The 56,504-nt window shown below is 61.2% G+C and carries 51 protein-coding genes (1 of these 51 only partly in view); 22 read left to right on the forward strand and 29 right to left on the reverse strand.

What is annotated here, in order from left to right; genetic code table 11:
• From mtnC to AAID99_RS13460, 4 genes are all read left to right on the forward strand, one after another.
• Nucleotides 1–597, forward strand: partial view of an acireductone synthase gene (mtnC, locus tag AAID99_RS13445; RefSeq protein ID WP_188426690.1) — the 3' portion only. It extends 96 nt beyond the left edge of the window; the window shows 597 of its 693 coding nt (coding positions 97–693); its start codon lies off the left edge, out of view; the stop codon is at nucleotides 595–597.
• Nucleotides 594–1,523, forward strand: coding sequence for a bifunctional riboflavin kinase/FAD synthetase (locus AAID99_RS13450; protein ID WP_498494117.1), 930 nt, complete (start codon nucleotides 594–596; stop codon nucleotides 1,521–1,523). The genes mtnC and AAID99_RS13450 overlap by 4 nt, the downstream gene beginning before the upstream one ends.
• Nucleotides 1,524–1,530: 7 nt before the next feature.
• On the forward strand, nucleotides 1,531–1,956 hold the full coding sequence (locus tag AAID99_RS13455; protein WP_188426832.1) for a VOC family protein: 426 nt from the start codon (nucleotides 1,531–1,533) through the stop codon (nucleotides 1,954–1,956).
• A 93-nt stretch (nucleotides 1,957–2,049) separates the two neighbouring features.
• Nucleotides 2,050–2,262: a hypothetical protein gene (locus AAID99_RS13460; RefSeq protein ID WP_267310329.1), complete on the forward strand. Its 213-nt coding sequence runs from the start codon at nucleotides 2,050–2,052 to the stop codon at nucleotides 2,260–2,262.
• A 61-nt stretch (nucleotides 2,263–2,323) separates the two neighbouring features.
• Here the strand turns inward: AAID99_RS13460 and AAID99_RS13465 are convergent, their stop codons facing one another.
• On the reverse strand, nucleotides 2,324–2,749 hold the full coding sequence (locus AAID99_RS13465; protein WP_498494118.1) for a hypothetical protein: 426 nt from the start codon (nucleotides 2,747–2,749) through the stop codon (nucleotides 2,324–2,326).
• Nucleotides 2,750–2,976: 227 nt separating this feature from the next.
• Between AAID99_RS13465 and ileS the strand changes: the two genes are divergently transcribed.
• From ileS to mutL, 4 genes are read left to right on the forward strand one after another with little or no spacing between them, the layout of a single operon-like run.
• Complete coding sequence (gene ileS / locus AAID99_RS13470; RefSeq protein ID WP_498494119.1) at nucleotides 2,977–5,865, forward strand: isoleucine--tRNA ligase; 2,889 nt, start codon at nucleotides 2,977–2,979, stop codon at nucleotides 5,863–5,865.
• Entirely contained in the window at nucleotides 5,862–6,443 is a 582-nt protein-coding gene (gene lspA / locus AAID99_RS13475) for a signal peptidase II (protein ID WP_498494120.1), read from the forward strand. Before ileS ends, lspA begins: the two co-directional genes overlap by 4 nt.
• A gap of 43 nt (nucleotides 6,444–6,486) precedes the next feature.
• Nucleotides 6,487–7,023 (forward strand): DUF3035 domain-containing protein, encoded by a 537-nt coding sequence (locus AAID99_RS13480; RefSeq protein ID WP_498494121.1) that lies wholly within the window; start codon nucleotides 6,487–6,489, stop codon nucleotides 7,021–7,023.
• A gap of 9 nt (nucleotides 7,024–7,032) precedes the next feature.
• Nucleotides 7,033–8,877 (forward strand): DNA mismatch repair endonuclease MutL, encoded by a 1,845-nt coding sequence (mutL, locus tag AAID99_RS13485; RefSeq protein WP_498494122.1) that lies wholly within the window; start codon nucleotides 7,033–7,035, stop codon nucleotides 8,875–8,877.
• 118 nt (nucleotides 8,878–8,995) lie between these two features.
• Here the strand turns inward: mutL and AAID99_RS13490 are convergent, their stop codons facing one another.
• The 4 genes from AAID99_RS13490 to AAID99_RS13505 all read right to left on the reverse strand — a co-directional run bounded on the left by AAID99_RS13490 (nucleotide 8,996) and on the right by AAID99_RS13505 (nucleotide 13,327).
• Nucleotides 8,996–9,673, reverse strand: a complete 678-nt coding sequence (locus tag AAID99_RS13490; protein WP_498494123.1) for a YfdX family protein — start codon at nucleotides 9,671–9,673, stop codon at nucleotides 8,996–8,998.
• A gap of 108 nt (nucleotides 9,674–9,781) precedes the next feature.
• Nucleotides 9,782–10,687 carry an EamA family transporter gene (locus AAID99_RS13495; protein WP_498494125.1) on the reverse strand — a complete coding sequence of 302 codons (906 nt, stop codon included), beginning with the start codon at nucleotides 10,685–10,687 and terminating at the stop codon, nucleotides 9,782–9,784.
• Entirely contained in the window at nucleotides 10,687–12,705 is a 2,019-nt protein-coding gene (gene parE, locus AAID99_RS13500; RefSeq protein WP_498494126.1) for a DNA topoisomerase IV subunit B, read from the reverse strand. The genes AAID99_RS13495 and parE overlap by 1 nt, the downstream gene beginning before the upstream one ends.
• A gap of 64 nt (nucleotides 12,706–12,769) precedes the next feature.
• On the reverse strand, nucleotides 12,770–13,327 hold the full coding sequence (locus AAID99_RS13505) for a hypothetical protein (protein WP_229719819.1): 558 nt from the start codon (nucleotides 13,325–13,327) through the stop codon (nucleotides 12,770–12,772).
• A gap of 340 nt (nucleotides 13,328–13,667) precedes the next feature.
• On the opposite strand from AAID99_RS13505, the gene AAID99_RS13510 reads away from it, so the two are divergent.
• Entirely contained in the window at nucleotides 13,668–14,201 is a 534-nt protein-coding gene (locus AAID99_RS13510; protein WP_373316707.1) for a hypothetical protein, read from the forward strand.
• A gap of 58 nt (nucleotides 14,202–14,259) precedes the next feature.
• Here AAID99_RS13510 and AAID99_RS13515 read toward each other — a convergent pair whose 3' ends face one another.
• Nucleotides 14,260–14,709: an RrF2 family transcriptional regulator gene (locus AAID99_RS13515; RefSeq protein ID WP_188426701.1), complete on the reverse strand. Its 450-nt coding sequence runs from the start codon at nucleotides 14,707–14,709 to the stop codon at nucleotides 14,260–14,262.
• A gap of 111 nt (nucleotides 14,710–14,820) precedes the next feature.
• Here AAID99_RS13515 and cysK point away from each other — a divergent pair, with 111 nt between their 5' ends.
• On the forward strand, nucleotides 14,821–15,822 hold the full coding sequence (cysK, locus tag AAID99_RS13520; protein ID WP_188426702.1) for a cysteine synthase A: 1,002 nt from the start codon (nucleotides 14,821–14,823) through the stop codon (nucleotides 15,820–15,822).
• A 105-nt stretch (nucleotides 15,823–15,927) separates the two neighbouring features.
• On the opposite strand, the gene AAID99_RS13525 is transcribed toward cysK, so the two are convergent.
• The 9 genes from AAID99_RS13525 to gltX form a co-directional block, all read right to left on the reverse strand.
• Complete coding sequence (locus tag AAID99_RS13525) at nucleotides 15,928–17,139, reverse strand: OmpA family protein (protein ID WP_498494129.1); 1,212 nt, start codon at nucleotides 17,137–17,139, stop codon at nucleotides 15,928–15,930.
• A gap of 232 nt (nucleotides 17,140–17,371) precedes the next feature.
• On the reverse strand, nucleotides 17,372–17,704 hold the full coding sequence (locus AAID99_RS13530) for a DUF1491 family protein (RefSeq protein WP_188426703.1): 333 nt from the start codon (nucleotides 17,702–17,704) through the stop codon (nucleotides 17,372–17,374).
• Entirely contained in the window at nucleotides 17,701–19,164 is a 1,464-nt protein-coding gene (locus AAID99_RS13535; RefSeq protein ID WP_229719822.1) for a S41 family peptidase, read from the reverse strand. Before AAID99_RS13535 ends, AAID99_RS13530 begins: the two co-directional genes overlap by 4 nt.
• A 264-nt stretch (nucleotides 19,165–19,428) precedes the next feature.
• On the reverse strand, nucleotides 19,429–22,161 hold the full coding sequence (gene topA / locus AAID99_RS13540) for a type I DNA topoisomerase (RefSeq protein ID WP_188426704.1): 2,733 nt from the start codon (nucleotides 22,159–22,161) through the stop codon (nucleotides 19,429–19,431).
• Nucleotides 22,162–22,202: 41 nt separating this feature from the next.
• A complete protein-coding gene (gene dprA, locus AAID99_RS13545; RefSeq protein WP_498494131.1) occupies nucleotides 22,203–23,330 on the reverse strand; it encodes a DNA-processing protein DprA in 1,128 nt (375 codons plus the stop codon).
• A gap of 6 nt (nucleotides 23,331–23,336) precedes the next feature.
• A complete protein-coding gene (gene plsY, locus AAID99_RS13550; protein WP_188426706.1) occupies nucleotides 23,337–23,987 on the reverse strand; it encodes a glycerol-3-phosphate 1-O-acyltransferase PlsY in 651 nt (216 codons plus the stop codon).
• The gene (locus AAID99_RS13555; RefSeq protein ID WP_188426707.1) at nucleotides 23,984–25,276 is read right to left on the reverse strand and encodes a dihydroorotase; all 1,293 of its coding nucleotides are present in this window, start codon (nucleotides 25,274–25,276) and stop codon (nucleotides 23,984–23,986) included. The genes plsY and AAID99_RS13555 overlap by 4 nt, the downstream gene beginning before the upstream one ends.
• Nucleotides 25,273–26,214, reverse strand: a complete 942-nt coding sequence (locus AAID99_RS13560) for an aspartate carbamoyltransferase catalytic subunit (protein ID WP_188426708.1) — start codon at nucleotides 26,212–26,214, stop codon at nucleotides 25,273–25,275. The genes AAID99_RS13555 and AAID99_RS13560 overlap by 4 nt, the downstream gene beginning before the upstream one ends.
• On the reverse strand, nucleotides 26,207–27,613 hold the full coding sequence (gene gltX / locus AAID99_RS13565; protein WP_498494132.1) for a glutamate--tRNA ligase: 1,407 nt from the start codon (nucleotides 27,611–27,613) through the stop codon (nucleotides 26,207–26,209). Before gltX ends, AAID99_RS13560 begins: the two co-directional genes overlap by 8 nt.
• Before the next feature lie 268 nt (nucleotides 27,614–27,881).
• On the opposite strand from gltX, the gene AAID99_RS13570 reads away from it, so the two are divergent.
• A complete protein-coding gene (locus tag AAID99_RS13570; protein WP_371869857.1) occupies nucleotides 27,882–28,952 on the forward strand; it encodes a purine nucleoside permease in 1,071 nt (356 codons plus the stop codon).
• A 63-nt stretch (nucleotides 28,953–29,015) separates the two neighbouring features.
• On the forward strand, nucleotides 29,016–31,112 hold the full coding sequence (locus AAID99_RS13575; RefSeq protein WP_498494134.1) for a ComEC/Rec2 family competence protein: 2,097 nt from the start codon (nucleotides 29,016–29,018) through the stop codon (nucleotides 31,110–31,112).
• A 3-nt stretch (nucleotides 31,113–31,115) separates the two neighbouring features.
• On the opposite strand, the gene AAID99_RS13580 is transcribed toward AAID99_RS13575, so the two are convergent.
• The gene (locus AAID99_RS13580) at nucleotides 31,116–32,366 is read right to left on the reverse strand and encodes a cation:proton antiporter (RefSeq protein ID WP_498494135.1); all 1,251 of its coding nucleotides are present in this window, start codon (nucleotides 32,364–32,366) and stop codon (nucleotides 31,116–31,118) included.
• Between the two features lie 215 nt (nucleotides 32,367–32,581).
• Here AAID99_RS13580 and AAID99_RS13585 point away from each other — a divergent pair, with 215 nt between their 5' ends.
• Entirely contained in the window at nucleotides 32,582–33,274 is a 693-nt protein-coding gene (locus tag AAID99_RS13585) for a M23 family metallopeptidase (RefSeq protein WP_498494137.1), read from the forward strand.
• Between the two features lie 63 nt (nucleotides 33,275–33,337).
• Here the strand turns inward: AAID99_RS13585 and AAID99_RS13590 are convergent, their stop codons facing one another.
• Both AAID99_RS13590 and nth read right to left on the reverse strand, forming a co-directional pair.
• Nucleotides 33,338–33,625: a DUF1330 domain-containing protein gene (locus AAID99_RS13590; protein ID WP_188426713.1), complete on the reverse strand. Its 288-nt coding sequence runs from the start codon at nucleotides 33,623–33,625 to the stop codon at nucleotides 33,338–33,340.
• On the reverse strand, nucleotides 33,622–34,308 hold the full coding sequence (gene nth / locus AAID99_RS13595; protein ID WP_498494138.1) for an endonuclease III: 687 nt from the start codon (nucleotides 34,306–34,308) through the stop codon (nucleotides 33,622–33,624). The genes AAID99_RS13590 and nth overlap by 4 nt, the downstream gene beginning before the upstream one ends.
• Before the next feature lie 116 nt (nucleotides 34,309–34,424).
• Between nth and AAID99_RS13600 the strand changes: the two genes are divergently transcribed.
• Nucleotides 34,425–36,251 (forward strand): ABC transporter ATP-binding protein, encoded by a 1,827-nt coding sequence (locus AAID99_RS13600; protein WP_498494139.1) that lies wholly within the window; start codon nucleotides 34,425–34,427, stop codon nucleotides 36,249–36,251.
• Between the two features lie 24 nt (nucleotides 36,252–36,275).
• On the opposite strand, the gene AAID99_RS13605 is transcribed toward AAID99_RS13600, so the two are convergent.
• The 3 genes from AAID99_RS13605 to AAID99_RS13615 all read right to left on the reverse strand — a co-directional run bounded on the left by AAID99_RS13605 (nucleotide 36,276) and on the right by AAID99_RS13615 (nucleotide 40,141).
• Nucleotides 36,276–38,411 (reverse strand): peptidase domain-containing ABC transporter, encoded by a 2,136-nt coding sequence (locus AAID99_RS13605; protein ID WP_498494140.1) that lies wholly within the window; start codon nucleotides 38,409–38,411, stop codon nucleotides 36,276–36,278.
• Nucleotides 38,408–39,724, reverse strand: coding sequence for a beta-barrel domain-containing protein (locus AAID99_RS13610; protein ID WP_498494141.1), 1,317 nt, complete (start codon nucleotides 39,722–39,724; stop codon nucleotides 38,408–38,410). The genes AAID99_RS13605 and AAID99_RS13610 overlap by 4 nt, the downstream gene beginning before the upstream one ends.
• A 120-nt stretch (nucleotides 39,725–39,844) precedes the next feature.
• The gene (locus AAID99_RS13615; protein ID WP_188426717.1) at nucleotides 39,845–40,141 is read right to left on the reverse strand and encodes a hypothetical protein; all 297 of its coding nucleotides are present in this window, start codon (nucleotides 40,139–40,141) and stop codon (nucleotides 39,845–39,847) included.
• Nucleotides 40,142–40,509: 368 nt separating this feature from the next.
• Between AAID99_RS13615 and AAID99_RS13620 the strand changes: the two genes are divergently transcribed.
• Nucleotides 40,510–41,139: a LysE family translocator gene (locus tag AAID99_RS13620; RefSeq protein ID WP_332351141.1), complete on the forward strand. Its 630-nt coding sequence runs from the start codon at nucleotides 40,510–40,512 to the stop codon at nucleotides 41,137–41,139.
• Here AAID99_RS13620 and AAID99_RS13625 read toward each other — a convergent pair.
• The 4 genes from AAID99_RS13625 to AAID99_RS13640 form a co-directional block, all read right to left on the reverse strand.
• Nucleotides 41,122–41,835 (reverse strand): hypothetical protein, encoded by a 714-nt coding sequence (locus AAID99_RS13625; RefSeq protein WP_498494142.1) that lies wholly within the window; start codon nucleotides 41,833–41,835, stop codon nucleotides 41,122–41,124. The genes AAID99_RS13620 and AAID99_RS13625 overlap by 18 nt on opposite strands.
• Before the next feature lie 19 nt (nucleotides 41,836–41,854).
• Nucleotides 41,855–42,472 carry an RdgB/HAM1 family non-canonical purine NTP pyrophosphatase gene (gene rdgB, locus AAID99_RS13630; protein WP_188426720.1) on the reverse strand — a complete coding sequence of 206 codons (618 nt, stop codon included), beginning with the start codon at nucleotides 42,470–42,472 and terminating at the stop codon, nucleotides 41,855–41,857.
• Entirely contained in the window at nucleotides 42,469–43,200 is a 732-nt protein-coding gene (gene rph, locus AAID99_RS13635; RefSeq protein WP_188426721.1) for a ribonuclease PH, read from the reverse strand. Before rph ends, rdgB begins: the two co-directional genes overlap by 4 nt.
• 105 nt (nucleotides 43,201–43,305) lie before the next feature.
• Nucleotides 43,306–44,094, reverse strand: coding sequence for an MOSC domain-containing protein (locus AAID99_RS13640; protein WP_188426722.1), 789 nt, complete (start codon nucleotides 44,092–44,094; stop codon nucleotides 43,306–43,308).
• Nucleotides 44,095–44,174: 80 nt separating this feature from the next.
• On the opposite strand from AAID99_RS13640, the gene hrcA reads away from it, so the two are divergent.
• Both hrcA and AAID99_RS13650 read left to right on the forward strand, forming a co-directional pair.
• Nucleotides 44,175–45,221 carry a heat-inducible transcriptional repressor HrcA gene (gene hrcA, locus AAID99_RS13645; protein WP_229719823.1) on the forward strand — a complete coding sequence of 349 codons (1,047 nt, stop codon included), beginning with the start codon at nucleotides 44,175–44,177 and terminating at the stop codon, nucleotides 45,219–45,221.
• Nucleotides 45,222–45,309: 88 nt separating this feature from the next.
• Nucleotides 45,310–45,540 (forward strand): (2Fe-2S)-binding protein, encoded by a 231-nt coding sequence (locus AAID99_RS13650; RefSeq protein ID WP_188426723.1) that lies wholly within the window; start codon nucleotides 45,310–45,312, stop codon nucleotides 45,538–45,540.
• 119 nt (nucleotides 45,541–45,659) lie between these two features.
• Here the strand turns inward: AAID99_RS13650 and bfr are convergent, their stop codons facing one another.
• Both bfr and AAID99_RS13660 read right to left on the reverse strand, forming a co-directional pair.
• Nucleotides 45,660–46,151 carry a bacterioferritin gene (bfr, locus tag AAID99_RS13655; protein WP_025885276.1) on the reverse strand — a complete coding sequence of 164 codons (492 nt, stop codon included), beginning with the start codon at nucleotides 46,149–46,151 and terminating at the stop codon, nucleotides 45,660–45,662.
• A gap of 327 nt (nucleotides 46,152–46,478) precedes the next feature.
• Entirely contained in the window at nucleotides 46,479–48,326 is a 1,848-nt protein-coding gene (locus tag AAID99_RS13660) for a DEAD/DEAH box helicase (protein ID WP_188426724.1), read from the reverse strand.
• A 255-nt stretch (nucleotides 48,327–48,581) separates the two neighbouring features.
• Here AAID99_RS13660 and AAID99_RS13665 point away from each other — a divergent pair, with 255 nt between their 5' ends.
• Together AAID99_RS13665 and AAID99_RS13670 are read left to right on the forward strand one after the other, a co-directional pair.
• Nucleotides 48,582–50,744 (forward strand): FUSC family protein, encoded by a 2,163-nt coding sequence (locus AAID99_RS13665; protein WP_188426725.1) that lies wholly within the window; start codon nucleotides 48,582–48,584, stop codon nucleotides 50,742–50,744.
• 142 nt (nucleotides 50,745–50,886) lie between these two features.
• The gene (locus AAID99_RS13670) at nucleotides 50,887–51,846 is read left to right on the forward strand and encodes a sugar phosphate isomerase/epimerase family protein (RefSeq protein WP_188426726.1); all 960 of its coding nucleotides are present in this window, start codon (nucleotides 50,887–50,889) and stop codon (nucleotides 51,844–51,846) included.
• A gap of 99 nt (nucleotides 51,847–51,945) precedes the next feature.
• Here the strand turns inward: AAID99_RS13670 and AAID99_RS13675 are convergent, their stop codons facing one another.
• Both AAID99_RS13675 and AAID99_RS13680 read right to left on the reverse strand, forming a co-directional pair.
• Entirely contained in the window at nucleotides 51,946–52,593 is a 648-nt protein-coding gene (locus AAID99_RS13675; RefSeq protein ID WP_498494144.1) for a class I SAM-dependent methyltransferase, read from the reverse strand.
• Between the two features lie 78 nt (nucleotides 52,594–52,671).
• Nucleotides 52,672–53,298, reverse strand: coding sequence for a hypothetical protein (locus AAID99_RS13680; RefSeq protein WP_498494145.1), 627 nt, complete (start codon nucleotides 53,296–53,298; stop codon nucleotides 52,672–52,674).
• A 110-nt stretch (nucleotides 53,299–53,408) separates the two neighbouring features.
• On the opposite strand from AAID99_RS13680, the gene dapF reads away from it, so the two are divergent.
• Genes dapF through ftsY form a run of 3 tightly spaced genes read left to right on the forward strand, consistent with a single transcriptional unit; the run spans nucleotide 53,409 to nucleotide 56,384 of the window.
• The gene (gene dapF / locus AAID99_RS13685; protein ID WP_188426729.1) at nucleotides 53,409–54,194 is read left to right on the forward strand and encodes a diaminopimelate epimerase; all 786 of its coding nucleotides are present in this window, start codon (nucleotides 53,409–53,411) and stop codon (nucleotides 54,192–54,194) included.
• Nucleotides 54,191–55,435, forward strand: a complete 1,245-nt coding sequence (gene mtaB, locus AAID99_RS13690) for a tRNA (N(6)-L-threonylcarbamoyladenosine(37)-C(2))-methylthiotransferase MtaB (RefSeq protein ID WP_188426730.1) — start codon at nucleotides 54,191–54,193, stop codon at nucleotides 55,433–55,435. The genes dapF and mtaB overlap by 4 nt, the downstream gene beginning before the upstream one ends.
• Nucleotide 55,436: 1 nt before the next feature.
• On the forward strand, nucleotides 55,437–56,384 hold the full coding sequence (gene ftsY, locus AAID99_RS13695) for a signal recognition particle-docking protein FtsY (RefSeq protein WP_188426731.1): 948 nt from the start codon (nucleotides 55,437–55,439) through the stop codon (nucleotides 56,382–56,384).
• Nucleotides 56,385–56,504 lie beyond the last annotated feature (120 nt).

Genomic DNA, 56,504 nt, shown 5'->3' on the forward strand with positions numbered 1-56,504 from the left:
ATGCCCGAGCTGCTGCGTGAACAGGCGGACAACCCTCTGGTCAAGGTGGCGCTGGCGGATATCGACGCGGCCAATCCCGGTTGCGATCCGCTTGCCCAGCTGCATGACTGGACGGTGCGTGACGAAAAGGTCGCGCCGCTCAAATCACTGCAGGGACTGGCCTGGAAAACGGGCTTCGAGACCGGCGCCCTCAGGGCACAGCTCTATCCCGATGTCGCCCCAGCCCTTGAAGCCTGGCACAAATCAGGGTTGCGTCTTGCCGTCTATTCCTCGGGTTCAGCCAGTGCGCAGCGCCTGCTTTATGGTTATTCCGATGCAGGTGATCTGACGTCGCTGTTCGAGGCGTTCTACGATCTCGATATTGGCGGCAAGAAAATTGCCGAGAGCTATCGCGAGATCGCTTCGCGTGCGGGTGTGGCGCCGGGCGAAATCCTGTTCCTGTCCGATATTGGCGCTGAGCTCGACGCAGCAGCAGAAGCGGGCCTCAGAACCTGCCAGCTTGTCCGGCCGGAAGACGGTACTGTCGCGCACCAAGGCGTGCGTCAGGCAGCGGATTTCCAGAGCGTCAGCCAGCAATTCGAGTTGCCCGTCTCATGACCTTGCACGAGGACTGGGCGGCAATCCCGCAAGGGGCGCACGGCGCCGCCGTAGCCCTCGGCAATTTCGATGGTGTGCATCTTGGGCATGTCCATCTTCTGAAGTCGCTGCATGCAGCACGTCCCGATCTGCCTCTGGGCGCGGTGACCTTCGAACCGCATCCTCGCGAGTTTTTCCGCCCGCAGGACCCGCCGATCCGGCTGATGCTTCCCGCTATCCGCGCACGTTTCCTGCATGAGCAGGGCGTCAAACAGATCTTCCAGCTGCCGTTCGATGCTGATTTCAGTCATCGCTCGCCCGAGCAGTTTGTCGAAGAGGTGCTGCATCGTGCGCTTGGCGTGCAGCATGTGGCGTGCGGCCCAGATTTTGCGTTTGGGCACAGACGGGCCGGCAGTATCGATTTTCTGGCACACAGGCTCGAGGCGCTTGGTATCGGCCTGACGGTTGTGCCGCCCCTTACAGATATCAGCGGGCCATTTTCCTCCTCACGCATCCGCCGTCTGCTCCAGGAAGGCTATCCCGAGCGCGCGGCAGAAGAGCTTGGTCGTCCCTGGTTCATCGCAGGTGCCGTTACGCATGGCGACAAGCGCGGACGTCTGCTGGGCTTTCCTACCGCCAATATTCCGCTGGGCCGTCATATCGAACCCGCCCGCGGCGTCTATGCCGTGACTGTCCACCATCCCGATGGGCGCATGATTCCGGGGGTGGCCAATATCGGTCGCCGTCCGACCATCAATGACGGGCAGGAAAGCCGCCTCGAAGCGCATCTGTTTGACACCAATGAAGATCTCTATGGCCAGACCCTCGAGGTCAGCCTGCACAGATTGCTGCGTGAAGAGCGTCGCTTTGACGGGCTCGATGCCCTGAAGGCCCAGATCGCCGAGGACGCGAGCCAGGCCCGCGCTGCGCTTGGCTCTGCCGTCTGAACCCTGCCTGTTGCAGGGGGTCAATCATGTCACGCTTTGCGTGACAGACCTGCCGCGGGCTCTTGCCTTCTATCAAAATCTGCTCGGCTGCCGTTTGAGCGCGCGCTGGAATCGCGGGGCATATCTTGAGGCAGGGTCGCTCTGGTTATGCCTCGAATGCGCGCCTGCTGGCATCTGTCTGCCACGGCAGGATGACACCCATCTTGCCTTCACCGTCAGCGCCGCTGCTTTTACAGTGCTGTCTGCGCGCCTTTCAAGGCAGGTGACCATATGGAAAGCGAATAAGAGCGAAGGAGACTCGCTCTATTTTCTCGATCCTGACGGCCATAAACTTGAAGTCCATGTCGGCTCCCTGGCAACGCGTCTGGCCCATTGGCGCCACAATCCCCCCGCTACCCTTCGTGATCTGACGATGCCGCCTGACAGGGCGTGACATGATCTTGCCTTGAATGTGAAGTTTTGTTGTTTGCCTTCACTTTTGTAATGTTATAAATTACTCAAGGTTAATAAATCGGTGGGGGCTATCATGTTTGGCGCGATGCAGATGTATCAGATGCAGGCGATGGAACAGCATATCGCCCAGAAAGAGGCGCGTCGTGAGAAGAGTGTCTCTCGGCTTGTTCGCCTGCGTGATTTCTTTCGACAGGATCTGACCCAGCTTGGAGAGCAGATCGACACGACGTTTGAGGCCGTCTGCACGGGCGGGCATTTTCCGCCTTCGCAAATCAGACGCTCCTGACAGCTGGCGACACAAGAGACACCCGACACCAGACACCGCTGTCTGGTGTCGGGTCGGGCGATCAGTTCACGATGGTGCAGGAGAAGGGTGTCTGAAGCACGCGGTAGAATTCTTTCTGATGCAGGGAGAAGATGAGCCGTAGCGACACATTGCCTTCCATCAGAAACTTCATGTCACCATCGCAATAGCGGTCTCTGGTAGCATCATAGAGCAGCTGTTTGAGCTTATTGACTGAAAAGTCATGGATCGCGTTATCCGCTTCTGATGTCAGCGTAATTTCTTCGACGAGTATGCGACCATCCCGGCTGGCATGTGTGATCGTCTCCATCGCATTTTCACGATTTGGTGCCTTTGCATTGAGCACGAAGATAGCCTTGTCGAGGCGATCAATCGATATCTCGGTTCCAAAATTGAAGTCGCCAGCCAGCACTGTTGAGGGAGTGTTCAGTAATGAAAAAAAGACAACTGAGAGAAGCCGATAATTCATGGTGGTAACCCATTTTTTTGGATAAATTACCATATCTGTGTTTAGAATTCCACTCAGTGTAGAAAATTCCTGCCTGACGCATGGAATGCTTCCTGCATCCCCAAAACCGGGCTGTCTCACGCCTGATGAGACGGTGTTGATGTCACCAGTCCGGTCTTGTGCTCTTGACCCAGAAGCCCGCATCTTCGCATAACTCGCGGTTCCCTGACTCCGTCGAATGATCGAAGATGCCTGATTCAAAAAGCCCCGATCCTCAGGACCGTTATCGCGACACGGTCTTTCTTCCTCGCACCAGCTTTCCCATGCGTGGCAATCTGCCGACGCGTGAGCCTGAAATTCTGGCGCGTTGGGAGTCGATGGGGCTCGATCAGAGCATTATCGAGGCAGGCAAGGGAAAGCCCGTCTTCACCCTGCATGATGGCCCGCCTTATGCGAATGGCCATCTCCACATCGGTCACGCCCTGAACAAGATCAACAAGGACGTGGTCAACCGCGCTCAGCGCATGAATGGCGCACGGGTGCGCTACGTACCGGGCTGGGATTGTCACGGCCTTCCGATCGAATGGCGCGTCGAAGAGGAATACCGCAAGGCGGGCAAGAACAAGGATGACGTGCCGGTCCTGCAGTTCCGCGCCGAATGTCGCGACTATGCGCGCCGCTGGCTCGAGATCCAGTCCGAGGAATTCAAGCGTCTGGGTGTGCAGGGCGAGTGGAAGAACCGCTATGCCACTATGGATTTCAGCTCTGAATCAGCCATCGTAGGCGAGATCGGCAAGTTCCTGCTCAATGGCAGCCTCTATCGCGGCCTGCGCCCCGTCATGTGGAGCCCGGTCGAAAAGACGGCCCTCGCCGAGGCCGAGATCGAATATCACGACATCACCTCGACCACGATCCATGTGGCGTTCCCGATCGAGGCCGATCCGACCCCGGGTCAGGCATTGCAGGGGGCTTCAGCGGTCATCTGGACGACCACGCCCTGGACCATCCCGGCCAATCGCGCCATCGCCTATGGCCCCGAGATCGCCTATGCCGTGATCCGCGCCGATCTGATGGAAGAGAACAGCCTTGTTGCACCGGGTTCGCGCTTCCTGATCGCTGAAGAGCGTCTGGCCGATTTCTGCAAGCAGGCAGGCATTCAGGAACATCACGTTCTCTACACCCTGCCGGGTGAGGCCCTTGAGGGAACGCTCTGCGCCCATCCCCTGCGTGGCTGTGGCTATGAGTTCGACGTGCCCATGCTGCCGGGCGATTTCGTGACCACAGATGCCGGTACGGGCCTTGTGCATATGGCGCCGGCGCATGGTCAGGACGACTTTCTCCTGACGCGACAGTACGGCATCGAAGTGCCCGAGCTGGTGCAGGATGATGGCACCTACGCCCCCTGGGTGCCGCATTTTGCCGGTATCCATGTCTTCAAGGCGGCTGACCCTGTCTGCAGTGCCCTGACCGAAGCCGCACAGCGATGGGCCGCCAATGGCGATGCCGCTGCAGGCCTCGTGGCACGGTCGAGCATCGTGCACTCCTATCCGCATTCATGGCGCTCGCGTAAGCCGATCATCTTCCGGGCGACCCCGCAATGGTTCATCCGCATGGATGGCGATCAGGCCCTGCGACGCAAGGCGCTCGATGCCCTGGCCGATGTCACCTTCGTGCCCGAAGCCGCACGCAACCGCCTAACCTCCATGATCGAACAGCGTCCCGACTGGTGCATCAGCCGTCAGCGCGCCTGGGGCGTGCCGATTGCCGTCTTTGTCGAAAAAGGCACAGGTGAAGTGCTGCGCGATCCGGCTGTCATGCAGCGTGTTGTCGATGCAATGGCCGAGCATGGCGCCGATATCTGGTACAGCGCCGATCCGGCTGTCTTCCTCGGCGAGGGGCGCGACCCGGCACAATACGAGCAGGTTTTCGACATCGTCGATGTGTGGTTCGAAAGCGGTTCGACCCATAGCTTCGTGCTGGGTCAGGATGGTCTGAACTTCCCGGCCGATCTCTATCTCGAAGGGTCGGACCAGCATCGCGGCTGGTTCCAGTCCTCGCTGCTCGAAAGCGTCGGCACGCGTGGTGTCGCGCCGATGAAGGCCATCGTCACCAACGGCTTTGTGCTCGACGAGCAGGGCCGCAAGATGTCGAAATCGCTGGGTAATGTCATTGCGCCCAAGGAAGTGACCGACAAGCTGGGCGCAGATATCCTGCGTTTGTGGGTCGTCAATTCCGACAGCAATGAAGATCTGCGTATCGGCAACGAGATCCTGAAGCAGCAGGGCGAGCTTTATCGTCGTCTGCGCAATACGCTGCGCTGGCTGCTGGGCGCGCTCGACGGCTACACGCCTGAAGAGGCCGTGCCTTACGAGCAGCTGCCGGAGCTGGAGCGTTATATCCTGCATCGCCTGACCGATCTTGGCGGGCTGCTGAAACAGGCTGTCCAGACCCATCAATGGGTTGGCGTCTATCCGATGCTGCACGGTTTCTGCACCACCGATCTGTCGGCGTTCTATTTCGACGTCCGCAAGGATGCGCTGTATTGCGATGCCCCGTCGTCCCTGCGTCGCCGTGCGGCCCGCACTGTGCTCGACATCCTGCACCGTGCGCTCGCCACCTGGCTGGCACCGGTTCTGGTCTTCTCGGCTGAGGAAGCCTGGACGGCCCGTTTCGGTGAAGAAAGTTCGGTACATCTGCAGAACTTCCTCGAGCCTGACCCGATGTGGCACGATTCCGCTCTGGGTGAGCGCTGGACGCAGATCCGTGCCCTGCGCCGCGTCATCACGACCGAACTGGAAGGCGCCCGTCGTGGCGGCGCCATCGGCTCGTCGCTCGAAGCCCGCCTTACCCTGCCGCTGACCGAGCAGGAGCAGGTTGCTTTCGGCGATGTGGACTGGGCCGAACTTGCCATCGTCTCACAGGCCGATGTGCAGCTTCTGACCAATGTGCCATCGCTCTATATCGATGACGGGTCTGACCCCGAGCGCGAGGGTGTGGTTGCGGCGCATCCCGGCCCGAGCGTGACGGAAGCCGAGGGGACGAAATGCCTGCGTTGCTGGCGCGTTCTGCCTGAAGTCGGCAGCCATGCCGAGCATTCGGGCCTGTGCCTGAGATGCAGTGACGTGGTGTCGATGTGACACGCGCGAAGCTCACCTTTTCCTTTGGGCGCCCGGCGATCCTGGTCGCCGGAATCATCGCTTTCGTGATCGTGCTCTGCGCCGATCAGGCGAGCAAATGGTGGATTCTGGATGTCTTCAATCTGCCTCTCAAGGGCAGTGTGGTCATCATGCCGGGGCTGGATTTCACCATGGTGTGGAACCACGCCGTGACCTTCGGCATGCTGGGCGGGGTCGGTGCTTATGGGCCATTGATCTTCTGCACGGTGGCTCTTCTGGCCGTGCTGGCCCTGCTCTGGCAGACCCTCACCACTTCGCGCATGGTGGTTGCCATTGCCTCGGCGGCCATCGCGGGGGGTGCCGTTGGTAATGTGATCGATCGCATGCGCTTTGGCGCCGTGGTCGATTTCATTCATGCCCATGCCTTCGGCTGGAGCTGGTATGTCTTCAACGTGGCTGATTCGGCGATTGTCTGCGGTGTGATCGCCTGGGTGATCGAGTCGATCTGGTCAGACAGACGCAATGCCGGGGCAGGTAATGACGCAGGCAAGAATTCGTTGCATTCTTCCGGCTCCGCAACCGCCCCGCGTGATCATTGATCTCTTGTCGATGCCGAAACGCTCCATTAGGATTGGGACCGATATGGCTCAGCTCTCCTTCCCGCCCGTCCTCCGCGTCCTGCCGGTTCTCGGCCTGACCGCGCTCCTTCCGGCCTGCTCCGGTTCCGATGTCTCGCGAGCTTTTGGCCTCGAGCGGTCGATGCCTGACGAATATACGGTCACTACGCGGGCACCGCTTTCGATGCCGCCATCGGAGCAGCTGAGCCTGCCGGGACAGGGTGAGCATACGGCGGATGAAAATCCCCGCACCCAGGCGCTCGAGACCCTGTCGCCGAATGCTGCTCTGCACTCGACCACGGGTAGCAACAGCGCGGGCCAGCAGGCTCTTGTCGGCCAGGTCGAGCAGGCCTCCAGAGCGCCGAACAATGCCGAACTGGGCGCTGCCGGCGCCGGTCTGACCGACGAGCTGATGTTCTGGCGCGGCGGCAATTCGGGCAGTGTGGTAGATAGCGAGGCTGAAAACCGCCGTATCCAGCGCGCCTCGGCGCTTGGCCAGAGCCCGTCAATCGGTGCCACCCCCACCAAGAAGTCGAAGAGCTCATTTCTCGGCGTCTTCTGATGCCGACCCATGAATTCTGCTGAGCGCATTCCATTACGGCCGACGCTGCGGCGTCTGTCCAATCATGTCATCGATCTGATCGCTGCTGGCGAGGTTGTCGAGAGACCCGCCGCAGCCCTCAAGGAACTGGCTGAGAACGCGCTCGATGCCGGAGCGACCCGGCTCGAGGTTTCCCTGATCAATGGTGGATGCGACCGTATCGAGGTGATCGATAATGGCTGCGGCATGTCGCCTGACGATCTGGTCATGGCTGTCGAGCGCCATTGCACCTCCAAGCTGAGCGATGAGAGCCTGACCCATATCGTCACGCTCGGCTTTCGTGGCGAGGCGCTGCCCTCCATCGGGGCGACCGCACGGCTTGGCATGATTTCGAGACAGCACGATTCCGACACAGCCTGGATGCTGCGTCTGGAAGGTGGGGTTCTAACCCCGCCAGCGCCCGCCCCCGGCGCGCCGGGCACACGTGTGGTCGTTGAGGATCTTTTCTTTGCCACGCCCGCGCGGCGCAAATTCCTGAAATCAGCGCGCGTCGAGGGCAGTCATGCCGAATCGGTCATGCGGCGTCTGGCGCTTTCGGCGCCGCATTGCGCCATGCGCTTTTCACTCGATGAGCGTCTGGTTTTCGACTTTCCTTCCCAAACTCAGCTCGAACGCGTTCAGGCCGTTCTGGGCGAAAGCGACTCCCTTATCCCGCTCGACGAGGAGCGCAATGGCCTGCATCTGACAGGCTATATCTGCGGACCCGCTGCTACGCGTGCCACAGCAGCGGCGCAGTTTCTTGTCGTCAATAACCGGCCTGTCGCTGACCCCCTGATGAAGACGGCCATACGTGTGGCATACCGCCCGGTCATCGAGCCGGGACGCCATCCGGTTCTAGCCTTGCATCTGACCCTGCCGCATGACCGGGTGGATGTGAACGTCCATCCCGCCAAGACCGAACTGCGCTTCGCCGATGAAGCCGATGTCAGAGGGCTGATGATAGGCGCCATGCAGCGGGCGCTTGGTCACGGTGCGGGTGAGGGCGGGGTACGTGTACGTTTTGCGGCCCCCTCGCGGCAGAACATCCAGTATCCGGCCCCCGAACCGGTGCGCCAAAGCGCCGGTTTTCTCTCTTCCCATGCGACTCTTGCGGGCATCGGAACAACTGCCCCGCAGACGATTCCGACTGCGGTCACAGGTTTCTCCGAAGGCTTTGGAGCCTTTGCGCCAGCGGCCCGGCCTGTCATCCAGCCTGATGTCCAGCAACAGGCGGCTTTCCCGCTCGGTGCCCCGGTGGCACAGGTTTTCGATACATATATTCTGGCCGTCGGTCAGGACGGTGACCTCATACTTGTCGATCAGCATGCGGCCCATGAGCGCCTGACCCATGAGAAGCTGCTCGCCCAGTATGCCTCCGGCACGCTCAAGGCGCAGCGTCTGCTTCTGCCTGAGGTGGTCGATCTGCCCCCCGGACAGGCGGGGCGTCTGCTGGAGTGGAAGACAGCTCTCGAGTCGCTCGGCCTCGAAATCGAGTCGTTCGGCGGAGGCAGCGTGCTGCTACGCACCATGCCCATTCTGCTGCAGGGCGGCGATGGCGTCGCGCTCCTGCGCGATCTCTCGGAAGAACTCGCTGCCGACCCTGATCTTGTGCCGGGAGATAGCGCCGCACTCGAAAGGCGCATTGACGCTGTCATTGCCCGCATGGCCTGTCATGGCAGTATCCGGGCTGGCAGACGCCTGCAGCAGGAGGAAATGGCCGCCCTGCTACGCCAGATGGAGCAGACACCCCGCGCGGGCACCTGCTCGCATGGCCGCCCGACCTGGCTGCGTCTGGGGCGTGACGAACTCGAAAAACTGTTCGGTCGCATCCGGTAGAGACTTTATTGCCTTTTCCGCGACGCAGCCCCTTTTGATTAGCATCACAGGGCTTTCGACTGATTTCTGAGCAAGCGTGATGACCCGCTCAGGGTTGAATTTCAGAAAGCTGAAAATTTTACGACTTTTTGTGCGAAGTCTTATGGGCCGGCGCAGTCGCTGGCTGGGCAGTAACAACCACGCTGTCGGAAACGAACAGCACGCTGTCGAGGGCGTTCTGTAGCGCCTCCGTGGCCATCTTCGCATCGCCACCATCCATGAAGACCGACGCGCGGTTGATGTCACCCGATACCATTTCAAGCGGTGCGAGTGCCACGACATACTGTACGTCGGTGCCCACAACCTGCAGATCTTGATTCACCAGTTTCGTGTCGCCAGTCTTCAGATGCGTATTGGCCTGGGCCAGCGCCGTCTGCTTTTCGGGGGCTAGGGCCTCGGTTACAGCATATTCGCCGCCAATCGGCAGCCAGTGGACCTCCACGCCGGTGATCACGGCGCGTTTGGGGGCGGCATGGCTCGGTGCCGGCTGCATGGCGTCCTGCGCCTTCAGGAAGGCATGGTTGTCCTTGGCGGCTTTCGTAAGTCGGATCTGGGCATCATTGATCAGCGACTGGGCTTGACCGTTCTGGTTGTTGCCCAAGGCCTGCTGTGCCTGAACGATATCGGCGAAGGCCTTCTGGCCGTCCTTGGACAGACGGGCAAAATCCTTGTCAGCCATGCGCTGCGGCGATGCGGCAAGGGCCGGAACCGCAGCGAAAGTGAAAAGGGCGGTACCGGCAATAAAGAGGCGACGCATCGACTTGCTCCCTTGATTCGTCTCCTGACGAGACTGTTGGGAGCAGAACGGTCACGACCTGCCGATGTTGCATGACAAGGGCGTTAACACGCCCTCATGAACCGCCGATCAGGTGGGGGGAACGGTCTCGCCATCCGGCGGCGGCTTGCGGCTGGTCAGCACGTTGCCCGCCGAGGCCCCTGCAATGCAGAGCACACCCAGCCAGCGTGCCACCGAAAGTGACTCGCCCAGCAGAAACAGCCCCGAAATCGAACCGAGAACCGGTTCCATACTGAGCAGAATGCCCAGATCACGCGGGCCAAGCTTGCGCATGGCCATCATGTCCAGAATATACGGGACGGCTGAAGAAAGAATGGCCACACCGACGGCCTGAAAACCCTGATGGGGATGGGTCACAGCTGGCATCAGTGTCGGAATCAGCCAGGGCAGCAGCAGTATACCTGCTGTTGTCATGCCCAGTGTGGTTGCCTGTGCAGCGGGCATGATACGGCCGATACGTGTGCCGGTCAGAATATAGATTACCCAGCCGACAGCGCTGATCAGGGCGGCGATGACCCCGATAGGGTCGAGATGGCCCGAGATGTGATCGGGACGGAGCAGAAGATACAGCCCTGAAAGCACCATACCGGCCCAGACCAGATCGAGGAGACGGCGCGAGCCTATGAGCGCCAGAGACAGCGGTCCCATAAACTCGAACGCGACCACCAGCCCCAGTGGCAGGCGAACCAGCGCGATATAGAAGGCGAAATTCATGACCGCCATCGAGGCCCCGTAGGGCAACAGCAGGCGCCAGATGCCGGGTCTCAGCACCGAGGGGCCGGGCCGGATGACGGTCAGAAGAATGACGGCGGCGAGGCAGACACGCAGTCCGACCATCCCCTCCGCACCGAAGAGCGGAAAGAGGCTCTTGGCCAGCGCAGCGCCAACCTGAAAGGAGGAAATTCCCCCGATCAGAAGAGCCAGACCGCCAAGTTTGTCGAGTCGTGTCGAAGTCGGATGGTCGAGAGCAGCCATCAGACGTCGAGAAGCTCGGCCGAGCGGGCATGATCCTGAATGAAGCGAAAGCGCAGCTCAGGCTTGCGCCCCATCAGGCTTTCGACGCGATCGCTGGTGAGCGCACGGTCTTCCGGGGGGGTGACGACACGCAGCAGCGTGCGTTTGGCGGGGTCCATGGTTGTCTGTTTCAGATCCTTGACCGGCATTTCTCCAAGGCCCTTGAATCGTGAAATCTCGACCTTTGCGCCCTGCTTGAAGTCACGCTTGAGGCGACGCACGCGGTCGTCGTCATCCATGGCGTAAACCGTCTTTGCCCCATGGGTCAGGCGGTAGAGCGGCGGCTGTGCCAGATAGAGATGCCCCTTGCGCACCAGTTCGGGCATTTCGCGATAGAAGAAGGTCATCAGCAGGGAGGCGATATGCGCGCCATCCACGTCAGCATCGGTCATGATGATGACGCGCCCATAACGCAGACGCGTCAGATCGAAGCTCGACCCCGAGCCGCAGCCCAGAGCCTCGACGAGATCGCGTAGTTCCTGATTGGCCTTGAGCTTGTCTGCCGTTGCCGACGCCACGTTGAGAATCTTGCCGCGCAGGGGAAGAACGGCCTGGGTTTCACGATCGCGCGCCTGACGCGCAGAGCCACCTGCCGAATCGCCTTCGACCAGGAAAAGCTCGGTATCGGCCGCATTTTCCCGCGTGCAGTCAGTCAGTTTACCCGGCAGGCGCAGGCGGCGCGTGGCGCTCTTGCGCGGCGTGTCCTTGCTTTCCTTGCGGCGCAAACGTTCTTCGGCACGCTCGATGATGAAAGCCAGAAGATTATCGGCCTGCGCCGGATTGCCGCCCAGCCAGTGGTCCAGCCGGTCACGCAGGGCGCCCTCGACAAGGCGGCTGGCTTCCTGCGTGGTGAGTTTTTCCTTGGTCTGGCCCTGAAAATGCGGGTCGCGGATAAAGACCGAGAGCTTGGCTGAGAGCGCGCCAAGAATATCATCCGCCGTGACCGCCGCCGCACGCTTGGTGTTGCGGCTTTCCCCCCAGGCACGGAAGCCCTTGACCAGAGCTGTGCGGAACCCGGCTTCATGCGTGCCGCCCTGGGGCGTTGGAATCGTATTGCAGTACGACGTCATGCTTGACGTGCCCTGCTCCAGAAAAGCCACAGCCCATTCGAGCTTGCCGCCCGTGCGACCGTCGGCAGCCTGAGGCAGCTCGGCCTCGCCCGCCCAGATCGGGGCCAGCAGGGCGGGCGCGGCACCGAGTTCGGCATTCAGACTGTCAGCGAGACCATTGGGGAAATGGATCGTTGCTTCGGTCGGGATCTCGTCTCCACTCCTGATCAGAGACGGGTCGACGCTCCAGCGGATAGTGACGCCTCGAAACAGCGCAGCTTTCGAGCAGCACAGGCGATAGAGGCGCTGGGGTGAGAAGCTCAGCGTTCCGAAAATTTCCGGGTCCGGCGAAAAGCGGATGGTCGTGCCACGACGGTTGGGGGCGTTGCCGATCTGTTGGAGTGGGGTCAGGGGCTTGCCGCGGGCATAGTCCTGACGCCAGAGCAGCTTTTCGCGTGCAACCTCGACTTCCAGCCTGTCCGACAATGCATTGACCACTGACGAGCCTACGCCGTGCAATCCGCCCGACGTGTCATAGGCCTTGCCCGAAAACTTGCCGCCTGCATGCAGTGTGGTGAAGATCACCTCAAGCGCCGAGCGGTCCTTGAATTTGGGATGGGCATCAACGGGAATACCGCGCCCGTTATCCCGCACCATCAGCAGACGGGGCCCCTCGAGCGCCAGATCGATGACGCTCGCATGACCTGCGACAGCCTCATCCATGGCGTTGTCGAGAATTTCGGAAGCCAGGTGGTGATAGGCGGTATCATCGGTGCCGCCGATATACATGCCCGGGCGGCGTCTGACCGGTTCGAGTCCTTCAAGGACTTCGATCTGATCGGCGCCGTAATTTTCCGGCACAGGAGCCTGCGTCGACTTGCGGGGGCGACGCGCGGGCTTTTCATCACTCTGGAAGAGGTCGTCGTTCATATTGCGTTCTTGACGGCCTCGCCGGGGCGCCGTCAAGCGCCCCGTGCAGGGTAAGGGTCAGTTTTTAGGCGCGTGTCTTGCGATGGGTCCGGCTCTTGCTCGTCGTGCGGCTGTGCGTCACGGCTTCGGGGGCCGAGCAGGTCTCGAAAGAGGCGGGCTGAACCACGTCCTTGGCATCGGCATAATGGGCCAGATCGGCGCCATCATCGAGGGCATCGACCTCGTCGAACATCGCAACGCGCTGCTGGCAGAAGATCGTGCCGGCCTTCAGGCCGCCTTCTGACTGAACATTGGCCAGCTGGGTGATGTAATCGTCATGAGCCTTCATGGCGTTACGTCCATAGGCAGACTTGAAATAGGTGTTCAGACGCTCTTCTTCAGCAGCCAGCTTCGGGCGGAATTTGGCAACGAACGAGTTGTAGCGGTCCTGGGCGCTGCAGGAGAGCGCCGTCACCATCAGTTCGCTCTTGAGCCCCTGCACATTGAAGGCTTCATGCGCCGGAGACTCGCTGCACCCGGCTGCATGAGCAACGCCGGAAACGAAAAAGGTGCTGGCGAGCAGCGTGCACGCGGTCAGGCGCGCGAAGGGGCGCAGGAGGCGTTGCCGGGCTGAAAGCGACATCAAGGAACTCCACAAGGGCAGGGAACGGGATATTTCGGGCGTCGCGCCGGCGAGGCGCAGGCAGGACTGGGGATTACGCCTTGATTATGTCGCAGCAATTGCGGCGAGAAAATGCCCCGAGGCAAGGAAGAACGCCAATTTCTGAAAAAAAAACCTGACTGTTCTTTTCTTTTGTTTCAGCCGCTGCTCCCCCCTTTCGGCGGGGCGCGGCTTGCGCTAGGGCCATTGACGAAATTGTCTCCACAGGCGTTGATCATGCCCGGAGACATCCGGCGTCGTGCCTGCTGCAGAGAAAAAGGCGGTATCGACTGGCGATGACAAGTGACAGGTGGAGTTGATGGTGCGACTGCGTGGTTCAGCAATTACTCTCGTTTCGGCCCTGACTCTGGCGGCCTGTGCGCAGACGCCTGTCGTGCAGCGCGTCGTGCCCCCCAATCCTTTTGGCTATCAAAAGGTCTCTGCCGTCTGCAAGACGACGCCGGTCAAGACCGCCGCCGATGGCAGCATGAGTGTGGAAATGACCGTGCGCAGCGATGACGGGCTCTGTGCCCTGTCGGTGCAGAAGCCGGGCAACACCAATTATCGCTCATTCGGTGTCTCGCCTGCTCCCGAGCACGGCAAGGCGTTCATGTATAATTTTGATGACCACACCTACATCACCTACACGCCCAGCACGGCCTATTCCGGCAAGGACAGCTTCACGGCCATCCTGATCCCCGGCGGCACCGAGGCCCGCAACAAGCTGACCGTCAATGCCGTTGTCGATGCAACGGGCGTGACGATCGCGGCTCCGCCTCCGGCAATCGTGGCGCCTGCCGCCAAGAAGCCTGTCGTCAAGCACACGGCGACCCGTCGCAAGACCACCAAGAAGTAAGCAGCAGAATACGTCTCTGCCCCTCAGGGGGCAGGGGTGTTTCTTTGAGATCGTTCCGTCAGATCGAAAACGAGATCGGTTCGTGCACAGGGCGACGCAGCCCGGCTGCCTCGGCGCGGCGTACCATTTCCTCGAGTGTCAGTGCCGCCATCTCACTGCGCACCGTCTCATCCAGCACCTGCCAGCAGGGCTCGATCACATTGCGATAAAGCGTGCCCTGCGCCGCTTCTTCCGCCCCTGCATCCTCAGACACGACAACGCGCACGATCTCATCGAGCCCGATATCGCGCTGCGGGCGCCCCAAACGGTAGCCGCCCCGAGGACCGCGCACGCTTTCCAGCAATCCCGAGCGCGACAGCGCCTGGAGCAGGGGCTCGATACCGCGACGGGCCAGTCCCGCACGCTCGGCGATATCGCCCCCGCTGACAAGGCTCGAGCGCCCGGCATGAAAGGCTACATCGACCATGATGATCACGGCGATCATCGCCCTGTCCCTGCGGAGATACATGCAGATTTTTCCTCAATGACAAATTATGCGCAATATAGCAGTTATTGCTGACAAATCACAGACCGGCATCGCGGGACTTGCCGCGTTGCTCATTGCACGAAGGAGAAAGCCATGACCACCCGACAGGAGAAGCTGGCGAAGAGTGGGCTGGCAACGCGATATGCGGCCCCACGCGGGCGGGTTTTCGATTCGATTCTCGAAACCATCGGAGGGACGCCTCTCGTCGCGGTGCCGCGGCTGGCCGAGGCTGACAAGCTCAAGGCGCGTCTGCTGCTCAAGCTCGAATTCTTCAATCCGCTCGGCTCGGTCAAGGACCGCATCGGCCTTGCGCTCATTCAGCAGGCCGAGGATCGTGGGGAAATTGCCCCGGGGCGTACCGTGCTGGTCGAGCCCACTTCGGGAAATACAGGTATCTCTTTGGCCTTCGCCTCAGCGGCGCTTGGCTATCGTCTGATCGTGACCATGCCCGAAAGCGCCTCGATCGAGCGCCGCAAGATGCTGCGCCTGATGGATGCCCAGCTTGAACTCACGCCAGCAGCGCGTGGTATGGCCGGCGCAATCATGCGGGCGGAAGAACTCGTCGCCTCGCTTCCCGATGCCTGGATGCCCAGCCAGTTCGACAACCCTGCCAATCCCGAGATCCACGCCCTGACAACCGCAGAAGAATTATGGGTGGATACTGATGGCGCGGTCGATCTGGTTGTGGCTGGTGTCGGGACAGGGGGGACGCTCACCGGAATCGCGCGTACGCTCAAGCCACGCAAGCCGTCGATGCAGTTCTGGGGCGTCGAGCCTGCGGAAAGTGCTGTGCTGAACGGCGACGACCCGGGGCCGCATGGCATTCAGGGTATCGGGCCGGGCTTCTGCCCCAATACCCTCGACTCGTCCCTGCTTGATGGCGTTCTGGCCGTGTCAGAACGTGATGCCATGGCGGCTTCGCGTCGCTGCGCGCGTATTGAGGGGATTCCTATCGGGATTTCGTCTGGTGCGTCGCTCCATGCAGCCCTCGCGCTTGCGCAGCGCGACGAGAATGCAGGCAAGACCATCGTCTCTATCGTACCGTCATTTGCCGAGCGCTATCTTTCGACGTCGCTTTTCAACGGACTTGTCTGAGAGCGTTTTTGCCTTCTGGCAGGCAAGGGGCGGTCTCTGTGACCGCCCGACAGGGCAGATAAACCCTGTTCAGGCGGGGAGGGCGTTGCCCTCCCCGTAATCATGTCAGTGCAGGATGATTTCGACGCGACGGTTCTGCGGTTCGCGCGTGTTGGGCCCCGTCTGAACCAGCGGGTTGCTTTCGCCGTAGCCCTTGGTCACGATCAGTCCGCCCGGCACACCATCGCGGATCAGCTCGGCGCGCACTGCATCGGCGCGGCGTGTCGACAGCTTCAGATTGTAGTCTGCACCGCGTGTGCCGGAATGGGCGGCACTGTTATCGGTATAGCCATTGACCTCGATACGCGTGAGCTGCGTGTGGGTCGAGTTCTGGGCCGCTGTGCCGACGATGGCGCGGGCGCGATCGGTCAGATCGGCACGGTCCCAGTCGAAGAACACCAGATAGCTGCGAGCCGGAGCCGGAGCCGGAGCCGTCATGACCGGAACGCTGCGCGGCGGCGGTGGGGCAGGGTTGAACTCGTAGCGCAGGCCGAGCAGCAGCGAATGGTTGAAATCGGTCCGTGTGACGCGATTGCCTTCCATGGCACCGGCAGGACGCGGCTGATCATAGCCACCGATGCTGCCATAGCCGGTTGCATAGTGACCGTTCGGCCCAAGCATCGTGTAGAAACGATATTCGGTCGTAAACGACAGGCCGACAGCAAAGGGTACGGGGAAGGACAGACCGAAAATGCCCTGATAGGCAAAGTTGCTGGCCGTACCGCCGATCTTCTGGTTCAGGTAGTTGCCCGGCGCACGCACCGAGGCATTCATGGCCTGCCAGCCATAGCCGACACCGGCACCGAAATACGGATAGACCCAGTTTGCGCCGACATCCATGTCGAACAGCGCATTGACCATCACGCCGTATTGCTGCTGACGCCCACCGGCTGCGGAAGGGAAATAGCTTGATTTGAACTGCTGCAGACGGTTGTTGCGGTAGTTGCCTTCCACTTCAACACGAAAGCCGTTGCCCAGACCCCAGCCGACAGAGCCAAGACCTGTCACACCGGCATCATAATGGTCGCGGCCACTCGGCAGCACCGGCGACAGACGCACGGTCTGGTCCTGATTGAAGCTCGCGCCACCAGATCCGGCTGCATAAAGCCCCTTGATGACCTGTGCCTGAGCGGGTGCCGCCACAAGACACAGAGTGCTCAGCGCAGTAAGGCCCGGAATGCTCTTGCGGAAAAGCCGGGAGAGCGAACCGACTGCCTGCCGGACATCAGAAAACGGGCGGCAAACGGTTTCACCGCGCGTTCGGTGTTCCAGCATCATATCGTCTTCTCCATTCTTTTCACGCGGCAGACTGAGAGGAGGCCATCTGAGCAGCCGTCCGCAGCGATCTGAATGCCGTCTTTTCGCTGAACTGTCATCCCCGTGCAACGCCTGTTTCCCGTCAGGGTGCAATCGCCTTGTTGCGCTATTCTTTCTTCCTGCTCCGAGTGTGGGATGGTTGCAACACTCGCAAAACCCGGGAAAGGGGTATCCAGGCCGGAATGACAGAGCCTTATTCACTGCGGCCGGGCAGAAAAGTCTCAACTGGCGTGGCGATATCGTCGAGGGTGAATTCCAGCAGCCATAAATCGGGATCGTAGCGTTTCTGCCGCTCCAGATAGGTGTCGAGGGCTTCTGGCGTCTCCATGGGGATGCGTTCCCAGCCTGCCCCCAGGGCGGAATCACGCAACACGGCGCTGCTGCCGGTTCGATCGGTCAGAACGATCAGGACTGCTCCGGCATCGTCATCGCCGCGCTTGAGCATCATGGCCGAGCCACCCTGTGTCTCGATCAGTCGCATGAGACCGCGCGCCCATAGGCCGGATTTGAGACGGGCCTCGGTCATGGTGTGGAATCGTCCATATCATCGGGCATGGCGGCAATAGCCGCATGATAACTATCGGGCCGATGCAAAAGCAGGGCTGCCGTATCGAGATCGGCATCCGTGCCCAGTGCGGCCGGGCAGTGACGTCTGATATCGAGAATGCGCGACACAGAGACAGGGAAGCGCAGCGCGCGGCTGGCGACAACATTATCGGCATCGAGCAGCTTGCCACGGGAGAGAGAACTAAGTTGCTGATCGAGCGCCTGCGCGCCGCGCGAGGTGCAGATCTGGGGTGTCACGCCCAGCCCCTGCAACGGCCAGCCGAGGGGAGCCAAGACCCGGCTCCAGGTGACGAATAATTCGCCGCCATCGGGCATCTGCCCGACAGCCTGCACCAGTCCCTTGCCGAGTGTCGCGCTGCCGATCACCACGGCACGACGATGATCCGACAGCGCAGCCGCCATGATTTCGGCAGCACTCGCCGTCCGGCCATCGACCAGTGCGGCGATGGGCAGGCCATGGGTCATGTCGCCGCCCTGAACCGCCCAGATATGGTTCGATTTCGGATCGCGGCCCTTTGTCACGACGGCAATGCCCTGATCCAGCACAAGGGCCGTTGCCGTCACGGCCTGTTGCAACACGCCGCCGCGATCGCCCCGCAGATCGAAAATCAGACCGACCAGTTTCTTGTCTTCCAAAGCCTGATCAATGTTCTGGCTGAGCTCCTCAGCCGTGTCGGAAGAAAACGAGGTGATACGCAGCACCACGATATGATCATGCATGCTGGCAAAAACGGTCTGGGGTGGCACCACCTGACGGTCGAGCCGCATGATCGCGCCGTGATGGCCCGGATCGGCCAGAAGCAGCTTCACCTTGCTGCCCGCTGCGCCATTGAGCCAGGTTTCGACGGTTGCAGGGTCCTGATTGCGGGTCGAGCGACCGTCCACGGCCAGAAGCTTCTGGCCGATATTGGCACCAGCGGCCCAGGCGGGGCCATTGGCGTTGATGGCGCCTATGACCAGTGAAGAGCCGTCGCGCACGAGCGAGAGACCGACCCCTGCCAGATCACCGGTCCGGTTCGCCCGGTCATTACCGGCAGGGGTGGGGGCGACATAGCGCGAATACGGATCGAGATGATTGAACAGCTCGTCGAAGAAGCTCTGAAGCAGGGCGTCGCGACCTGCAGCACGCAGCGAGGTCGATCCATGCCATGCCGCATCCATGCTCGAAACGATGAGTTTGACCCAGTTGAGCGTATCGTTCTCACCGGGCTCGCGAAACTCCGAGATGATCTTCGGACCGATAGAGAGCCGTAATGTCGCAGGCTGCGCCGGGTCATGGGGCGGTTCGACCATGGTGATGGACGGATCAATGGCTGTCAGGCCATCGAGGCCCCACAGACTATAGGTCTTGCTGGAGTGGACCTCGAGCGTACGTGGGCTCAGAAAGCGGAAAGCGCTCGACAGGACCGAGCTCAGCAATCCTGTGTCGAGTGCGGTGCTATCTTCAGCCTTTGCCGTTCCCAGGCACAGACACAGGGAAACAGCTGCAGCCGCACCCAGGCATCGTCGGGAGAACCCGCCAGACAGGAAGAAAGGAACGTGTTTCAGAGCCAGTGACCTTGACCATCAGGAAGATGGCTTCCCCCATCGAGTTCCGCTTTAGCGACCCACTAAGTGGCGCGAAAGGGAGCCTAACAGGGGGAGCGACGTTTTTGCCACGGTCTGTGACTTCAAAAACGCAAATTATCCGACGTCTTCACCATCTGTTGTTTTGGCCTTGCGCGTTTTCCTTGCCGGCTTGGCGTCGGTTTCTGTCTTAGCTGTTTTTTTCGTCGTGGCGGCAGTCTTTTTTGCGGCTGGTTTCTTGGCGGTAGCAGCCTTGGGCGCCGCTTTTTTCTTTGGCGCCGCCTTTTCAGTGCTGTCGCTTGCCGCAGCCTTTGTGGTGGTTTTGCGCGTCGTGGCCTTGCCTTTGGCCTTCAGGGGTTTGCCCTTTTCGGCCAGAAGTGCCAGCGCGTCGTCAAAGGTCACCTCATCCATCGACTGGCCCTTGGCCAGATTGGCGACCACCTGTCCGTGCTGGACATAGGGGCCAAAGCGCCCCTTGCGTACCAGAACGGCGGTGCCATCCTTGGGATGGGCGCCGAGGGTACGGATCGAGGCCATTTTCTTGGCCAGGGAGTCGATGGCGCGATTGAGCCCGACGGTCAGCACGTCGTCATCGGCGTCAAGCGTGCCGAAAATAGCCCCCATCTTTACATAAGGTCCAAAGCGACCCAGCCCTGCTTCAATCATCTCGCCCGTCTCAGGATGCGGCCCGAGCTTGCGCGGAAGGGAGAGCAGGCCGAGCGCCTGATCGAGCGTCAGCTTGTCGCCTTCCAGCCCCTTGGGGATGGTTGTGCGCTTGGGCTTGATCTTCTTGTTTTCCGGATCGGCTTCGCCACGCTGCAGATACAGGCCGTAGGGGCCGCGACGTACCGTCACTTCCTCACCTGTTTCCGGGTCCTGGCCGAGGCTCTTCATGCCTTCCTTCAGGGTTTCGCCCTCGCCGCCATCTTCAGCCACGAGGCGACGCGTGAACTGGCAGGTCGGATAATTCGAGCAGCCGATAAAGGCGCCGAACTTGCCCAGACGCAGCCCCAGACGCCCGGTGCCGCAAGCCGTGCACTGGCGCGGATCGCCTCCGTCTTCACGTGTCGGGAAGAAATGCGAGCCGAGATCCTCATCGAGTGCATCAATGACATCCGAGATCTTCAGATCCTTGGTCTGGGCGACCGCGGCCGAGAAATCGCGCCAGAAGGCGGCCATGATGTCGTGCCAGTCGGCGCGACCATCCGAGATATCGTCGAGCTGCTCTTCAAGCGTTGCCGTGAAATCGGTGTCGACATAGCGCTCGAAGAACGAGGTCAGGAATGCCGTGACCAGACGGCCCCGGTCTTCGGGGATGAAGCGACGGGCATCGAGTCGCACATAATTGCGGTCGCGCAGCACGGTCAGAATCGAGGCATAGGTCGACGGGCGTCCGATACCGATTTCTTCCATGCGCTTGACGAGGCTTGCTTCAGAGAAGCGCGGCGGCGGCTGGGTGAAATGCTGGTCGGCCTCGACACCACGAGTCGTCAGGCGCTCGCCCTCGCTCATGGCGGGCAGCACGCGGCCTTCGTCATCATCGGTCTTGGTGTCGTCCCGCCCTTCGGTATAGAGCTTGAGAAAGCCGTCAAAAGCGATGATCGAGCCATTGGCGCGCAGCGTGGTTCTGCCGGTCGAATCGGTAAGATCGGCCACGACCTGGTCGAGTTCGGCAGATTGCATCTGCGAAGCGACGGCGCGTTTCCACACAAGTTCGTAAAGACGCATCTGCTCGCCCGAAAGATGGCGCGCCATCGATTCGGGGGTGCGGCTCACATCGGTAGGCCGGATTGCCTCATGCGCTTCCTGCGCATTCTTGGCCTTGCTCGAATAGACGCGTGGCTTTTCGGGCAGATAGGGCGCGCCGTAGCTCTCGCCGATCATGGCGCGAATGGCGGTCACGGCCTCGGCGGCCATGGTGACACCATCGGTACGCATATAGGTGATGAGACCGACCGTCTCGCCGCCCAGATCGACACCTTCATAAAGCTGCTGAGCGGTACGCATGGTGGTTTGCGCGCTCATACCGATCTTGCGCGAGGCTTCCTGCTGAAGCGTCGAGGTGGTGAACGGCGCTGGCGGGTTACGCTTGGCTTTCTTGCGCTCGACCGAACGCACCGAAAACGCGCTGCTGGCGACCAGATCGCGCGCGGCATGGGCTTTTTCTGCGTTATCGAGATCGAACTGGTCGAGTTTGCGCCCGTCGAGATGGGTTAATCGTGCCGAGAAGGCGGCATTGCGTGGCGTGGCGAAGGCGCCGGTGATCGACCAGTATTCCCGGCTCTTGAAGACTTCGATCTCGGCTTCACGCTCGCAGATCAGTCGCAGTGCTACAGATTGCACGCGACCGGCACTGCGGCTGCCGGGCAGCTTGCGCCAAAGCACGGGTGAAAGCGTGAACCCGACCAGATAATCGAGCGCGCGTCGGGCCATATAGGCATCGATCAGAGGCTGATCGAGCGCGCGCGGGTTCGCCATGGCCGTCTGCACAGCCGATTTGGTGATTTCGTTGAAAGTCACGCGCTGCACGTTCTTGCCGCGCAGCAGGTTCTTCTCTTCGAGCGCCGCACGGACATGCCAGGAGATGGCTTCGCCTTCGCGATCCGGGTCAGTGGCGAGATAGAGCGTATCGGCGTTCTTGACGGCCTTGGCGATGGTCGCGATCTGCTTGGCGCCGCGCTCATCGGTCTGCCAGTCCATGGCGAAATTCTCGTCAGGTCGCACGCTGCCGTCCTTGGGCGGCAGGTCGCGGACATGGCCGAAGGATGCCAGAACGATAAAGTTATCGCCCAGATATTTGTTGATGGTCTTTGCCTTCGCCGGGCTTTCGACCACTACGACATCAGTCATCTCTACTCCAGAACCGCTCCGGCCTGCTCGGAACCGGCGAATCAGGCTGACAGCACAACCTGACCCCCGGGAAGGAAGGTCGCTATGCCGCCAAGTTCGAGTTCTGACAGGGCGGACAGCACCATGGATACCGAGAACTGGCAGCGCGCCACGATATCGTCAACTGCCACTGGTGTTGGAGAAAGGAGATCGCGCAGCGTTTCACGCACTTCCTCGGGCGTCGGCGCAGGGGCAAAGTCAGGCTGGTCAGGCTCTGAAAACCCCGGCAGCCCGGTCCATTCAGGAGTCTTGAGCGGCTCATTGCCAGTACCGATCTGGCTGAGTACGTCCTGCGCCGTTTCCGTCAGAATCGCGCCTTGTCGCAGCAGATCATTGCCACCGCGAGAGCGCGGGTCGAGCGGTGAGCCAGGCACGGCAAACACGTCGCGGCCATAATCGAGGGCAAGGCGTGCGGTAATCAATGTGCCCGAGCGCAGGGCAGCTTCCACCAGAATGACACCAAGCGAGAGCCCGGCGATCAGCCTGTTGCGCCGTGGAAAGTGACTGGCCTGGGGAATTGTGCCGAGCGGGGCCTCTGTCACGATGCAGCCGCGTTCGGCCACGGCGCGGTAGAGACCTTCGTTTTCCGGCGGATAGAAACAGTCGAGGCCCCCTGCGGCGGCCCCGATGGTCATGCCGGGATGCAGTGCCGCCCTATGCGCCACGGAATCGATGCCCCGGGCGAGGCCGGACACAATGACACAGCCCTCAAGCGCAAGCGCGCCGCTCAGACTTTCGGCAATGCGCAGCCCCCCGGCAGAGGCATTGCGGGCGCCAACGATCCCTATGGTGCGTCCGCAAAGAAGCTCGGCCCTGCCCCATATGTTCAGCACGGGCGGGGCATCGGGAATCCGTGCCAACAGGGGGGGATAATCGGCGTCGCCGATCACCATCATCCGACCGCCGAGCCGTTCGAGCGCGACCTGTTCTTCCTGAACCGATTCGCGTGAGGGAATGCTGACGCCACCCCGTCGCCCCGCCTTGCGTGCACGCTCCGGCAGGGCGTCGATGGCAACGTCAGCCGAGCCGTGCTCGTTCAGAAGGCGTCTGAAATTGACCGGACCAATCCCGTCAGTACGTGCGAGACGCACCATGTCGATGCGTTCGTTGCCTGAAGGAGAGGGCGCCATTAGCCGTCAGATTTCCCGCTTCTTCTGCGGAGGCGGGTCGATGTTGATCCGCGATTCGCGACCCAGGATCAGGCGCCGTATATTGCTGGTATGACGCAGCAGGATGATGAGCGTCAGAATCAGCGTAGCAATAGGCAGAGGGCTATGCAGAGGCTGCTCACTGAGCGGCGGCATCAGAAAAGGCGCCACCGCAAACGCTGCGAGCGCCCCGGCAGAAGAGATGCGTGAGAGCTTGGCCACGGCAAGCCAGACGATGCAGCAGGCAATGCCTACTGGCCAGCACAGGGCAAAAAACACGCCCAGTCCGGTCGCGACACCCTTGCCGCCACGAAACTTCAGCCAGACCGGAAAGCAGTGGCCGATAACGACGCTGACACCGGCAATCGCCATGCCGGTTTGCAGATCGGCATCAAGCAGGAGCCGCACCATCAGAACGGCAAGCGCGCCCTTGAGCGCGTCGAGCAGCAGCGTGGCCGCAGCCAGACCCTTGCGTCCGGTACGCAGAACGTTGGTGGCGCCGATATTGCCCGACCCGATTTTGCGGATGTCTCCCGCGCCGCCGAGATGGCTGATCAGCAGGCCGAACGGGATACTGCCAATCAGATAGGCCAGCCCGGCGCAGAGCAGAAAAGGCGGCGTCAGCAGCGTGTGGATCATGCTGCCTCCCCGCCATAGACATGCCGTCCGGCTTTCCATGTGCCGAGAACACGGCCCCTGAGGCTGCGTCCGTCGAACGGGGTATTCTGGGCGCGGCCCGGCTGGTTGCCAGCCTCGACCACCCATTCGGCCTCGGGGTCGAACAGGCACAGATCGGCGCTGGCGCCGTCACGCAGGGTGCCGGCATCGCTGCCGAGCAGCTGCGCCGGGTTGCGCGTCATCAGGGTGATCAGTTGGGGCAGGGTCAGTGTCCCCTCATGCACGAGAGAGAGCCCGACACCGAGAAGCGTGGTCAGGCCCGTGCCGCCTGCGCTGGCCTGAGCAAAAGGCAGGCGCTTGTCATCGGCGTCCCATGGTGCGTGATCCGACGCGATGGCATCGATCGTGCCATCGGCCAGCGCCGCACAGACGGCGAGGCGATCTTCTTCCGCACGCAGGGGCGGCGAGAGCTTGGCATAGGTACGAAACGCGCCGATCGCGTCTTCATTGAGCGCGAAATAGGGGGGTGCCGTATCGCAGGTGATTGACAGGCCGCGCGCCTTGGCCTGGCGGATCAGGGCCAGACCCTCACCCGTCGAGACATGACCGAAATGCAGACGGGCGCCGGTCATTTCGGCAAGGCGGATATCACGGGCGATCAGGATGGCCTCGGCCGCTGCCGGAATCTGGGCCAGCCCCATGCGTGTCGCGAGCGCGCCAGCCGTCGCCGTGCCCCCCTTGGCGAGTGACGGATCTTCGGGATGCTGCACCACAAGGGCATCAATGCCCTTGGCATAGGCCAGAAGCTGGCGCATGCGCTTGGTGTCGGCAATGGCATGAATGCCATCTGTGAAAGCCACGGCGCCCGCTTCACGCAGCATGCCGAGTTCCGCCATTTCCTCGCCATTGCAGCCCTTGGTCAGCGCGCCATAGGGCAGGATGCTGACCAGACCCGTCTCTTCGCCACGGCCACGCAGCAGGCGCACCAGCGCAGGCTCGTCGATGGCCGGTTTGGAGTTCGGCAGGGCAGCCAGCGTGGTCACGCCGCCCGAGACAGCGGCACGGGCGCATGAGGCGATGGTTTCGCGATATTCGAAGCCCGGCTCACCGATCGCCACACGCATATCGACGAGGCCCGGAGAAAGAACGGCGCCCTTGCCGTCAATGATCTCGGCGTTCTCAGGCTTGCCCTCGGCGCCCGCCTTGTCCTGACCGGCAATGCGGCCCTCTCTGACCAGAAGGCGGCCGGAGGTGTCCGTGCCGGTTTCGGGGTCGATCAGACGAACATTTTCAAAAACAAGATCGGTCATGACGCTGTCCGCATGCGTGAAAGTCGGTCAAGAACGGCCATGCGCACGGCAACGCCCATCTCTACCTGTTCCTGAATGACGCTCTGCACCGAATCGGCCACGTCCGATGCGATCTCTACGCCACGATTCATGGGGCCCGGATGCATTACCAGCGCGCCCGGCTTGGCCAGCGCAAGGCGACGGCTGTCAACGCCATAGAAGCGGAAGAACTCGCGCGCGCTCGGCACCAGACCGGCGCCCATGCGCTCGCGCTGCAGACGCAGGGTCATCACCACATCGGCGTCCCGCAGCCCGCTTTCCATATCATGATGGATCGACACGGCCCCGAGGGAGGCCATGGCGGCAGGCACCAGGGTTGGCGGCCCGACGAGACGCACCTTGCTGCCCATGGCGGTCAGAAGATGGATGTTGGAGCGCGCCACCCGGCTATGGCCGACATCGCCGCAGATGGCGACAGTGAGGCCGCTCAGCGTGCCGAGATGGCGCTTGATGGTCAGCGCATCGAGCAGCGCCTGTGTCGGATGTTCATGCATCCCGTCACCGGCATTGACGACGCTGGCCTCGACCTTCTGCGCCAGAAGGGCCGGAGCCCCCGACTGGGCATGCCGCACCACCAAAAGGTCGCAGCGCATGGCATTCAGCGTGGCGGCCGTGTCGAGAAGCGTTTCGCCCTTGTTCACCGAAGACGTGGCCACCGTCATGTTGATGACATCGGCCCCGAGACGCTTGCCCGCCAGCTCGAAGCTGGTGCGGGTGCGGGTGCTGTCCTCGAAGAACATGTTGATCACGGTGCGGCCGCGCAGCGCATCACGGGGCGCGGTACGCGAGCGGCTCAGCAGGGCATAATTCGCCGCGAGATCGAGGAAAGGCGTGATCTCTTCGGCGCTCATGCCTTCGAGGCCGAGCAGATGGTGCTTTCGGGCGAGCGGGTCAGCCATGCGCGATCGCGGCTCCTATACGGGCCAGAACCTCGTCCCGGCCAAGGGCTTGCAGGGTCAGGTCGATACCGGGCGAGACCGTGCTGCCGGTCATGGCGGCGCGCAGGGGCTGCGCGACCTGGCCGAGCTTGATGGCCTTGTTTTCGGCAAATTCGCGAAGCGCCCCGTCGATGGCAGCAGCCTCGAAAGGCTCGACCAGAGCGAGCGCCTGAGCGACGCCGCGCAGCACGTCCTTGCCCTCTTCCGAAAGCTGCTTCTGTGCCTTGGCGTCATAGGTGAAGGGCAGGGAGCGCCCCAGAAACGCTGCGCTGTCTGCCAGTTCGGTCAGCATCTTGGCGCGTTCCTTGAGGCCCGGCATCAGCGTCAGCACCCGGGCGTGCAGGGTGTCATCGACTGTGACATCCTCGCGCTCCTTCAGGCGCTCGATCACGTCATTCGTCAGGCGGGCATCATCGGCCTCGCGCATATAGACGCCATTGAGATGGGTCAGCTTGATGTAATCCATGCGCGAAGGCGAACGACCTACGCCATCCAGATCGAACAGGCGGATCTGTTCTTCGCGGTTCAGGATCTCGGCATCGCCATGACCCCAGCCCAGACGCAGCAGGTAATTGCACAGAGCTTCGGGCAGGAAACCCTCATCGCGGAATTCCACCACCGACTGGGCGCCGTGACGCTTGGAGAGCTTGGCGCCATCAGGGCCATGGATGAGCGGCAGATGGGCGAAATGCGGCAGATCCCAGCCCATGGCACGATAGATCATTGCCTGACGGAAGGTGTTCGTCAGATGGTCGTCACCGCGAATGACATGGGTGATGGCCATATCATGATCATCGCAGACCACGGCATGGAGATAGGTCGGTGTGCCATCCGAGCGCAGGATGATCAGGTCGTCCATTTCGGCATTGGCCACGCGGACCTCGCCCTGAACCAGATCGTTGATGACGGTCTCGCCGTCGCGTGGTGCCTTGAGGCGCACAGCAAAAGGCGCGCCCTCAGGGGCTTCGGAAGGGTCGCGATCGCGCCACATGCCGTTATAGCGGGGCGGCTGGCCATTCGCGATGGCGTCTTCGCGCATCTGCTTCAGCTCATCGGCGGTGCAATAGCAGCGATAGGCCAGCCCCGTTGCCAGCAATTCCTGAGCCACTTCCGTGTGGCGCCCCTGCCGCGTGGACTGGAACACGGGTTCCTCATCCGCCGTGATTCCCATCCAGGCCAGACCTTCGAAGATCACATCGACTGCGCGCTGCGTGGAGCGCTCGCGATCCGTATCCTCGATTCTGAGCAGGAATTGCCCGCCATGGTGGCGGGCGAAGAGGAAATTGAACAGGGCCGCACGGGCATTGCCGATATGCAGCAAGCCGGTGGGAGAGGGGGCAAAGCGTGTGCGAACGGTCATGGCAGCTGCATAGCATGATTGAGGCCAGCACACTACCGGAGCGCGCTTTGTTGAGAAGCCGCTCATGCCCTGCGGCCTGCCTCTTTGGGAACCTGCGAGACGGGGGAAAGGCGCGTGCCTCTCGTGGGGGAAGCGGCCCATGGCGACCGCAGGTTCTGCCCGGCTGGCTTGAGAGGCGCCGCCCCTTGTTCTGCCAGAAAGCCCCGGCCCATCGGGAACCCGTCTGTCGGGGTTTGCATGGCGCAGTATTCGATGTCACGATATCGATATGAAAAAACCTTTTTCCCGTATGCTGCTTGCTTCTGTTGCGCTCTGTCTAGGGGGCGTAATGCCTGCTCTGGCTGAGGAGAGTGTCTCACCCAGAGTGATTATTGTCGCAGGGTGGGAAAACGGTGCCGATACGGGCGATGCGCCGGGTGAATATCAGGACTGGGTCGAGCGCGAGCATCTGACCGAACCCGTGGCCGTGCGTGGCGTGAAGGAGCCGATTCTGCGACGCAATGCGCAGGGAGTTTACGGGCTCGTTCTGCGGTCCGGGGCATCGGAGCTGATGGCACTGGCACTCGACCCGGCATTCGATCTGAAAAAGACCTACTGGATCTTCACAGGTATCTCCGGCGTCAATCCTAATGTGGCGTCTGTCGGCAGCGTGGCCTGGGCGCGCTGGGTGGTGGATGGCGATGCCCTGCGTGAGCTCGATGACCGGTCGATTCCTGCCGACTGGCCTTACGGGCTATACGCAATCGGGGCAGAGCGCCCCAATACGCTGCCTAAGGATGCCAATCATTATGGCTCGGTAACCGATGTGGCGCAGCTGACCAAGGCCTATCCGCTCAATCAGGGGCTGGCCCGCTGGGCCTATGATCTGAGCAAGGGCGTCAAACTGGCCGACGATCCCGAGATCGCCCGGCGGCGCAAGGCGTGGCCGGCAGGTTCTCCTGCCAGCAAACCGCCCATGATTCTCATGGGTGAGACATTGGGGGCGCTGCGCTACTGGCATGGCGAAGCCCGCAATAAATGGGCGCAGGACTGGGTGAAGCTCTGGACGAAAAATCAGGGCGTGTTCGTCATGACCAATGAAGAAAGCCAGACCAACCAGAAGGAAATGCGCCTTCTGGCCCAATGGGGTTATGTGGCGCCAGACCGCATCATGGTGCTGCGCTCCGGTTCGAATCCCTCCCTGCCGTCACCGGGCGTGCCGCTCACCCAGTCCATGGGTGATGAGGGCCCGGGCCAGATCATGGCTTTCGACAATAACGAGCGTGCTGGAGCCCCTGTCGTAGCGGAGCTGGTCAAACACTGGGATCGCTACCAGGATCATGTTCCCTCCGCCCCCTGACGATCCCGGGTCGGGGGACTCCAGAGGGCGTACGTCTTCTGACGGGAGGCGGGGAGAAGCCCCATGATTCCCGCACGGCTCGCAGCCTTTGTGGAATCCTGCCTGCTTGGGCAGGGCCGTGCTCTGGTTGCCTGGCTTCCCGTTGCCTGGGCTATCGGCAGCCTGCTTTATTTTCTTCCCCTCCATGAGCCCGGTTACGGTCGGGCGAGCCTCTGCGGCTTTTTGGGGCTGATGCTTCTGATATTCGGCTGGCGGCGTCTCACCGCTCGCGGGATGGGCTTCGTCGTGCTGATGGTCAGTCTCGGGTTTCTGGCGGCGCGTGGTCAGGCCTGGCGCCAGCCTCCCATGCCTGCCTTGCCGTCGATCGCCGTGACAATGCACGGCGTGATTGCCGATGTCTCGAGCCATGGCGAGGAGGGGCATGTTGTTCAACGCCTGCGGCTCAGTCAGGCCGTTTTCGAAACCGGGGTCGATATCGGCATGGCCCCGCTCAGACGCGATCTGCTGCTCTTTACCCATGATGAACAGAATTACGCACCGGGCATGGTGGTGCGGCTGAACGCTGTGTTGCGGCCGCCTGACTGGCCCGATTTTCCCGGTGGTCGGGATCGCCAAAGGGAGGGCTGGTTCGATGGTCTGGCCGGAACAGGGCGCGTTCTTGGTGTGCCTGATATTGTGCAGGCCCCGCAGGGTCACGCGCTTGGGCGATGGCGTCTACATATTGCGGCGGTTATCGCTACGCATCTTTCAGGTCAGCGCGCCGCCATTGCGTCGACTTTGCTGGCCGGTCATGGCGAGGGAATCAGCCAGAAGACCCGTGACGCTTATGCTGCGTCGGGCCTTGCCCATATTCTTGCCGTTGCCGGGTTGCATCTGGGGCTGGTCATGGGAGCGGTGTTCTTCATGACGCGACAGGCGCTGGTGCTCTGGCCGTGGCTGGGTCTGCGTCTGCCCTGTCGTGAGATCGCGGCCCTCATGGCCCTAGCCTCCGGGCTGATCTATGTCGCGCTCACGGGCTTCCATCTCCCGGCCTTGCGCAGTCTTGGCATGGCAGGGCTGGCGACGCTGGCCCTTCTGACGGGGCGGCGTGTGCTGTCGATGCGGTCTCTGGCGCTCGTGGCGCTTGTGCTGCTCATGGCGTCTCCCGTGCTGGTACTGGATCTGTCTTTTCAGATGTCGTTTGCGGCCGTCATGGCCTTGATCGCCGGTTATGAGGCGCTGCGTCCGCATTTCGTCAGGCGCGCCGAACAGGGAAAGAAAAACGGGCTGGGACATCATCTCGCCTTGCTGTCTCTCACAAGTGCGCTGGCCGGGGGGGCGACGCTGCCTTTGGTCATGGCGGGATTTGGCAGTTTTCAGCCCTGGTTCATTCTGGCCAATCTCGTTGCCGTGCCGGTTGCGGCATTCTGCGTCATGCCTGCGGGGCTTCTTTCCTTGCTGCTGATGCCGTTCGGTCTGTCCGGGCTGGCGCTCTGGGTCATGGGGCAGGGGATCGGGCTGATCTCGTCGCTGGCCGAATGCGTGGCCTCTTTCCCGCTGGCCCATGTGCCTGTCCCGCATATGGGCTGGGAAGGTCTGGCGCTCTATATGGCCGGGCTGGCAGGGTTCTGTCTCTGGCGGGGGCGTGCGCGCTTCGGGTTTCTGCCCCTTCTGATGCTTGGCGTGGTGTCGCCTGTGCTTGGCGAAAGCCCTCTGGTACTGGTGTCTCCAGATGCGGGTGTAATCGCTTTTCAGCAAGACGGTTACTGGGTTGCGGGGCCGCATAATGGGCTCGCAAACCGCATTCTGGAGGCGTGGCAACGCGCCTGGCCTCTGCCTGTCATGATGTCTTCCGCAAGCCCTGCCTGCGTGGCGAGCGGCTGTACCCTGGCGCTCCCCATGTCGGTTTCACTGTGGTTTGCCTTGCCCTCGTCAGAAAGTCGGGCTGCGGCGTGTCAGCAGAGGGGCTTTATCGTCAGCGCTGTTCCCCTGCCTGAAGACTGTCGCGCTGGCGGGTTCATTGATCGTTTCACGGTCTGGCGCGACGGCGCTGTCCTGCTTCGGGTGCAGGGTAACAGCCTCAAGATCGTCTCCGATCGCTCGTGGCGGGGCGCGCGGCTCTGGGTGCCGCGCGTCGGATTTCGAGGCGTGCCGAACCTGCCCATGGCACAGACAGAGTAGAGGCTATTTGCTCTTGGGGTAGAAATGCAGCGCCACGCGCTCCATGGTCAGGCCCTGAACCAGAATGGTGAATACCACGATCCCGTAGCAGATAGGCGCTAGAATATCCTTCATCGGTCCCGGTGGCAGGGTCAGGGCGAGCGAAAGCGAAATGCCGCCGCGCAGCCCGCCCCAGGTCAGCACCGCGAGCATACGGCCTCGATCCTCACCATAGAGATGGATCGGCAGGATTGCGAGAAACACGCTCAGCGCACGGGCAGCAATCGAGAGCGGAATTCCCAGAAGCAGGGCCCACAAAGCATGCATGCCCGGAATGGTGGCCAGCACCTCGAAGCCGATCATCAGGAAAAGCAGCGCATTCAGAACCTCATCGACCAGCGTCCAGAAGCTGTTGAGTTCCTCGTGGGCGTGGTCGTCCATGCTGCTTTTGGCACGTTCGCTGCCGAGGCAGAGTCCCGCTACCACGACAGCGATCGGCCCGGACATACCCAGCGCATGGGCCAGGCTGAATGTGCCTGCTGCAAGGCTGAGTGAGACCAGAAGCTGAAGATGACTGTCGCGTGCGGAACGGAAGCAGAGAAGCCCGATCATGCCCGCTACAAAACCCAGGGCGCTGCCGCCGATGGCCTCGAGACCGAATGCTTCGAGCGCATCGAACAGGGTCAGGTGATGGGCTTCCCCGGTTACAAGCGTCATGGCGAGGCCGAAGATGACGATGCTGACACCGTCATTGAACAGGCTTTCCCCAGCGAAAATGGCCTGTATGGGCCCCGGCAAGCCGAGGCGGCGCAGCATGCCCACCACCGAGACCGGATCGGTTGGCGCGAGAATGGCGCCCAGCACGACGCACCACAGAAAGGGCATCGGCAGACCGACAGCAACCATCACCCAGTACATCGCGCCACCAAGCAGGAAGACGGCAAGAATGGTCCCTACGATGGCAAGGAAGAGAACCGAGAATTTTCGCGCCATCAGCTCGCGCGTATTGACCTGCAACGCACCGGCAAAAAGCAGAAACGACAACGCCCCGTCGAGCAGATTGCCGGGCAGATCTGCCGAGGCCAGAAGGTTCATCGGCAAGGTGTGCAGATCGACGCTTGGCAGGGCGAGGTCGAGCCCTTTCACCACAAGCGATCCGACCAGAGCGATCAGCAGGATACCGATCGTCATGGGCAGCCGCAGCAGCTTGTAATTGAGAATGCCGCAGATAGTGCAAAGCGTCAGCAGAATGGCGAACAGGCTGAGTGAGGACATGAAACCTTCGATACGTCTGGGGCCGGGCGTTCCGAGCGGGGAGATACCGTTTTACCCCAAGAGAACGTGAACGCACCCTGTTCGTCCAGACTCTCACATTATGTCATCCTGGCAGGCATGATGACCGGCCCGGAAGGTGGCTGGACTCGCCGGAAAGCCTCTTCATGGCGCGAGTGCCTTCTATCGATGCAGTCGTTGTAAAAAGGGTGTGCTTCATGAATTCAGCCCGCAAAATGGCGCTTCTTGTTCTTCTGTCCCTGATGGGGGGCGGTTTACAGGCGTCGGCAACGCCCAGCACCGCATTGCTGCGCGCCTATCATGAGAAGCTCAAGGCCATGAACCTGCCGCCCGGTCTGGAAGAGATGGTGCCTGAATCGACAGTCATTCATCAGGTCACACTGGCACCGCTTTTCGACCAACCCTTCGTCTGCGGGGAGCACCCACTGGGCCAGCTGACAACCGCCGGTGATGCGCTCGGTACGGATTGCATGATTGTCGGCGGCGCTTCGGACGCCGCCGGGTTCAACCGGCTCTACAGAGGCTCAGGAGAAAAAAACGAGGACTGGTATGGGTGGAAGGCGCCAGTCCACGCGCCTTCTGACGCGGTTGTGGTCTATGTCCATGTCAATCCGGCGGTCAATGTACCGGGGAGCATGGGCAAACCGCCTGCAAGCATGATCCTGTTCAGACGACAGGATGGGGTGGAGGTTGTCTACGCCCATGTGCAGGATATCCGGGTCAAGGCCGGTGACCACGTAAAAGCAGGCGATGTGGTGGCCGTCGACGGCAATAATGGCGTCGCCCGCAACCCGCATGTGCATGTCGGTGCCTTCAGGGGCACCGAACCGTTCCAGATCCGATGGGATCTCGTCGCCATGGGTGCTGTCGACGCCTTGCGCGCCAACTAGACCTGTCTCCGAACCGTCTTAGGGCACGGATCGGAGAAGCTAGGTCTCAGCGCGAAAGAACGATCAGACCCCTTCGACGAGGGTGGCGCGGTATTTGGCGCCAAGGAAGCGATGCTCGCGCACCTTGCGATAGGCGTCACCGTCATACCAGGCGAGGGCTGTTTCACGGCTGGGGAATTCCACAATCACGATGCCCTCGGGCTCATTGCCTTCGAGCGCCTTCTGAGCTCCGTAAGCGACGATCGGCTTGATCGGATGACCCTCGAAAGTCTCGGCGACCAGAGAGAAATAGGTGTCGAGTTCCTTCTGATCGAGGGTCTCTTCGCGGGTGAAGACGATATACGTGCTCATGCAGGTTCTCCTTTTCTTTCAAGAATCTGGGTCTTGAGCGGGAAAAGACAAGGCGTAAAAACGACACAGCGCCAGCATTCGGGGCTACGTGCCTTGCAGACATAACGCCCGTGCAGGATGAGCCAGTGATGCGAAGGTCGCAGCATGTCGGGCGGAATGCGCTTGATCAGCCCGTCTTCCACAGCCCTCGTGGTCTTGCCCGGTGCCAGTCCGGTACGATTGCCAAGCCGGAAGATATGGGTATCGACCGCCATGGCGCTCTCGCCAAACATCACGTTCAGCACCACACTGGCTGTCTTGCGTCCTACCCCGGCCAGAGCCTCAAGCGCAGCCCTGTCGGCGGGAACGATCCCGTCATGCAGGGCCAGAAGCTGCTCGGAGAGCTTGAGAACATTCTTCGCCTTGGCGCGCCAGAGCCCGATCGTGCGGATATGGGCGGCGATGCCTTCCTCACCCAGGGCCACCATCGCAGCCGGATCGGGCGCATCGGCAAACAGACCGGCCGTCACCTTGTTAACCGATTTATCCGTGGCCTGGGCGGAAAGCACGACGGCCACGAGCAGCGAAAAGGCGTCGCTGTAATCGAGTTCGCTCTCGGCATCGGGATTGGCCTCGGCGAGCGAGGTGATGAAATCGCGCGCCTGGGCGCGTGTCATGGCCCGTCTGGCCGAGGGAAGAGACATCAGAACCATTTCGTCATGTTGCATAAGAGCGTCTGAGACCCCACAATAAGCGCTTCCCGATCAAGACTTCCAGTATGCCCGCCCGGTCGCGTCATCCGGCGGAGGAGCTTCCTTTCGTGTCCGATTCCGACCAGAGCGCCCAGAAAAAGGGCGAGAAAAAGCGCGATATTGCCTTTGTGGAGATCGTGCGCTTCGTCATGCGCCGCTGGCTGGAACACCCGGCTTTTCTGACGCGCACCCTCATGGGTATTGCGCTTGCCACGATTGCGGATGTTGCGACCCCCGTCCTTTCCGGGCGTCTGGTGACCGATATTTCCAGCCATACAGGCGGGGCGCCGCATGATGCGTCGCAGCTTGCGCTGCGAAACGATGCACTGCTGATGGTGGGGGGACTTATTGCCCTGGGTCTTGTGGGGCTGCTGGGTCGTCGTTCGTCCTATCTGGGCATCACCCATCTGAGTCTGGCCATCATGCAGCGCGCGCTTTCCCAGGGCTTTGCCCGCGTGCAGCGTTTCTCGACCGACTGGCATGCCAATAATTTTGCAGGCTCGACGGTGCGCAAGCTGACGCGCGGCATGTGGGCAATCGACACGCTCGACGATACGCTGCTTCTCCTGATTGCTCCGGAGGTGCTGGTCCTGACCGGTACCACGCTGGTGCTGGCCTGGCATTCGCCATTCATGGGGGCGGTTCTGGCGCTCTCTGTCGTGCTGTTTACCTGGCTTTCGGTTATGCTGACCCTGCGTTACGTCGCGCCGTCCGCCCGTGCCGCCAATCGCTGGGATACGAAGGTTGGCGCAGCCATTGCCGATGCCGTGACCTGCAATGCCGTGGTCAAGGCTTTTGGCGCCGAGCATCGTGAGGAACGCCGTCTGGGCCGGGTGCTGCGCGCCTGGAGCAACCGCACCTCGCGTACCTGGATCAGAGGGACCAACAGCGCCAATCTTCAGGGCTTTGCCTCGCTGGTCATGCGTATGCTGCTGGTTGCGTTGATCGTCTGGCAGTGGTGGCAGGGCAAGGCCGGCCCGGGCGATGTGGCCTATGTGCTGACCATGGTGTTTCTGGTGCAGGGTTATCTGCGCGATCTGGGGCAGCAGGTGAGCCAGGTTCAGCGTTCGGTCAACGAGATGGAAGAACTGGTCGCGATTTTCGATGAGGCGCCGGGCGTTCAGGATCGCAAGGGGGCGAAGAAGGCGGCTTTCACCCAGGGGCGTGTGCGCTTTGAAAAAGTGACGTTTCAGTACCCTGGTCAGGATACGCCACTCTATCAGGATCTCGATGTAACCATTTCGCCCGGCTCGCGCGTGGCGCTGGTAGGGCCGAGCGGCTCGGGCAAGACCACCTTCACCAAGCTCATCCAGCGGCTTTATGACACCAGTGAGGGGCGGGTGCTCATAGATGATGTGAATGTGCGCGATGTCACGCAGGACTCGCTGCGCGCGCGCATTGCCATCGTCCCGCAGGAGCCGATGCTGTTTCATCGTTCGCTGGCCGAGAATATCGCCTATGCCCGCCCGGGCGCTACCCAGGCCGAAATCGAACGGGCGGCACGGCTTGCCAATGCGAGTGGCTTTATCGAGCGCCTGCCCGAGGGCTATGCCACGCTGGTGGGTGAACGCGGGGTCAAGCTCTCAGGGGGCGAGCGCCAGCGCGTGGCCATTGCCCGCGCCTTCCTGGCAGATGCGCCGCTGCTGATTTTCGATGAGGCGACATCAAGCCTCGATTCCGAATCAGAGGTGCTGGTTCAGGATGCAATGCATCGCCTCATGGCGGGTCGTACGGTGATTGTCGTGGCGCATCGTCTTTCCACGGTCATGGAGCTCGACCGTATTCTGGTCTTCAGCAAGGGCAAGCTGATGGAAGATGGCGCCCATGGCGAGCTGGTGCAGCGTGAGGGTGGCATCTATCGTCGCTTGTTCGAGCTGCAATCGCTCGAAGGCTGAGTGACAGGCAGCCCATAGACTGGATCACGCCGAGCGACCCTGCGGGATATACTCCTGCAGCGAGCCGCCGGGCTGAAATATGTAAATCCGGTCGGCATGGGCAATCGTGGCCGGGCGATGGGCCACAATGATCTGGGTGATCTTCATCTCCCGCAGCGCGGCGGCGACCTGGGCCTCTGTCATTTCATCAAGATGGCTTGTGGCTTCATCCAGGAACAGGATGTCTGGTTTGCGGTACAGCGCCCGTGCCAGAATGAGGCGCTGTTTCTGCCCACCTGAAAGGCCAGCACCCATATCGCCGATAAGAGTGTCAAATCCCATCGGCATACGGTCGATATCCTGCAGAATGGCCGCATGGGCGGCGCATTGCCTGACCCAGCTCTCATCGGGGTCTTCGGCAAAACCGCTGATGTTTTCGGCAATCGAGCCCGAGAAGAGCCCGTCATCCTGGAGCACACCGACAATCCGGTTACGATAGCCCTCCAGCGTCAGCGCCGCGATATTGTTGCCATCCAGCGCAATCTGTCCGTCTGAGACTTCCATCAATCCCATCAGCGCCTTGAGAAAGGTGGTCTTGCCGCAGCCTGACGGTCCGACGATGGCAATGATGCGGCCTGCCGGGACGTCGAGCGAGACATTCTGGAAGATCCAGGGATCATGTGCGCCATACCGCGCCGAAAGACCCGTGCAGGTCAGGGCGCCACGTATTGCATCCGGCGTCTCTGCGACCAGAACCGGCGCTGCCTCGCATGGTTCGATTTCAGTCATGACGATATCTGACAGACGCTCGGTCTGGACGCTGAGCATACGGATCTGGAAGGCACTGCTGATCAGACTGCCGATACGCCCGGCAAACTGATCCTTGTAGGACAGAAAAGCCACCAGCATGCCCACTGTCATGGCGCCTTTCATGACTGCCAGGGCACCAAGCACCATCATGATCAGGCGGTCAGCACCGAAAATCATCTCGGCAAGACGACCATAGATCAGGTCATAACGCTGGATACGAAGCCGCACATTGATGCTGTCGATAATGAGGTTGAGCCAGGAGGTGCGACGGCGTTCCCTCAGGCCCAGTAACTTGACGCTGGCCATGCCGCGCAGTGTCTCGATGAAATGGCTCTGCTGGCGCGCATCGAAAACGATCTGTTCCTCATTGGCTTCACGATAGAGGCGATAGGTGAACAGACGCAGGCAGACATCCAGAGCGACGGCGGCAAGGGCGACGGCGCCCAGCCATCCGCCATAGATGAAGAGCATGATTCCCATGCCGATCGCCATCAATCCGTCCATGATCGTCTGGACCATGTCGGTCGTCATGGTCTTCTGGATAGAGGCAATCGCGTTGAAGCGGGAAAGAATGTCGCCCACATGGCGCTTTGCGAAATAATCGAGCGGCAGACGTGACAGATGGTTGAACAGCCCCGTATTCCATTGCAGCCCGACCCGCGTGCCCAGGATCAGCACAGACCATTGCCGGACACAGGCAATCAGCAATTGCAGGAAGAGCAGCAGCGCAACCCCTGCCGCAATGGTGCTGAGCAGTTCGTGGTCGGAAGTCACAACGACTTCGTCGATGATCACCTGCGAGACCATCGGCATGACGATGGCGATGGTCTCGAGCCCTAGAGACAGGATTCCCAACATCAGAAGCGATGAGCGCAATCCGGAGACATGGCGGAAAAGATCCCGCAGGCGCAGGGTTTCCCGGTCGTCTTCCTTGCGGAAATTCTCGTTCGGAAAAGCCTCCAGGGCGATGCCGGTAAAGTCACGCGAGACGACATCGAGGCCAAGCACACGTCGACCGAAGGCGGGATCGTGGATGGTTGCCTTCGTGCCCGAGACCTTTGTCAGGACGACAAAGTGGTTGAGGTTCCAGTGCAGGATGCAGGGCAGACGCAGGCTGGACAATTCATCCAGATCGAGGCGCACGGCACGGGTTGCAAGCCCGACCCGTTCGGCTGTTGCCATCAGGTCTTTAAGGGTACTGCCCTTGATGGACAGGGAGAAACGCCGTCTGAGTGTCGGCAAATCGATGCGATTGCCATGATGCCCCATGATCATGGCAAGGCAGGCCATGCCGCATTCTGCCGCCTCGACCTGCAGGATTACCGGGGTTTTGGGCTGAAAGCCGAATTCGAGTGCATTCAGCGCCTTCATTGTCCGCGCACCATGCCGCCGCTGACCATGTAGATGTCGTCGCGCACGCTGATCAGAGGGTCGAACAACCACTGGTAGAGTCTGCGTGTATCGATTGCGATGTCAGCCTGAACCGCCATGCCTGCCTGGAGGGGCCGTTGCCGCGAATAGGCGGTGACATAGGATTTTTCAGGCATGATCCGGATACGATAAAGGCTTTGCCCGTTGTCGCCGCCCTGTCTGCCCGGCTGCGCGGGCGGAGAAATGCCCTGGGTGCTATTGGAATCTGTCACGGTAATCGGCGCGCGGGTGACCTCAAGCACTTTGCCGCGATAGAGGCCAAACCGTTGATAGGGATAGGCGTCATAACGGAGCAGAACCGGCTCCCCTTCATGGAGGAAGCCGATCGAGGCGCTGTTGACGAACAGCATGGCTTCGAGCGTATGGCCGGCAGGCAGGAGTGTGGCGAGCGTCTGCCCTGACTGGACATGCTGGCCGCGATTGCTGCGAATGGCGGTCAGAATGCCGTCTTCAGGGGCGGTTACGACATTGCTGCGCTGGGACTCGCTTTCGATGATCTGCTGATCGACCTGTGCAATCTCCTTGTCGAGGTCGTTGAGATCGCGCATCTGCTGACTGTCGTAGCGGATCAGCTTGGCCGTCAGCTCGGCAATCTGTCCCTCGATGCCGGAGAAATTCTGCAGAAACTGGGCGTGGCTGCTGAGAAGCTGCGCGTAGGTATAGAGCTGGTTCTGAAACTGCGTTTCGGTGACGATATGCTCGGTTTTCGCTGCCTGCATACGTTTCATCGCAGACTCAACCATCGGCAGCACGTTGTTGTCGTTGTCGAGCTGCCGCCGGATTTCTTCATGCTGCTGGGTCAGAAAACGGATCTGGGTTGCGATGGAGGTCTTTTCGATCGGACCATCCTTGATTCTGAGATCCTTCTGTTTCCTGAGGATGACACTCTGCTGGCGCAGCTGCGCCAGAACGCGTTCCTGCGTGGGGCCGGAGCTGGAGGTCGACTCGATATCGATCACATACAAGACGTCGCCCTTGTGAACATGCTGTCCTTCCATCGCATTCTGCACGGCAATCACGCCTGTGGCATTGACGGCGACGGTAATGAGACCGGAAGGCGGAGCCATGTAACCCGTGGCATGAACACGGCGCGTATAGACACCAAATGCCACATAGCAAACTGCCGCCAGGCACAAGGCGAGCGTCGCCAGAGCAACCAGGCGGAAGGAAAGGGGCTGGATAACCTGTACCCGGCCCAGCCAGGACTGGCGGCGGGAATCGAGTACCTCCTGCCTGAAAAGGTCAGAGGACATCAGAAACGGGCAGGTAAATCATAAAGGCCAGGAACACGAAGACAGATGTTTGATGAGGTGATCATGCAGGAGGATGGTTGGTCTGGCAGGCTTGAAGATCTGCCTGCCAGACCAGGACATTCAGGCCTGATTGGCCTTGGCTGCCGCGATGATCTGGGAAATGCCCAGACCCATGGTCTGGACGGCCTGCGGTACGCCGCTCAGGTTATGGGAGGCGAGAGTGTCGACCACTTCGCCGATCCCGGTTCCCAGGTTGGTGGCAGCCGTCAGGGCGCTGGCATTTGGCGAATGACCGTTGATGGCCGTGCTTGCCCAGTCAACGATATTGCCGATTGCGCCACCGAGTTGCGATCCGAAATTGCTGAAGAAGCCAGCGCCGCTGACTGAGTCAATCTCGGCAATATTCAATTCACGCATGGTCTTGACCTTCTTGCTTGTTGCACTGCGGGCCTTTGGTTGGACCCTGTGCAAGAGAATGCTTTTTATTTGAAAAACACTAAAGTAATGGTCTGGTAAAAATTTCGATACCGGCATGTTGTATGAGTGGTTATTAATGGAAATCCCAAATTTTTTGCAAATATCCGGTTAAAAATCAGAATAATTCGTTAATTGTCGCTCTCTCTTCGACCGATTGGCCGGATGCGTGTCTCGCTCGCTACGCGCTGAAAAAAACCGTGATAGACCTTGCCGGTTCTCGAATCGTGATGCAGGGGGATGTGACAGGGTGAAGGCCTTGTTTCGCGATCTGGGCCAATATCTTGGCGTCTCTGTCGGATGAAATGATCATGACCATGCAGACCTGGTGGCTTTTCGTGGTCACTGTTTTCTTCATCTCGGCAACGCCGGGTCCGAACATGATGCATGCCTTGAGTCGCAGCGTTCAGGTCGGGTTCAGACGCAGCACGGCTGCCATGGCCGGATGCATCTCGGCGCTGTTTCTCGCTCTTGTGCTGTCGATGGTCGGTATCGGGGCAGTGCTGGCCGCCATGCCGCGTCTGTTCGATGTCATTCGTTATGCAGGCGCAGCCTATCTCGTCTATCTCGGGATCAAGGCCTGGCGTTCAGGCGACGATGCAACTGATGCGACCAGCGGCGGTGGCAGCGAGAGCCGGGCAAGTGCCTGGAGCCTTTATCGCAACGGCTTTCTGGTGGGCATCAGCAATCCAAAACTGCTGCTGTTTGCGGCGGCGTTCTTTCCGCAATTCATCGATCATCACAAGCCCGTCCTGCCGCAATTCGGCATCCTGCTTGTGACCTATCTGTTTTCGGACACGCTCTGGCTGTCCGTCTACGGTATCGGTGGCCACTCGCTTTCGCGGTTTTTGAGCCGCCGTCCGGTCAGGCGGGCTTTCAACCGCCTGACGGCCATCGTTTTCGTAGCGTTCGGTGTCGTGATCTTACGTGCGAAGGCTTGATCCGACCGTACCATGACTGGCGCTCAGTCCTGTCAGCGTAACAGTCACGGTGTCCGGCGTGGTGCCGATATCCTCAACGACATGGGCGCCCGTACGGAACACGACAGGGATGGAAAGCGCCTGACGGGTCAGATGCAACTGGCTCTGCGTTCCGTTGACGAGGGTCGTCACCTGTCCGTCTGCCTGTGTCTGAAGGGCAATATGCGCCTGATGGGTGGCGTCAATCGTGCCAACTGCCACCCCATTTGCGGGGGCATTGTCGATCATGCCGCGCAGCACCACGCGATCTCCGTCGACCACCAGCCTCAGCAGGGGGGCATTGTCATTATCGGGGCCGAGTTCGGCCAGAACGATCTGACCTGATTTCGGGAACTGGTCGATATGGAGCGCCGTGCTGAAGGCGGCCGGTGCATCCTGCACACGCCAGAGATGGCTTTCCGAGAGCTCCGTTCGCGGCTGACGGGCGTGATAAGCTGTCGGCTTGCGGGCCCCGCTGCTGAGCGTGATGCCACCCGGAACCAGATGATAGGCCGGGTTGTGGGCCGAAGCGAGCGTGGCGGTCGGTTGCACCGAGATACTGAAAGGCTGTGTTTCACGCAGTTCGAAACCGGTCGGGTCGAAAAGCGGTGCAGCGAGAGCGCTCGCCATGAAGGGAGCAAGCGCACAGGCAGCGAAAAGAAACGGGCTTGTCTTCATGACGGCAACTCCAGGCGTATCAAACAGGGTCAGTGCTGACGCAGGTTTTCAGGAACCGGGTCAACGCGCGACCGCGATGACTGGTCGCATTCTTCTCATCGGATGAGAGTTCGGCAAAACTGCGGCAATCGCCTTTGGGCACGAACATCGGGTCATAGCCATGACCGTGATCGCCTCTCGGCGGCCAGCAGATCGTCCCTTCGCAGCGCCCTTCGGCGAAGCGTGTTGTGCCATCCGGCCAGGCAAGGCAGAGAACGGCGACAAAAGCAGCCTTCTTGTCTGCTGAATCGCCCATCTCGTCATGCACACGCTGCATGGCGACCATCATATCGCCACCCGGTCCGGCCCAGCGGGCTGAATAGATGCCGGGGCGTCCATTTAGCGCCGAGACACAAAAGCCGGAATCATCCGAAAGCGCGGGCAGGCCGGTGGCTCTGGCTGCTGCCAGAGCCTTGATGGCGGCATTGCCCTCAAAGCTGTCTGCTGTTTCTTCCGGCTCGGCCAGATCGAGTTCGGCAGCCGAGACAATCTCGATTCCGGTCTCGGCCAGAAGCGCACGAAATTCGACCAGCTTGCCCTTGTTATGGCTGGCGAGCACGATGCGCTCGCCACGGCTCAGGCGCCGTTCGCTGCTCATTTGACGCTCTCGAGCGCAGCACGCTGGATTTCGAACAGCCGTGCCGTGCCGGTCTTGGCCAGCGCCATGAGAGCGTTGAACTCGGCCTCGCTGAAGGGGGCGTCTTCAGCCGTGCCCTGAATCTCGACAATGCCGCCTTCGCTGGTCAGCACGAAATTTGTGTCTGCCTGAGCCGAGCTGTCTTCGACATAATCGAGATCGAGCACCGGGCCAGCCTCGGTCAGGCCGCAGGAAACGGCAGCGACCTGCGCGCGCAGCGGCGAGCGCTTGAGCGTGCCAGCCTTGATCTGCTTGTCGAGCGCGATGGCGAGTGCAACCCAGGCGCCGGTAATGGCAGCGCAGCGCGTGCCGCCATCGGCATTGAGCACGTCGCAGTCGAGCGTGATGGTCATTTCACCAAGGGCGCGCAGATCGACGCAGGCGCGCAGGGCGCGACCGATCAGACGCTGGATTTCCTGGGTGCGGCCGGACTGCTTGCCCTTGGCAGCCTCGCGGTTGCCGCGCGTGTGGGTGGCGCGGGGCAGCATGCCGTATTCAGCGGTGATCCAGCCCTGACCCTGGCCACGCAGGAAGGGCGGCACGCGGTTTTCGATCGAGGCGGCGCAGAGAACTTCGGTACCGCCGACGCGGATCAGCACCGAGCCTTCAGCATGGCGGGCGAAGCCCGGCTCGATGGAGACGACGCGGTTTTCATCGGCCTTGCGGCCGGAAGGACGGGTGCTGGACATGATGTTCTTTCTGCTTTCGGTCGTATTGACGCTATCGGAGAGCAGCCTTAGCGCGTCATGTCTCGATTGACAAAAGCGCTGAAGGCGAAAAACGTCCTTGCGGCCTCAGGCGAGGCAATCGATCCGATCGCCCAGCCTGATGGCACCGCCCCGCCGGATGATGGCGTTCTGTCCGAACATGACCCCGCCCGGCTGGTGACGGAACCCGGTCATTGTCCTGAGTGGTTCTCGCGCGACGGGGATGGTGCCTGTCTCCTGATCGATGGTCGTGACGATGCAGCGGCTGCAGGGCTTGACCAGTTCGAGTTCAACGCTGCCGATCTTCAGGATACGCCATGTGTCTTCGGCCCAGGGCGTCTCTGACTCGACCACGATATTGGGTCTGAACCGCTCCATGGGTACGGGCTGGTCGAGGCGTTCATTGAGATCGGTCAGAGAGGCCGTATTGGTCACGAGTAGCGGAAAGCCGTCGGCAAAGCTGACACTGCCGAATTCGGCTGGTCGCGCCCGCTCTGGTGCCGCCATGTAGACGAGGCGACAGGGTGTTTCGAGAAAGGTGCTGACCCATTCCGCTGCCGCATCGCCCGCATCACGTGCCTCGATGTCACGGTCTTTCCACACGCTCACAAGCGCAAGGGGCGCGTCTGGCCCCGGTGGCACAAGCATGAGAGGCGCTGCCGTACCGCCTGACAGATGAAGATTTTCGCCCTCTAGGGCCGTGATGATGCGCGCCATGGCGGGATATTGGCGCTGCGTCATGAATTTGCCTTCCGGCGAGACCACCAGCCAGCGTCGGTCACCCCTTGGTCCCCATGGTTCCAGATCAAGCGCCGCAACATCGATGCGATGCAGGCTTTTGACTGGATGGATGTATAAGGCGGCAATACGGGTCACGAATACGACTCCAGATCCGGGTGGAACGGTAACAGGACCATGGCCCTTTCAGCCGGGCAGGTCACGCGAAAGGGCTGGGCATGATCGATCTCTCAAGCCTGCCGGGTGGTATGGATGCCCGTTCGGCCAAGGTGCTGCGCGAAATCGTCGAGCATTACATGGAGACGGGTGACCCGGTGGCGAGCAAGACTCTGGCCCAGAGACTGACGCCTTCTCTTTCTTCCGCCACGATACGCAATGTCATGGCCGAACTGACCCAGGCCGGTCTCTTGTTCAGCCCCCATGTGTCGGCAGGGCGTCTGCCGACAGAAAAGGGTGTGCGTCTATTTGTCGATGGACTGCTCCAGTTCGGTGCGCTGGATGACACGGAGCGCGCGCAGATTGCCGGCAGACTTGCGCTGAAGGGGCGGTCGATGCAGGAGACGCTGGCCGAGGCATCATCGATGCTTTCCGGCCTCTCGGCTGCGGCAGGGCTCGTTCTGGCGCCGAAAGGCGATGGCGCGCTCAAGCACATCGAATTCGTGGCGCTTGGCCCGGGCAAGGCGCTCGTCATTCTCGTTGCGGCAGACGGGCAGGTCGAAAACCGCGTTATCGAGACGCCACCCGGTCTGCCGCCCTCGGCGCTGGTCGAGGCCGGTAATTATCTCAACTCCCTGCTGGGCGATGTCACGCTGGCTGCCTTGCGCCAGCGTGTGGCGGCCAATCTTCAGCAGAATCGCTCCGATCTCGATTCTCTGGCTGCGAGCGTGATCGAAAGCGGTCTGGCCATGTGGGACGAGCAGCACGGTACGCTCTATCTGCGCGGTCAGGGAAACCTCCTGACAGATATTACCGAAATCGAGAAACTCACGACCATCCAGATGCTGTTCGAGCGGCTTGAAGCGCAGGAGACCATGCTGCGGCTTTTGCAACTGGCGCAGGATTCTGACGGGGTGCGCATCTATATCGGCGCCGAGAGCGGGTTTTTCGGCATGTCCGGTGTCTCGATGGTGGTGGCGCCCGCCCGCAATGAGAACAACCGGATTGTCGGTGCAATCGGAGTGATAGGCCCGACACGGCTCAATTACGGGCGCATCGTGCCGGTTGTGGATTACACGGCGCGTGTCATCGGTCGCTTGCTGAGCTGATATTATTTTTAAAAATCACTCGCAGTTTTCAGTTGCGACTGGTTCTCAAACGCTGTTAGGGTCGGCCCGTTCTGAAGTGGAATGGCTGATGATCGTCTGTTCGTGTAACGCCCTGACCAATCATGATATCGCCGACGCCGTTCGTCGGGGCGCCTCACGGCCAAACGAGGTCTATGCATCCAAGGGCTGCAAGGCCCAGTGTGGCAATTGCGTGCCCGGTGTGGTTTGCGCGCTGCGCAGCCTCATGCGCGAGCGCAAGGAAAACGCGCATCTGTTCCAGCAGGTCGAACAGGGGGGCGCTTCCGCCGCCTTTGCCTGAGCGCGCAGCTCTGAAAAAAGACATGAAAAAACCCGGCGAGCCGCAAGGCTGCCGGGTTTTTTCGTCACTCCTTTATCGCCCTCCGAGCCATGGGCTGGGATGGTGTCGATAGAAGGGTCTTACTCTGCCGTCTGCTCGGGAGCAGGCGAGGAGTTCAGCGTGATGTAGCGCTGGATACCAACCTGCTTGATCAGATCGAACTGACGATCGATGAAGTCTTCATGCTCTTCCTCGTTGGCGAGGATGCGGATCAGCAGGTCACGCGACACATAGTCACGCACACTTTCGCAATAGGCGATGCCTTCGCGCAGATCGGCCAGAGCCTTCTCTTCGAGCTTCAGATCGCAGGCCAGAATTTCCTCGACGCTTTCGCCAATCAGGATCTGGTTCAGGCGCTGCACGTTCGGCAGGCCGCCGAGATACAGGATGCGCTCGATCAGCCAGTCGGCATGACGCATCTCTTCGATGGACTCGTCATATTCCTTCTTGCCCAGCTTGGTCACGCCCCAGTGGTTCAGGGTGCGGGCATGGAGGAAATACTGGTTGATGGCGGTCAGTTCGTTCGTCAGCTGAATGTTCAGATGCTCGACGACTTTCGGGTCTTTCAGCATGGGATGCTCCTTATCTCTGTCCTGTTGCGACGTGACGGCGCAAGTCCGCCCGTGACAGGCTGTGTGACGCTGTTCAAGCATAGAAAAAAATGCAGCGCAACATAAATAACGAAGATAATAATTCCAGTATCGAAGTTGAGAATCACTCTCTTTATTTCTACAGAGTCAATAAACGAAGTTGATTTTCAGTCGCAACAACGAAGCATATTCTGGAATATCTTTTCGCAACGAAAAACGCCCCGCAAAAGCGGGGCGTTTCAGGGGCAGTGCCCCGGTACCGGCATTTTCAGATGCGTCATCGCCTCTCGGCGACGGCGCATGGGTCAATCAGTAGCGCTTGCGCGAGGATCCTTTGCCGTTGCCGACACCGCTACTCTTGCGGAAGGCCGGACGATCGCCGCTGCGATCCCCACCGCGCTCTCCGCCACGGTCGCCCCCGCGATCTCCGCCTCTGTCGCCGCCACGATCGCCACCGCGGAAGCCGCCCTTGCCACGAGGGGCGAATCCACCCTCACGCGGGCGGCGCGGGCCGCGCGGCGGGGCAGACGGGCCGGTCGGAGCCGAAGCCGGCTCGATCTTGGCTTCGTCAGCATCGGCGCCGGCAACGCAGGAGCGGAAACGCTCGGCGCTGTCGGGCGCGATTTCGAACAGGGTATGGTCCGTATCGATATGAATCGCACCGATCTCGCTCTTGGTCACACCGCCAAGACGGCAGATCAGCGGCACCAGCCATTTCGGATCGGCACGCTCGGTGCGGCCAATCGCCAGGCTGAACCACTCACCACCCATGCGGTCGACACGGCCCGTGAATTCACGCGGTGCGCGATCGTCACGCATACCGCGTGCGGGAGCCTCGACGCTGACGGGGCGGATATTCTCGACGCTCGGCAGGCGGCTCTTGTAGAGGCGTACCAGAGCGGTTGCGAGCTGATGCGAGTCATGGGCATCGGCAAGCTGTGAAGCGAGCGCATCTTCATTGGCCTGAGACGGCGCGAAGAGCGTCTGGTCTTCCATCAGACGCTTTGCGTCCTGCTCGAGAATCGCGTCTGCCGACGGCACGCCTTCCCATTCCGCATTGCTGATCTTGGCGAAGGAGAGCAGACGCTCTGCCTTGCGGCGCTGGCTCAGCGGCACCATGATCACGCAGGTGCCCTTGCGGCCTGCACGACCCGTGCGGCCCGAACGGTGCAGCAGGGTTGCCGCCTCGCTGGGCATATTGGCGTGAATGACGAGTGACAGCGCCGGAATATCGATGCCGCGTGCCGCCACGTCGGTGGCCACGCACACACGGGCTACGCCAGAGCGCAGGGCTTCGATCGCGCGCGAACGCTCGTTCTGGCCCATTTCGCCCGAGATCGCGACCGAGGCAAACCCGCGCTCGACCAGCGCTGCCTGCACCTGCGCGACCATGGCGCGGGTGTTGCAGAACAGCATGGCCGTCGGGCTCTCGTAATAACGCAGAACGTTGACGACGCCGCGACCGATGTCATTTGGCGCTGTCAGCACGCATTTATACGTGATGTCGTCATGCTGCTTGGAGGTCGAGACGGTGTTGATCCGCTCGGCGTTCTTCTGGAAACGACGCGCCAGATTGGCGATTTCCTTGGCGATGGTCGCCGAGAAGAGCAGCGTGCGGCGCTCGACCGGTGCGGCATCGAGAAGCTGCTCCAGCTCATCGCGGAAGCCCAGATCGAGCATTTCGTCGGCTTCGTCCAGCACGACCACGCGCAGATCGGACAGGTTCAGGGCACCGCGCGACAGATGATCGCACAGGCGTCCCGGCGTGCCGACCACGATATGGGCGCCATTCGACAGGTTGCGAGCCTCGCGACGGGCATCCGTGCCGCCAATGCAGCTGACGATGCGCGCGCCAGTCTCGGCATAAAGCCACTGAAGTTCGGTCTGCACCTGCAGGGCCAGTTCGCGCGTCGGCGCAACGACCAGAGCCATCGGGCTGTTGGCGGGGGGAAGGCGCTCGCTGCCCTCGGGGATGAGGGTAGGGGCAAAGGCAAGTCCGAAAGCAACTGTCTTGCCGGATCCTGTCTGGGCGGAAACGAGCAGATCCCGTGTTTCGAGGCCCGGCTGCAGTACGGCTTCCTGCACGGCGGTCGGCGTTTCATATCCGCGTGCCGCCAGAGCGCGACTGAGAGACGGGACGGTATCGGGAAAAGGCATGCGGTTCGGACTCGATCAGGATCTTGCGAAGAGAGAACGCCGTTACAGGACTGCGCTGTGTCGAGCGTGGCTCGCGGCGTAAGGAAGGCGGTCAATAGAGAATATGCGGGCTTAAATCTAGGATTAAACGGCAGCGAGGCTGAAAACGCTTCTCTTCGAGATGTGACCCGATACTCACCCAATATATGGGAAAGCGCGCGCGATTTGAAGCGACTGCCTTCATGGCAAGTCTAAAATTCGGGTAAGACGCCGGGCATGATCGCCGATTTCCTTGCCCGTCAGAACGACGCGCTTGCGCGCCTGCGGGGTCGCTCATGGCCTTTCAAATGGCTTTACGCCCCCAGCGGGAATGCGTTCGAGTTTGCCCTGCGCAACACGATCGCCTCGCTTGTTGCTCTGGGCATCGCCTTCTGGATGGAGCTGGGCGAGCCGCAATGGGCGGCCATGACAGTCTGGATCACGGCACAGGGCTCGCGTGGCGAGAGCCTCTCCAAGGGAAGATGGCGTCTGGTCGGCACGCTGCTCGGCATGATCGGCGCTGTGGCGCTGGTTTCGGCCTTTCCGCAGGCTCCCTGGCTGTTCATCCCGGCGCTCGCTCTCTGGGCAGGTATCTGCACGGGGCTTGCGACGCTTCTGCAGAATTTTCGTGCCTATGCCTTCGTTCTGGCGGCCTATACCTGCGCCATCATCGCCACGGGTGCGCTCAGCGCCCCGGACCATGTGTTCGAAATCGCCATGGCGCGTGGCACCTATATCTTTCTGGGTGTGGTCTGCGAGATGGTGGCGGGCCTCGTCTTCTCCGCATCCCTCGCGGTCAAGGCGCGTCGCACCATGCGTGGCTGGCTGACAGAGGGTATCGGTGCCGCTTCTCTTGTGATCAGCGACGTGCTCGATGGTGCTGCGCCGCCTGAAAAAGCCATCCGCGCGGTGTTCAGTCGCACGCTCAAGCTCAATGAGCAGCTCGAATTCACGGTGGTCGAGGTGGGGCGAAGCGACCATGCGATAGCCTGCGCCTATGCCACGATCGGCATTCTCTCGAAAATCGTCTCGCGTGGCCTGGGCATGCAGGCGCGTCTTTCGACAACGCTCGTCGTTTCGGAAAAAGCCCGCTCTGCCCTGCACGAGGTGGCAGGGTTCATCAAGGAGATCGCACAGCGTCTCGATAATGCGGATAGCGTTGTCGCTCTCAGGCAGGATCTGGCGGCCCTTCAGCTACGCTATGATGCTCTCTATCGGCAGGCAGATACTACTCCTGAAGGGGGCGGCAGTTTTGCCCCTGACGACCGGATCATCCTGCATGGGTTGCGTCTCATTCTGGAAGAATACGAGACGCTTCTGATCTATTTTCAGGCCCGTCCGGCCGAGGCCACTGCGCCATCGCGTTTCAGGCTGCGCCGCGTGATGCATTTCCACGCGGCTTTTCATAATGCGATGCGTTCGGCCACGGCGATCTGTCTGGCAGGCCTGGTCTGGGAGGTGACGGCATGGCCGCAGGGGGCCTCCTTCATCTCCTTCGTCGCAGTGGTTGTCGGGCGGTTTGCCACGACCGACAACACGGTTCTGGTCAGCAACCGCTTCTTTTACGGTGCCTGCCTGGCCGCTCTGGCGTCGATCCTGCCTGTATTCTTCCTGATTCCGACCGGGTCCGGCTTCGAGGCGCTGATTGTGGCTATAGCGCCGCTGATGTTCATCGGGGGGCTTGCCGCACGCAATCCGGCAACGGCTACGGCTGCGGGCGCCTATAATACCTTTCTGCCAGCGTTGATCGGCCTCGATAATCACAGCCGCATGGATGAACTCACCTGGTTCAATTCCACGATTGCCCTGCTTCTCGGGCTTGGGGCAGGGGTGCTCGTCTTCCGCTGTATTCTGCCCTTCAATATTCATCAGGTCTGCATTCTGCTCAGGCGGCGTGCCCTGCATGGCTTGCAGCGAATCTGCGCCCCCGGGCGCCGCTTGCCAGCGGAAAACCGCTGGATCGGCCTGATCACGCAGGGCATGGAAAGGGTTATCCGCTATGCGGGCGCCAGTCTGACACCGTTCATGGAGCTCAATCTCCACGGCCTGCTTTCAGTTATGACATTGGGGCGCAATCTCCTGTTTCTGCGCCGCTTCGCCTTGCGTCCGGGCCTGCCCGCCGGTTTGTCGGCGATACTGGCCAGCTTCTTCAAGGGGCTTGGGCCGCATCTCCTGCGCAGCCCGACGATGGAAGAGGCAGCCTTTGCCGCAAGGCTCGAGACGGCCATTGCGACCCTTCGCGACAAGGCTGGTGCCGCCGATGTCGCAGAACATCCTGCTTATTCGGAAGCGCTGGGCAGCCTGATGGTCGTGCAGCACGAATGGGCAAGCAATCAGTCCTGGCTGGATGACAGACATTTCCGTCACGCCCTGCAACAGGCGCGCCTCCAGCAAGGCTGAAATGTGCTGGGCGTAACGCTATCATCACAGCCATATGATAGAAAAATAACGAATAAACGTTCCGATTCGACGTTTTCCTGAGAATATAAATTCCGGCGCTGCCCGTGAGGCAGCCGGATTTCACAGGAATGGTGACCGCGTCATGAAGATCGGATTTGTTTCTGACAGTCTCGGAACTCTCTCTTTTGACCAGATGCTCGACCAGGCAGCCGCGCTTGGGGTTGGGGGCGTTGAAATCAATGCGGGGGGCTGGTCACGGGCGCCCCATCTCGACCTGTCCCGGCTCAGGCAGAGCCCTGCCGCCCGCCGGGATTTTCTTCATGCTTTCGAAAGCCGCGGGCTTGAGGTCATTGCACTCAATGTGAACGGCAATCCGCTGCATCCCGTCGATCGCAGGCAGAGTGAAGAGCTGCATGAGACCGTCAGACTGGCTGGCGATCTGGGCATCACCAGAATCTGCACCATGTCGGGCCTCCCCGAGGGACAGGAGGGTGATCGCCTGCCCAACTGGGTGATCAGTTCCTGGCCGCCTGAGGGGCAGATCGCCAAGGAGTGGCAGTTCAGGGAGAGGCTTCTGCCGTATTGGGAGAAGCTGCTCGCCATGGCTTCGCAATGCGGCGTGACGCAGTTCGCGCTTGAGCTGCATGGGGGGCAATGGGCCTATAACGTTCCGAATTTTCTGCGTCTGCGCGAGGCGCTTGGCCCGATGATCGGCGCCAATCTCGATCCATCGCACATGTTCTGGATGGGCGCAGACCCGATCGCTGCAATCGACGGGCTTGGTGAGGCGATCTTTCATGTTCATGCGAAGGATGCCGGGTTCAACGAGGCGCGGCGCGGCGTAACTTCAAATCTCGAAAACGGACCACTGGGCCACCCTGCCGACCGGGCCTGGTCATATCTCACGCTCGGCTATGGCCATGATGCGCTCTGGTGGCGGCAATTCTGCTACCGACTGCGCATGGTTGGTTATGATGGATGGCTTTCCATCGAACACGAAGATCCACTTCTCGACCCGGTCGAGGGTTTAAGCAAATCCGTCGCTTTGCTTCGTGAGGTCATGCCCGTCGCTCTTGGCGGTTTCAATCAGGCTGAGTGCTGACCGGTTTCCGACGCGAGCGGGTGGAGATGCCACCCGCTCGGTTGATCCCGGACACAGCAGAGTAGACGGGTCAGGCGCTGCGAAAGGTCCCTTTTGCGGTCAGGCGGCCAGCTTCTTGCGGGCAATGACGGCGTGCACCGTGTCGTTCCATGCCGTCAAATCCTCAGGCGGTACGACCTCACCGGTGTCGATATCGCCAAGGCCTGCGCGATCAAGCAGAAGCGTGATCAGCCGCGTGCGGTCAGCGGCATCGAGTGCCTGCCAGAGTGCAACCGCTTTCTGCGGAATGAAATTATCGGAGAAGGTGATGATGATGGGCGCGCCGGGGCGAAGAAGGCGGTTGAGTTCCTCCAGCACGGCCAGCGGATCGGTGAGATAGGCAAAGCCGTCGCACAGGCAGATGGCATCGAGCGAGTCATCGGGAAGGTCGATCTGCGGCGTTTCGTTCAGATCCTGCTCGATACGTTGTGTCAGCGCCGTATTGCTGTCGAGAGCGGCCTTGTTCACGTCAAGACCGATCACGGATTCATGGCTGGCTTCCGGCGGAATATGGCTGAGTGCACCCGCCATGAGGTCGAGAATGAGCCCGGAGGCAGGCAGCGTGGTCTGGTAAAGCGCGGTCACGGCTGTGCGGGCACCGACATCCATCTGGCTCGAGTCGCTTCTGCCAGCGTAGAACAGACGATCGGGGTCGCTATTGGCGCGGGTAAAGGCCGCAGGATGCAGCCCCGAAGGAGTTTCAGCCATTGATGGTGTCCTGTCCGTCTCAACGAGGGGTGAGGGAGGGATGCAACCGCCTCGCCTCGTCGTCAAGTCAGGCGAGGATCAGAGCGCAGCCCCGTGCCACTCGAAAGGCCCGTTGGAAATGCCGGCAACGCGGGCATGAGTATCCGCCGGAATGGCCTGCTGACGCAGAAGCGGCAGCAGAATCTCGCTTACATTCCGGTAAGGCGCCCGGTGGCTGGGGGCGGTCAGGATGACGTCGTACAGGCCAAGCTTGCGGTAATCATTCAGGCGAAGCGCGATTTCCTGGGGTGTGCCGATCAGGGCCGAGGCGGCAATCTGCGATGGCAGTCCTTCTGCGATCAGTGTTTCTGCGTCTTCCCAGGCTTCTTCCGTGTTTTCGCTGAGAACAATATCGAGAGCGACAACGGAACGGGGCGGATGATCGGCGATCTGCGACGGAAGGCAATGTTCGTAAAGCGCCATGGTCTCGGCGACACTGCCATCGGGGCGCAGGCGCTCGATCCCGGCATCGCTCCTGCACAGAAGGTTGTGACGCGTGGCACCAAGGCGCAGCCAGTCGAGGTCAGCCTGATCGATGAGCAGGTTCGACCCGGGCGGGATCTGTGACAGGCAGGCTTCGATTTCCTCTCGACCCATACCCAGACACGACCAGATCAGACGCAGATGGCGTGAAGCGGCGGGGGTGTCATAGGGCGCAATGAACATGGATCTCGAATTCCTGCGTCTTCTCGATAGACGCATCGGCATGAAATTTTACGGGAGAAAACCGGAGGTTTCCCGTGCCGCAGAGGCGCGGACCCTCTATAACAACGGGCATGATGATCCGGTTCCATAAGATGCAGGGCCTCGGTAATGACTTCGTCATCATCGACAGGCGCCACGGGCCTTTCGAGGCAACATTACATACTATGTCGCAGATCTGTGACAGGCGCTTTGGCGTTGGCTGCGATCAGCTCGTGTTGCTCGATCCCCCCGATCTCGAGGGCGCCGATGTGAAGGTGCGGTTTTTCAATCCTGACGGGTCCGAGGCCGGCGCCTGCGGCAATGCCTCACGCTGTGTGGCAGCCCTGGTCGGTGGCGCACCGGTGCTTCAGACCCGTGCCGGTCTGCTGCCGAGTTTCGTGACGGCAGAGGGCGAGATCGGTGTCGATATGGGGCGCCCCGTGCTCGACTGGCAGAATGTGCCGCTGGCACGGGAGATGGAAACACTCGAGCTGCCTCTGCCCGGCGGCCCGGCGGCCTGTTCCATGGGCAACCCCCATGCGACGTTCTTCGACGGTGTGGAGCGCGCCGGGCGCGATGGCGCCGCCCTTGAGCGTGATCCGCTTTTTCCCGAGCGGGCCAATATCGGTTGTGTCGATATCCTGTCGCGTAATGCTATCACACTACGCGTCTGGGAACGTGGCGCCGGGCTGACCCTCGCCTGCGGGTCCGGGGCCTGTGCGGCAGTCGTCAATGGCGTGCGTCGCGGTTTGCTCGACCGGCAGTGCAAGGTGACCATGGATGGCGGCAGCCTGCATATCCATTGGCGGGAGGCAGATGATCATGTGCTGATGATCGGCCCCGCCACCCATGTTTTCGAAGGCCAGTTCCCCGTATGAGCGGTGCGGAGCTTCTGACCTTCGGCTGTCGTCTCAACCTGCATGAAAGCGAACGCATGCAGGCCCTGACCGGACATCTGGACGATGTAGTGGTGGTCAATACCTGCGCCGTCACGACAAGTGCGGAGCGCCAGGCGCGTCAGGCTATCAGACGCGCGCATCGTGAAGACCCCTCGCGTCGTATCGTCGTGACAGGCTGCGCTGCCCAGATTGCGCCGCAGAACTGGCGCAGCCTGCCGGGTGTGGCTCAGGTAATGGGCAATGCCGAAAAGCTCGATGCGGCCAGCTGGTCGGAGCACGCCCTCAAACAGGAAAGCAGGGTTGCCGATATTCTCTCGGCCCCGCCTGCGCCGGCATCGCCCGTTGCCGAGACCGGTGGCCATGTGCGGGCCCTGCTTCAGGTGCAGCAGGGCTGCGATCATCGCTGCACTTTCTGCATTATTCCCTATGGGCGCGGGGCGTCGCGCTCGGTGCCGGTTGCGGATGTTATCGCTCGTGCGCGCCAGCTCGTCGCGGCAGGACATCATGAGATCGTCCTGACAGGGGTGGATATCGCTTCGTGGGGGCGCGACCTTGATGGCACACCCGCACTGGGCACGCTTTGTCGCGCTGTGCTTGAGGCCGTACCCGATCTGCCACGCCTGCGCCTGTCCTCTCTCGATCCGGCTTCCGTCGATCGTGATCTGTGGTTCCTTCTGGCTGAAGAGCCGCGCTTTCTGCCTCATCTGCATCTGTCGCTGCAGGCAGCAAGTGACATGGTGCTCAAGCGCATGAAGCGGCGGCATTCTGTACGCGATGCGGCCGCTCTGATCGAAAAAGCCCGGGTGTTGCGCCCTGATATCGCGATCGGGGCCGATCTGATTGCCGGTTTCCCTACCGAGACCGAGGCGCAGGCGCAGGAGACGCTCGATTTCGTCACGCGTTACAAACTGCCTTACCTGCATGTCTTTCCCTATAGTGAACGCCCTGGTACGCCAGCCGCGCGCATGCCGAGCGTTCCAAACGCGCAGCGTCAGGCGCGGGCTGCGGCCCTGCGTGAGGCGGGAGAGGCCAATCGCCTTGCTTACTGGCAGGGCATGGTCGGGCGTGATCTCGATGTTCTGATGGAAGGTGCAGAGCGTGGGCACTCGGCCCATTTCGTGCCGGTGCGCCTCTCAAAAGGGCGGGCCGAACGTGGCACGCGTCTTGCGCTGAGGGCCCATACCCTTGACGAAGCCGGGCTGGTAGCAGAGATCAACTGACATGGCTGGATTTTTCTCACGTCTCAAACAGGGGCTGACGCGTTCGACGCAGAAGCTCAATGCGGCTCTTACCCATCGCTATCTCGACGAGACGGCGCTGGAGGAACTCGAAGACGAGCTGATTGCTGCCGATCTGGGCCCCGCTGTTGCAGGGCGCGTGATCGAGGAGTTTCGTAACTCGCGCTTCGGGCGCAATGTCACGACCGAGGAAATCCAGGAAGCACTGGCGACCGAAATTGCCCGCGTGCTCGAGCCCGTGGCTCAGCCTTTCGAACTCAAGACCGAACACAAGCCGCATGTCGTGCTGGTTGTGGGCGTCAATGGCGTGGGCAAGACTACGACAATCGGCAAGATGGCCAAGTGGTTCCGCGATCAGGGGCGCTCGGTCATGATGGTGGCGGGCGACACCTTCCGTGCTGCGGCTGTCGAGCAATTGCAGGTCTGGGGTGAGCGTACGGGCGCACCTGTTATCGCTGGCAAGCCGGGCGGCGATGCGGCAGGGCTTGCCTATGAGGGCATCAAGCAGGCTCGCGAGGCTGGCACAGACTTGCTTTTCGTCGATACGGCGGGACGCCTGCACAACAAGGGCGCTCTCATGGAAGAGCTCGCCAAGATCATCCGTGTGATGAAGAAATTCGACGAGACGGCACCCCATTCGGTCCTGCTGGTGCTCGATGCCACCACAGGGCAGAACGCCATGGAGCAGGTGCGTGTCTTCCGCGAACTCGTCAATGTAACAGGGCTCATTGTAACAAAGCTCGATGGCTCGGCCCGTGGTGGCATTGTGGTGGCCCTCGCTGATGCCTTCAAGCTGCCGGTGCATCTGGTTGGCGTTGGCGAGCAGGTCGAGGATCTGCGGCCGTTCTCGGCGCAGGACTATGCCCGTGGGCTGGTGGGCGGTTCAGGGGCTGATCTGACCAGTCATCTGGTCGAGGATTCGTCAGACTAACCTGCGGAAATCCGCCAGATAACCTTGCTCGTACAGAGGATTCAAAAGGCGTCAGAATCGGTTTCTGACGCCTTTGATGTATCCGGAGGTCGGGGGTGTTCCACGACCGCCGAGGCGGTC

The sequence above is a fragment of the Asaia sp. Ae19-3 genome (assembly GCF_059801175.1).

Excerpts from the sequence above, each read along its gene's own strand:
- AAID99_RS13450 (WP_498494117.1), top strand. The coding sequence starts at position 594 with ATGACCTTGCACGAGGACTGGGCGGCAATCCCGCAAGGGGCGCACGGC.
- AAID99_RS13460 (WP_267310329.1), top strand. The coding sequence starts at position 2,050 with ATGTTTGGCGCGATGCAGATGTATCAGATGCAGGCGATGGAACAGCAT.
- AAID99_RS13465 (WP_498494118.1), bottom strand. The coding sequence starts at position 2,749 with ATGAATTATCGGCTTCTCTCAGTTGTCTTTTTTTCATTACTGAACACT.
- ileS (WP_498494119.1), top strand. The coding sequence starts at position 2,977 with ATGCCTGATTCAAAAAGCCCCGATCCTCAGGACCGTTATCGCGACACG.
- AAID99_RS13480 (WP_498494121.1), top strand. The coding sequence starts at position 6,487 with ATGGCTCAGCTCTCCTTCCCGCCCGTCCTCCGCGTCCTGCCGGTTCTC.
- mutL (WP_498494122.1), top strand. The coding sequence starts at position 7,033 with ATGAATTCTGCTGAGCGCATTCCATTACGGCCGACGCTGCGGCGTCTG.
- AAID99_RS13490 (WP_498494123.1), bottom strand. The coding sequence starts at position 9,673 with ATGCGTCGCCTCTTTATTGCCGGTACCGCCCTTTTCACTTTCGCTGCG.
- AAID99_RS13495 (WP_498494125.1), bottom strand. The coding sequence starts at position 10,687 with ATGGCTGCTCTCGACCATCCGACTTCGACACGACTCGACAAACTTGGC.
- parE (WP_498494126.1), bottom strand. The coding sequence starts at position 12,705 with ATGAACGACGACCTCTTCCAGAGTGATGAAAAGCCCGCGCGTCGCCCC.
- AAID99_RS13505 (WP_229719819.1), bottom strand. The coding sequence starts at position 13,327 with ATGTCGCTTTCAGCCCGGCAACGCCTCCTGCGCCCCTTCGCGCGCCTG.
- AAID99_RS13515 (WP_188426701.1), bottom strand. The coding sequence starts at position 14,709 with ATGTATCTCCGCAGGGACAGGGCGATGATCGCCGTGATCATCATGGTC.
- cysK (WP_188426702.1), top strand. The coding sequence starts at position 14,821 with ATGACCACCCGACAGGAGAAGCTGGCGAAGAGTGGGCTGGCAACGCGA.
- AAID99_RS13525 (WP_498494129.1), bottom strand. The coding sequence starts at position 17,139 with ATGATGCTGGAACACCGAACGCGCGGTGAAACCGTTTGCCGCCCGTTT.
- AAID99_RS13530 (WP_188426703.1), bottom strand. The coding sequence starts at position 17,704 with ATGACCGAGGCCCGTCTCAAATCCGGCCTATGGGCGCGCGGTCTCATG.
- topA (WP_188426704.1), bottom strand. The coding sequence starts at position 22,161 with ATGACTGATGTCGTAGTGGTCGAAAGCCCGGCGAAGGCAAAGACCATC.
- dprA (WP_498494131.1), bottom strand. The coding sequence starts at position 23,330 with ATGGCGCCCTCTCCTTCAGGCAACGAACGCATCGACATGGTGCGTCTC.
- plsY (WP_188426706.1), bottom strand. The coding sequence starts at position 23,987 with ATGATCCACACGCTGCTGACGCCGCCTTTTCTGCTCTGCGCCGGGCTG.
- AAID99_RS13555 (WP_188426707.1), bottom strand. The coding sequence starts at position 25,276 with ATGACCGATCTTGTTTTTGAAAATGTTCGTCTGATCGACCCCGAAACC.
- AAID99_RS13560 (WP_188426708.1), bottom strand. The coding sequence starts at position 26,214 with ATGGCTGACCCGCTCGCCCGAAAGCACCATCTGCTCGGCCTCGAAGGC.
- gltX (WP_498494132.1), bottom strand. The coding sequence starts at position 27,613 with ATGACCGTTCGCACACGCTTTGCCCCCTCTCCCACCGGCTTGCTGCAT.
- AAID99_RS13570 (WP_371869857.1), top strand. The coding sequence starts at position 27,882 with ATGAAAAAACCTTTTTCCCGTATGCTGCTTGCTTCTGTTGCGCTCTGT.
- AAID99_RS13575 (WP_498494134.1), top strand. The coding sequence starts at position 29,016 with ATGATTCCCGCACGGCTCGCAGCCTTTGTGGAATCCTGCCTGCTTGGG.
- AAID99_RS13580 (WP_498494135.1), bottom strand. The coding sequence starts at position 32,366 with ATGTCCTCACTCAGCCTGTTCGCCATTCTGCTGACGCTTTGCACTATC.
- AAID99_RS13585 (WP_498494137.1), top strand. The coding sequence starts at position 32,582 with ATGAATTCAGCCCGCAAAATGGCGCTTCTTGTTCTTCTGTCCCTGATG.
- AAID99_RS13590 (WP_188426713.1), bottom strand. The coding sequence starts at position 33,625 with ATGAGCACGTATATCGTCTTCACCCGCGAAGAGACCCTCGATCAGAAG.
- nth (WP_498494138.1), bottom strand. The coding sequence starts at position 34,308 with ATGTCTCTTCCCTCGGCCAGACGGGCCATGACACGCGCCCAGGCGCGC.
- AAID99_RS13605 (WP_498494140.1), bottom strand. The coding sequence starts at position 38,411 with ATGAAGGCGCTGAATGCACTCGAATTCGGCTTTCAGCCCAAAACCCCG.
- AAID99_RS13610 (WP_498494141.1), bottom strand. The coding sequence starts at position 39,724 with ATGTCCTCTGACCTTTTCAGGCAGGAGGTACTCGATTCCCGCCGCCAG.
- AAID99_RS13615 (WP_188426717.1), bottom strand. The coding sequence starts at position 40,141 with ATGCGTGAATTGAATATTGCCGAGATTGACTCAGTCAGCGGCGCTGGC.
- AAID99_RS13620 (WP_332351141.1), top strand. The coding sequence starts at position 40,510 with ATGACCATGCAGACCTGGTGGCTTTTCGTGGTCACTGTTTTCTTCATC.
- AAID99_RS13625 (WP_498494142.1), bottom strand. The coding sequence starts at position 41,835 with ATGAAGACAAGCCCGTTTCTTTTCGCTGCCTGTGCGCTTGCTCCCTTC.
- rdgB (WP_188426720.1), bottom strand. The coding sequence starts at position 42,472 with ATGAGCAGCGAACGGCGCCTGAGCCGTGGCGAGCGCATCGTGCTCGCC.
- rph (WP_188426721.1), bottom strand. The coding sequence starts at position 43,200 with ATGTCCAGCACCCGTCCTTCCGGCCGCAAGGCCGATGAAAACCGCGTC.
- hrcA (WP_229719823.1), top strand. The coding sequence starts at position 44,175 with ATGATCGATCTCTCAAGCCTGCCGGGTGGTATGGATGCCCGTTCGGCC.
- AAID99_RS13650 (WP_188426723.1), top strand. The coding sequence starts at position 45,310 with ATGATCGTCTGTTCGTGTAACGCCCTGACCAATCATGATATCGCCGAC.
- bfr (WP_025885276.1), bottom strand. The coding sequence starts at position 46,151 with ATGCTGAAAGACCCGAAAGTCGTCGAGCATCTGAACATTCAGCTGACG.
- AAID99_RS13660 (WP_188426724.1), bottom strand. The coding sequence starts at position 48,326 with ATGCCTTTTCCCGATACCGTCCCGTCTCTCAGTCGCGCTCTGGCGGCA.
- AAID99_RS13665 (WP_188426725.1), top strand. The coding sequence starts at position 48,582 with ATGATCGCCGATTTCCTTGCCCGTCAGAACGACGCGCTTGCGCGCCTG.
- AAID99_RS13670 (WP_188426726.1), top strand. The coding sequence starts at position 50,887 with ATGAAGATCGGATTTGTTTCTGACAGTCTCGGAACTCTCTCTTTTGAC.
- AAID99_RS13675 (WP_498494144.1), bottom strand. The coding sequence starts at position 52,593 with ATGGCTGAAACTCCTTCGGGGCTGCATCCTGCGGCCTTTACCCGCGCC.
- AAID99_RS13680 (WP_498494145.1), bottom strand. The coding sequence starts at position 53,298 with ATGTTCATTGCGCCCTATGACACCCCCGCCGCTTCACGCCATCTGCGT.
- dapF (WP_188426729.1), top strand. The coding sequence starts at position 53,409 with ATGATGATCCGGTTCCATAAGATGCAGGGCCTCGGTAATGACTTCGTC.
- mtaB (WP_188426730.1), top strand. The coding sequence starts at position 54,191 with ATGAGCGGTGCGGAGCTTCTGACCTTCGGCTGTCGTCTCAACCTGCAT.
- ftsY (WP_188426731.1), top strand. The coding sequence starts at position 55,437 with ATGGCTGGATTTTTCTCACGTCTCAAACAGGGGCTGACGCGTTCGACG.